This window comes from Roseibium sp., from assembly GCF_050301095.1.
GTDB lineage: Bacteria > Pseudomonadota > Alphaproteobacteria > Rhizobiales > Stappiaceae > Roseibium.
Window position 1 is genome coordinate 1 of record NZ_JBNKYW010000219.1, and the last position, 43,835, is coordinate 43,835.

Annotated in this window: 38 protein-coding genes and 1 tRNA gene; 26 read left to right on the top strand and 13 right to left on the bottom strand. The window is 61.4% G+C overall.

What is annotated here, in order from left to right; genetic code table 11:
• Positions 1–427, top strand: a 427-nt coding sequence (locus ACQY7U_RS19320; RefSeq protein ID WP_428647977.1) for a phosphoribosylaminoimidazolesuccinocarboxamide synthase, incomplete at its 5' end; no start/stop codon positions are given.
• A gap of 232 nt (positions 428–659) precedes the next feature.
• Here ACQY7U_RS19320 and ACQY7U_RS19325 read toward each other — a convergent pair.
• Positions 660–1,421 carry a D-alanyl-D-alanine carboxypeptidase family protein gene (locus ACQY7U_RS19325; protein WP_428647979.1) on the bottom strand — a complete coding sequence of 254 codons (762 nt, stop codon included), beginning with the start codon at positions 1,419–1,421 and terminating at the stop codon, positions 660–662.
• A gap of 267 nt (positions 1,422–1,688) precedes the next feature.
• On the opposite strand from ACQY7U_RS19325, the gene ACQY7U_RS19330 reads away from it, so the two are divergent.
• Positions 1,689–2,192, top strand: coding sequence for an RNA polymerase sigma factor (locus ACQY7U_RS19330; RefSeq protein ID WP_428647982.1), 504 nt, complete (start codon positions 1,689–1,691; stop codon positions 2,190–2,192).
• Entirely contained in the window at positions 2,189–2,917 is a 729-nt protein-coding gene (locus ACQY7U_RS19335; RefSeq protein ID WP_428647985.1) for an anti-sigma factor family protein, read from the top strand. Before ACQY7U_RS19330 ends, ACQY7U_RS19335 begins: the two co-directional genes overlap by 4 nt.
• A gap of 47 nt (positions 2,918–2,964) precedes the next feature.
• On the opposite strand, the gene ACQY7U_RS19340 is transcribed toward ACQY7U_RS19335, so the two are convergent.
• From ACQY7U_RS19340 to phnF, 3 genes are all read right to left on the bottom strand, one after another.
• On the bottom strand, positions 2,965–3,303 hold the full coding sequence (locus tag ACQY7U_RS19340) for a hypothetical protein (RefSeq protein WP_428647987.1): 339 nt from the start codon (positions 3,301–3,303) through the stop codon (positions 2,965–2,967).
• A gap of 56 nt (positions 3,304–3,359) precedes the next feature.
• Positions 3,360–4,655, bottom strand: a complete 1,296-nt coding sequence (locus ACQY7U_RS19345) for a sulfite oxidase (protein WP_428647990.1) — start codon at positions 4,653–4,655, stop codon at positions 3,360–3,362.
• A gap of 148 nt (positions 4,656–4,803) precedes the next feature.
• Positions 4,804–5,541 carry a phosphonate metabolism transcriptional regulator PhnF gene (gene phnF / locus ACQY7U_RS19350; protein ID WP_428647993.1) on the bottom strand — a complete coding sequence of 246 codons (738 nt, stop codon included), beginning with the start codon at positions 5,539–5,541 and terminating at the stop codon, positions 4,804–4,806.
• A gap of 133 nt (positions 5,542–5,674) precedes the next feature.
• Here phnF and phnG point away from each other — a divergent pair, with 133 nt between their 5' ends.
• From phnG to ACQY7U_RS19410, 12 genes are all read left to right on the top strand, one after another.
• Positions 5,675–6,160: a phosphonate C-P lyase system protein PhnG gene (phnG, locus tag ACQY7U_RS19355; protein ID WP_428647996.1), complete on the top strand. Its 486-nt coding sequence runs from the start codon at positions 5,675–5,677 to the stop codon at positions 6,158–6,160.
• A complete protein-coding gene (phnH, locus tag ACQY7U_RS19360) occupies positions 6,160–6,795 on the top strand; it encodes a phosphonate C-P lyase system protein PhnH (RefSeq protein ID WP_428647999.1) in 636 nt (211 codons plus the stop codon). Before phnG ends, phnH begins: the two co-directional genes overlap by 1 nt.
• 4 nt (positions 6,796–6,799) lie before the next feature.
• Positions 6,800–7,918: a carbon-phosphorus lyase complex subunit PhnI gene (locus ACQY7U_RS19365; RefSeq protein ID WP_428648002.1), complete on the top strand. Its 1,119-nt coding sequence runs from the start codon at positions 6,800–6,802 to the stop codon at positions 7,916–7,918.
• Complete coding sequence (locus tag ACQY7U_RS19370) at positions 7,915–8,841, top strand: alpha-D-ribose 1-methylphosphonate 5-phosphate C-P-lyase PhnJ (protein ID WP_428648005.1); 927 nt, start codon at positions 7,915–7,917, stop codon at positions 8,839–8,841. Before ACQY7U_RS19365 ends, ACQY7U_RS19370 begins: the two co-directional genes overlap by 4 nt.
• Positions 8,838–9,626 carry a phosphonate C-P lyase system protein PhnK gene (gene phnK, locus ACQY7U_RS19375; protein WP_428648008.1) on the top strand — a complete coding sequence of 263 codons (789 nt, stop codon included), beginning with the start codon at positions 8,838–8,840 and terminating at the stop codon, positions 9,624–9,626. The genes ACQY7U_RS19370 and phnK overlap by 4 nt, the downstream gene beginning before the upstream one ends.
• An 11-nt stretch (positions 9,627–9,637) precedes the next feature.
• Positions 9,638–10,342, top strand: a complete 705-nt coding sequence (gene phnL / locus ACQY7U_RS19380; protein WP_428648011.1) for a phosphonate C-P lyase system protein PhnL — start codon at positions 9,638–9,640, stop codon at positions 10,340–10,342.
• Between the two features lie 115 nt (positions 10,343–10,457).
• Positions 10,458–11,207: a DUF1045 domain-containing protein gene (locus ACQY7U_RS19385; RefSeq protein ID WP_428648014.1), complete on the top strand. Its 750-nt coding sequence runs from the start codon at positions 10,458–10,460 to the stop codon at positions 11,205–11,207.
• Positions 11,204–12,349: an alpha-D-ribose 1-methylphosphonate 5-triphosphate diphosphatase gene (locus tag ACQY7U_RS19390; RefSeq protein WP_428648016.1), complete on the top strand. Its 1,146-nt coding sequence runs from the start codon at positions 11,204–11,206 to the stop codon at positions 12,347–12,349. The genes ACQY7U_RS19385 and ACQY7U_RS19390 overlap by 4 nt, the downstream gene beginning before the upstream one ends.
• Positions 12,342–12,929 carry a phosphonate metabolism protein/1,5-bisphosphokinase (PRPP-forming) PhnN gene (gene phnN / locus ACQY7U_RS19395; RefSeq protein WP_428648019.1) on the top strand — a complete coding sequence of 196 codons (588 nt, stop codon included), beginning with the start codon at positions 12,342–12,344 and terminating at the stop codon, positions 12,927–12,929. Before ACQY7U_RS19390 ends, phnN begins: the two co-directional genes overlap by 8 nt.
• Before the next feature lie 195 nt (positions 12,930–13,124).
• Positions 13,125–13,493 (top strand): group I truncated hemoglobin, encoded by a 369-nt coding sequence (locus tag ACQY7U_RS19400; RefSeq protein ID WP_428648022.1) that lies wholly within the window; start codon positions 13,125–13,127, stop codon positions 13,491–13,493.
• Complete coding sequence (locus tag ACQY7U_RS19405) at positions 13,490–14,548, top strand: adenylate/guanylate cyclase domain-containing protein (protein WP_428648025.1); 1,059 nt, start codon at positions 13,490–13,492, stop codon at positions 14,546–14,548. The genes ACQY7U_RS19400 and ACQY7U_RS19405 overlap by 4 nt, the downstream gene beginning before the upstream one ends.
• A 264-nt stretch (positions 14,549–14,812) precedes the next feature.
• Positions 14,813–15,622, top strand: coding sequence for a hypothetical protein (locus ACQY7U_RS19410; RefSeq protein ID WP_428648027.1), 810 nt, complete (start codon positions 14,813–14,815; stop codon positions 15,620–15,622).
• Here ACQY7U_RS19410 and ACQY7U_RS19415 read toward each other — a convergent pair.
• The 5 genes from ACQY7U_RS19415 to ACQY7U_RS19435 all read right to left on the bottom strand — a co-directional run bounded on the left by ACQY7U_RS19415 (position 15,619) and on the right by ACQY7U_RS19435 (position 23,750).
• Positions 15,619–18,519: an AsmA family protein gene (locus ACQY7U_RS19415; RefSeq protein WP_428648030.1), complete on the bottom strand. Its 2,901-nt coding sequence runs from the start codon at positions 18,517–18,519 to the stop codon at positions 15,619–15,621. The two genes, ACQY7U_RS19410 and ACQY7U_RS19415, sit on opposite strands and share 4 nt — an antisense overlap.
• A 125-nt stretch (positions 18,520–18,644) precedes the next feature.
• Positions 18,645–19,802, bottom strand: a complete 1,158-nt coding sequence (locus ACQY7U_RS19420; RefSeq protein ID WP_428648033.1) for a DUF1513 domain-containing protein — start codon at positions 19,800–19,802, stop codon at positions 18,645–18,647.
• 1 nt (position 19,803) lies between these two features.
• Positions 19,804–20,880 (bottom strand): imelysin family protein, encoded by a 1,077-nt coding sequence (locus ACQY7U_RS19425; protein WP_428648035.1) that lies wholly within the window; start codon positions 20,878–20,880, stop codon positions 19,804–19,806.
• Positions 20,877–22,406, bottom strand: a complete 1,530-nt coding sequence (locus ACQY7U_RS19430) for a di-heme oxidoredictase family protein (protein ID WP_428648037.1) — start codon at positions 22,404–22,406, stop codon at positions 20,877–20,879. Before ACQY7U_RS19430 ends, ACQY7U_RS19425 begins: the two co-directional genes overlap by 4 nt.
• An 81-nt stretch (positions 22,407–22,487) precedes the next feature.
• Positions 22,488–23,750, bottom strand: coding sequence for an imelysin family protein (locus ACQY7U_RS19435; protein ID WP_428648040.1), 1,263 nt, complete (start codon positions 23,748–23,750; stop codon positions 22,488–22,490).
• A gap of 302 nt (positions 23,751–24,052) precedes the next feature.
• Here ACQY7U_RS19435 and ACQY7U_RS19440 point away from each other — a divergent pair, with 302 nt between their 5' ends.
• The 4 genes from ACQY7U_RS19440 (at position 24,053) to ACQY7U_RS19455 (ending at position 28,187) form a co-directional block, all read left to right on the top strand.
• Entirely contained in the window at positions 24,053–24,529 is a 477-nt protein-coding gene (locus ACQY7U_RS19440) for a TerB family tellurite resistance protein (RefSeq protein ID WP_428648043.1), read from the top strand.
• A gap of 460 nt (positions 24,530–24,989) precedes the next feature.
• Positions 24,990–26,477, top strand: a complete 1,488-nt coding sequence (locus ACQY7U_RS19445; protein ID WP_428648046.1) for a M20 family peptidase — start codon at positions 24,990–24,992, stop codon at positions 26,475–26,477.
• Positions 26,478–26,845: 368 nt separating this feature from the next.
• A complete protein-coding gene (locus ACQY7U_RS19450; RefSeq protein WP_428648048.1) occupies positions 26,846–27,601 on the top strand; it encodes a glutamine amidotransferase in 756 nt (251 codons plus the stop codon).
• 61 nt (positions 27,602–27,662) lie between these two features.
• Positions 27,663–28,187, top strand: a complete 525-nt coding sequence (locus tag ACQY7U_RS19455) for a DUF1697 domain-containing protein (RefSeq protein WP_428648050.1) — start codon at positions 27,663–27,665, stop codon at positions 28,185–28,187.
• Positions 28,188–28,218: 31 nt separating this feature from the next.
• Here the strand turns inward: ACQY7U_RS19455 and ACQY7U_RS19460 are convergent, their stop codons facing one another.
• Complete coding sequence (locus ACQY7U_RS19460; RefSeq protein WP_428648053.1) at positions 28,219–28,818, bottom strand: cytochrome P460 family protein; 600 nt, start codon at positions 28,816–28,818, stop codon at positions 28,219–28,221.
• A gap of 193 nt (positions 28,819–29,011) precedes the next feature.
• Positions 29,012–32,452 (bottom strand): pyruvate carboxylase, encoded by a 3,441-nt coding sequence (gene pyc / locus ACQY7U_RS19465; protein ID WP_428648055.1) that lies wholly within the window; start codon positions 32,450–32,452, stop codon positions 29,012–29,014.
• Between the two features lie 807 nt (positions 32,453–33,259).
• Between pyc and ACQY7U_RS19470 the strand changes: the two genes are divergently transcribed.
• The 5 genes from ACQY7U_RS19470 (at position 33,260) to ACQY7U_RS19490 (ending at position 39,411) form a co-directional block, all read left to right on the top strand.
• On the top strand, positions 33,260–36,367 hold the full coding sequence (locus ACQY7U_RS19470; protein ID WP_428648058.1) for a helicase-related protein: 3,108 nt from the start codon (positions 33,260–33,262) through the stop codon (positions 36,365–36,367).
• Positions 36,367–36,765, top strand: a complete 399-nt coding sequence (locus ACQY7U_RS19475; RefSeq protein ID WP_428648073.1) for an RNA-binding S4 domain-containing protein — start codon at positions 36,367–36,369, stop codon at positions 36,763–36,765. The genes ACQY7U_RS19470 and ACQY7U_RS19475 overlap by 1 nt, the downstream gene beginning before the upstream one ends.
• Before the next feature lie 217 nt (positions 36,766–36,982).
• Positions 36,983–37,315 carry a ferredoxin FdxA gene (gene fdxA, locus ACQY7U_RS19480; RefSeq protein WP_428648061.1) on the top strand — a complete coding sequence of 111 codons (333 nt, stop codon included), beginning with the start codon at positions 36,983–36,985 and terminating at the stop codon, positions 37,313–37,315.
• 444 nt (positions 37,316–37,759) lie between these two features.
• Positions 37,760–38,350 (top strand): CarD family transcriptional regulator, encoded by a 591-nt coding sequence (locus ACQY7U_RS19485; protein WP_428648063.1) that lies wholly within the window; start codon positions 37,760–37,762, stop codon positions 38,348–38,350.
• A 197-nt stretch (positions 38,351–38,547) separates the two neighbouring features.
• Positions 38,548–39,411 (top strand): RNA polymerase factor sigma-32, encoded by an 864-nt coding sequence (locus ACQY7U_RS19490; RefSeq protein WP_428648066.1) that lies wholly within the window; start codon positions 38,548–38,550, stop codon positions 39,409–39,411.
• Between the two features lie 81 nt (positions 39,412–39,492).
• On the opposite strand, the gene ACQY7U_RS19495 is transcribed toward ACQY7U_RS19490, so the two are convergent.
• Both ACQY7U_RS19495 and ACQY7U_RS19500 read right to left on the bottom strand, forming a co-directional pair.
• Complete coding sequence (locus ACQY7U_RS19495) at positions 39,493–40,920, bottom strand: M48 family metalloprotease (RefSeq protein ID WP_428648075.1); 1,428 nt, start codon at positions 40,918–40,920, stop codon at positions 39,493–39,495.
• Between the two features lie 52 nt (positions 40,921–40,972).
• The gene (locus ACQY7U_RS19500) at positions 40,973–41,761 is read right to left on the bottom strand and encodes a hypothetical protein (protein WP_428648068.1); all 789 of its coding nucleotides are present in this window, start codon (positions 41,759–41,761) and stop codon (positions 40,973–40,975) included.
• A 418-nt stretch (positions 41,762–42,179) separates the two neighbouring features.
• Between ACQY7U_RS19500 and ACQY7U_RS19505 the strand changes: the two genes are divergently transcribed.
• Together ACQY7U_RS19505 and ACQY7U_RS19510 are read left to right on the top strand one after the other, a co-directional pair.
• Positions 42,180–42,256, top strand: a tRNA-Arg gene (locus ACQY7U_RS19505).
• Positions 42,257–42,518: 262 nt separating this feature from the next.
• Positions 42,519–43,241 carry a substrate-binding domain-containing protein gene (locus ACQY7U_RS19510; protein WP_428648070.1) on the top strand — a complete coding sequence of 241 codons (723 nt, stop codon included), beginning with the start codon at positions 42,519–42,521 and terminating at the stop codon, positions 43,239–43,241.
• Positions 43,242–43,835 lie beyond the last annotated feature (594 nt).

Genomic DNA, 43,835 nt, shown 5'->3' on the forward strand with positions numbered 1-43,835 from the left:
ATCGTCGATCGCGCTGAGCCTTTTCGCCCGTGGCCAGCAAATGGCAGCGGATCGCGGACTGATCCTGGTCGATACCAAATACGAATTCGGCGTAGATGAGGAGGGGAACATCCTCCTGGCTGATGAGATCCATACGCCCGACAGTTCACGTTTCTGGCTGGCTGATGGCTATGAGAAAGCCTTTGAAGAAGGTGGGCGCCCGCCGTCATTCGACAAGGATATCATCCGCGCCTGGGTCGATGCCCGCTGCGATCCTTACAAGGACCCGGTTCCGGAAATTCCCGAAGCACTGATCGAGGAAACCTCAAGGGTCTATATCGACGCCTATGAGTCCATCACCGGCAAGACCTTCGAACCGGATCTTGCCGGCGAAACGCCGCTGGCGCGTATCCGCGAGAGACTGTCACCGTATTTCTCCGCGGCCTGACTTCAGGAAGCTCACGAGGGGCACCGGAGGGTGCCCCGGACTGGACCAGGGGCCCTGCCCTCTCGCGGTCATCCCGGCCAAGCAAAGCGCGAGCCGGGACTGGAGAGACACAAGCCTGCGGACCTTATTTCAGGATCTCGGCTCGCAGGTCCCGGATCTTCGCTGCGCTGCATCCGAATTGACGCGGTGAAAGGCCGGGAAACCCTGCGTAACGCTTTCCGTTCCCGAAGCGTCAGTCCGGATCGAAGGTCCAGTGCCACGGCTCGTTCGGCGTTTTGAGCGGACCGTTGAAATGCGCGGCCCCTCTCATGGCGGTGGCGAGTTTTTCCGCCCAGCCCGAAGAGGTCCATTTGCTGGCGTTGGTCGCCGATACGATCACGGTACCGTCGGTCTTCTTGACGACAAAATCGATCGCAAGGCCTGTCCCGTGGTTGGAAAAGCCCGGCGTTGCCACCATGAGGCTCGGCTTGGGACGGTATTTCTGGTTCAGGAAATTATAGAAGGTCTGGATGGAGGTGACCTCGCTTTCCGTGCACTTCGGGTTTGTTGTGTCCAGAAACGTGTCGAGGCCGCAGTAGGACGGTTTCTTCAGTTCCGTCAGGGCGAGGTTGAAATAGGTTTCGGAATTCAGCCGAACGCTCTTGTTTTCGTTCCAGTTTTCGATCTGCTTGGCAAGCGGGCGGAACTTGCTGCCCGCGATCAGCTTGTACCCCTTGTTGCTCTTGGTGAACCTGTCCTGAATTGCCTTGATCTCACGCCCGCGCAGCTTGAAGTCGTCGGTCTTCTTCCATTCCTTGTAGTCGTCCTTGGTGAAGGCCCAATGTTCGTCGACCCATTTGCCGCTTCGCTTGTCGAGAATGCGAATGTAGCGGTGCAGGCAGAGCAGCCGGCGGTTCAGGTCGGGGATCTGGGTCAGAACATCGACCATGCGCTTGTCGTTCAGATACTGGGGCACGGCCTTGACGTGCTGTGTTAGTTTTTCTTTCTCGTCCATGTCCAAACACCTTCGCTGACAGTTCCCCCTTTCGCCCGCGCGGTCTGCATCCGATGAACAGACCGACCATGGGACGATCTTAACGCTTGCGCCCGCATGCGCCTGTGCTTCACATCACAGAACCGGGATGAACCACCGGACCCGGCCCGCGGCCTGGCGAACACTGCCTGGCGAACACTGCCGGCCGCCAAGACGGCGGCATCGGGAGGGAGACCACTCTCGCTTAAGAACCTGTCAATTCGGACCGCTATCAGGCATGATTTCACCATGCCCGGACTGAAAGACATCGAAATCCTTCTGCCAGAGATGAGGGCCTACGCAACCTCGATCAGCCGGTCCGCCGACGAAGCCGAGGATCTTGTGCAGGATGCGGTCGAACGCACGCTCAGAGCGCCGGACAGGCCCGGCAGGCTCAGGGACCTGCGCCCCTGGATCTTTCGTGTCATCAGGAACCTGCATTTTGACGAACTTCGCAAGCGCAGGGTCCGGCGGGAATATTCCGCCACCCAAAGACGTCTTTCCCGGGAAGGGGACGGAACGCGGGACCGCGAACGCGACATATTGTTACGGTTCGCCTTTGAGAAGTTGAGTCCGGACTTCAGGGAGATATTGTTTCTCATCGACGTGATGAACCTGAAATATGCCGAAACCGCCGAGATCATCGGCGTGCCCAAGGGGACGGTCATGAGCCGTGTGAGCCGGGCCAGAAGGGCGCTGCTGGAACTTGTGGACGGCAAAGACTGCACCGCTTCGGCAACGAGACGCAAATGAAGACCGAGATAAGCGAACAGGACTGGGAACGGGTAAATGCCTACAGCGACGGCGAAATGGCGCCGCGCGACAGGCAGGCATTCGAAACCCGGCTGAAGAACGAGCCGGATCTGGCCGCTGCCCTTGCCTGCGTGCGCGAGGTTTCGCTAAGCCTTGCCGCCCTGCACCCGGAGAGCGCCGCTCCGGCAAGCCGGCCCACGCGCCACACCACTTCCCTGTGGCGATCTTCCCGATGGAAATGGGGGGCCGGCGGCGTCCTGGCCGCCTCGATCGCAGGCTTTGCCTATCTGGCACTGCCCTCTTCCCCTTCCGGCGCGATGAAGATCCATGCCGAATTCCTCGACCAGACCTTCGCGCTCGGCACCAGCGGTGCGCACACCACCGTGGCTTTGCGGGGGCTTCCCGACCTCAGCGCCGCGAACCTGACCTTTGTCGCCTCCCGCGAGACCGGCATCGGCACGGCCGCACATTATTCGGGGCAACGGGGATGCCGGCTGACGTTCTTTGCCCTGTCGGGTCCCATCGAGCTTCCCGCCGACGGGCACATGGAAGGCCGCCAGTGGAACTTCGGCGAACGCTACTTCGCCGTTCTGGCTGTCGGCATGGACCGGGAAAAATTCGCCGCGATTGCCGGTTACCTGGAAGAGGAAACCCGCAGGCAGACCCGGCCCTCCACCGTGCTGGCACTGCGCGAGGCAACGCAAAAGGCCAGCAGGTGTACGTGACCCCGGGGTACGGCCCTGAAAGAGGCACGGATCAGGACTTGCCGGTATTATCGCCTGGGAAAATTCGGCCGGTCTTCGTTGTAGTGTTCTGACAGGTAGTCAAGGATGAGAGTACGGTCGGGCTCGTCGATTTCGTTCATCCCCTGTTCCTCCACCATCCACTCCATCAGTTCGTCCCAATGCGCACGGGAAAGGCCCTGCTGCGCGACGATCCGCTCCGAATGGCAGGCCGTGCAGGTGTAGTAAGTCTCTTCCACCCCCTCGGCGACCTTCAGAACCCCGAACTCCGCGTCTTCGTCCGTGCCCGCGGCCTTGCCGGGAACCGCCTGCACCGCCAGAATCCCGGCGGAAACAATCAAACCCGCCCCAAAAACACCAAATCGCATTCATGTCTCCCGAAGAAAAAGCGCCCGGGCTGCTGGAGCAGTCCGGGCGGGTATCCTCAGCTGGCACGTACACCGACGCGGTGCATCGTGTTGTTGAGATAGCCCTTCGGGTTCCAGTTGATGGCGAACGGCTGCATTTCCTGCGCGCTGTCGGTCGCCCGCGCCCAGATCTCGTAGTAACCGTTCACCGGCAGGGCGACATTGGCACGCCAGTTCTGCCACGCGCCGGAATTGACCGGTGCGTCGAGCTCCGCCTGCACCCATGTGCTGCCGAAGTCCACGGAAATATCGACACGTTCGATCGTCCGGTCGCCGGACCAGGCGTGGCCGCGCACCTCCGTCGACATGCCGATCGCCGCGCCGTTCGCCGGGAAGGTCACCAGCGATTTCACCGGCATGCGCTCGATGATCTGGAAATCCTCCTTCGGTACGTCCTCGCCCGCAGCCACCGGATGGCCGGGCACGCGGTAGGCGGTACCGGTCATCTTCGGCCCGTCATGCACCTGATCCCTGAGCTCGATGCGCCGCAGCCATTTCTGCGAGCACGACCCCGGCCAGCCGGGAACCACCAGCCGCAAGGGCGCGCCGTTCATCGGATGCAGCGCCTCGCCGTTCATCTCGAAGGCGATCAGGATGTTGTCGGTCAGGGCCTTGGCGATGGGAAGGCCCCGGGAGATCGGCAATTTGTCGGCATCGCCCGACAGGTGCCCGTCGGCCCCGTAATGGGCGGTGTAGACGACGTTCGATTGCACACCCGCCTTCTCCAGAACGTCCTTCAGGCGGACGCCGGTCCATTCCGAACAAGCCACCGCGCCGTAGGTCCACTGGTTGCCACTGGCGGGCGGATCGAAGAAGGCACGTCCGTTGCCGCCGCACTCGATGGTCAAGGCCATGGTGACGACGTCGAACTGCGCGCGCAGGTCAGCGATCGTCAGTTCCATCGGATTGTCGACGAAGCCGTCGACCGTCAGCGTCCACGTCGCGGGATCCGCTTCTTCCGGCGGCAGCCCGTTGTTGCGGATGAAGTGCCGGCTGGTCGGCGTGATGGCGTCATCCAGCAGTTCCGGCGGCGTTTCCGCGTTCACGGGCCGGTCGTTCAGCAAGGTGAGCCCGTCCTTGCCGACCAGCACATCCTCCGAAGCAAAGGCCGCCGGCACCAGCCCGACCGGCATGTTGCGGTGGAAGGGAATGGCGGTGCCGACCATCGCGGCCATCGTCGCAAGTCCGGTGTTTCTTAAAAAACCACGCCGGTCGGAGTTGGCGATACGCCCGAAAAACTCGAAATCGGCCCTTTCCGGATCCTTCGCGAAAAACTCGCCGACATGCTCATTTTTATTGCCGTCCTGCGTCATGCTTTCCTCCCTCATTGGCGTGCGCAACCCGAAGTCACAATGGTTCCTTCGGCACACTAACGTTGGGGAAGATCGTTTTATTCCGACGGCGTCGAATAATTTCAGGGACTATAGCCAGGTTCCGGACAGAAACCGTACGCGCCGACCGTCACGTGCCGTTCACCACCAGCTGCATCCGGTCGGCGGCGACGCGGGCGCGGGTGATCTGGATGGGTCTGCCGTCCGGATCCAGATTGACGCTTTCCATCACCAGCACCGGCTGGCCCAGCGCGAGACCGAGCTGGCGGGCGTCTTCCGCCTCGACGAGTTCCGCGGTGATGCGGGTTTCCTTGCGGCGGTAATCCTCGATTCCGGCCTTTTTCAGGGCCGCCGTGATCGATCCGCTCTCGGCATAATCGGCGACGAAGTTCGGCACGCGCGCCTGCTCGAACCAACTGGTCGCGGCGATCATCGGAACGCCGTCGGCAACCCTCAAGGTTTTCACCCGGATCAGCAGGGTGCCGAGCGGCACCTCAAGCTGGCTTGCCAGCAGCGCATCGGCTTCCTCGGTGGCGGAACCGACGAGACGGCCGCTCGGCGCCCGGTCCTGACCCGAAACGATTTCCGAAAACCGCGTGCGCGGCCCGATCGGATAGGTCAGCGGCGCGGCCGCGACAAATGTGCCCCGGCCCTGATCCGCCCGCAGGATCCCCTCCGCAGTCAGCGCCGCGATCGCCCGGCGCACCGTGTGCCGGTTGACGCCGAAACGGGCGGCAAGCTCGGCTTCCGGCGGCAGGCGGCTGCCCTTCTCAAAAGCTCCGCTGACGATATCCGCCTTCAGCGTTTCCATGATCTGACGCCAGACGGCAATGCCCGCGCTGCGGTCGAGTGTGCTGATTTTCGTCATGCGACCGTCATCAAGTTTCGGTACCAAAGAGTCAAACGGATTATTTGTCTAGACAAATAGACAAATCAAGTTTAGATCAAAACCGGAATTCGCTTTTCCCTCCTGAAACCGCCCACATCCGAAGGTGCGCTTCATGACCGACCCCACCCCCGACCTGCCTGCTGAAGGTGATCTGGCTGCTACCCAGGCCACCCGGAAAGCCCTCATGGCCACACTGGCAGCCGCCACACCCGAGGCCGTCGCCGAAAAATTCGATGCCCTGACCCCACCCGCTTATGACCTTGTCCGCCAGCCCGAAACGGGCCTCGTCATGGTCCGCGGCCGCATGGGCGGCACCGGCAGCCCGTTCAACCTTGGCGAAGTCACCGTGACCCGCTGTGTCGTCCGCCTTGAAACCGGCGAAACCGGCAGCGCCTACAGCCTCGGCCGCAGCAAGAAGAAGGCGCTGCAATCGGCGGTGATCGACGCCCTCTGGCAGCGCGACGACATGCGGGAAAAGGTCGAGACGGACATCATTGCCCCGCTCAAGGCCACGCAGGAAAGCGCCCGGGACACGGTCAAACGGGAAACCGAAGCGACCAAGGTCAACTTCTTCACCATGGTGCGGGGAGACAACTGATGACCACCGCGACTGCAACCCCTTCGACCGGCGCAACGCCGCTCGCTGCCGGTTTTCGCGATCCAGTCCATGAGGCGCAGGGCGTTTTCCGGGCAGTCATGAACGCCATGGCCCGGCCGGGCACCCTTCAGGCACTTCAGACCGGCGGACTGACACCCCCGGCACCGCTGTCCCCGGCAACTGCCGCCATCGCGCTGACGCTCTTCGATTACGATACCCCGATCTGGCTGGACCGGCCGCTGATGACGTCGGAAGCGGTCAAATCGTTCCTGCGGTTCCACACCGGCTGCCCGATCACAGGCGAACCGGTGGAGGCGGCCTTCGCGCTGGTCTCCGACCCGCTGCACATGATCCCGCTCGCAAGCTTTAACCAGGGCTCGGCCGAATATCCGGACCGCTCCACGACCGTCATCCTGTCGGGCCAGGAGTTCGGCAGGAAACCCTCCGTCATGCTGGCAGGCCCCGGCATCAAGGAAACCGAAGGGTTCGCCACCGGTCCGGTGCCGCCCGTCTTCTGGGACCAGGTCGTCGCCAACAACCGGCAGTTCCCGCGCGGGGTCGATCTTGTCTTTGCCGGAGAGACGAAAATCGCCGCGCTGCCGCGTTCCACCCGCATTCAGACGACAGAGGTGTGACCCCATGTATGTAGCCGTCAAGGGTGGCGAAAAGGCCATCCGCAACGCCCACAAGCTCACCGCCAAGCGGCGCCGGGGCGATACCTCCGTTCCCGCGCTGACCCTCGACCAGATCGCCGTGCAGCTGTCCCATTCCGTTGCCCGGGTGATGGGGGAAGGTTCGCTCTATGACGAGAGCCTTGCCGCCCTTGCCATCAAGCAGGCGCGCGGCGATCTGATCGAAGCCGCCTTCCTGATGCGCGCCTACCGCACCACCCTGCCGCGCTTCGGTTACAGCCGGCCCGTCGACACCGGCGCCATGCTGGTCGAACGGCGGGTGTCCGCCACCTACAAGGACCTCCCCGGCGGCCAGGTGCTGGGCCCGACCTTCGACTACAGCCACCGGCTTCTGGATTTTGCACTGGCCGCGGAGGAGGACGGTAGTGAAGCGACCGTCGAAACGGAGCCCTTCGTGGACGAACGCATGCCGCGCGTCACGGATCTTCTCGGCGACGAGGGCTTGATGGAACCCGACCCGGTGACGGATGAGAACGCCCCCGTGGGCGACCTCACCCGCGAGCCGCTATCCTTCCCGGCCGACCGGGACCTGCGCCTTCAGAACCTTGCCCGCGGCGACGAGGGTTTCCTGCTTGCCCTCGCCTATTCCACCCAGCGCGGCTATGGCCGCACCCACCCGTTCGCGGGCGAAATCCGCTTTGGCGAAGTCGAGGTGGAGTTCTATGCCGAGGAACTCGGCTTTGCCGTCACCCTCGGCACCATCAAGGTGACCGAGTGCCAGATGGTCAACCAGTTCCAGGGCTCCGCCAAGGCGGCGCCAACCTTCACCCGCGGCTACGGCCTCGTCTTCGGCCAGGTGGAAAGGAAAGCCATGTCCATGGCCATGGTTGACCGCTCCCTGCGCTGGCAGGAGCTGGGCGAGGAACAAACCGCCCCCGCGCAGGACGTCGAATTCGTCCTGTCCCACTCCGACAACATCCAGGCAACCGGCTTCGTGGAACACCTGAAACTACCGCATTACGTCGACTTCCAGGCCGAACTCGACCTGGTGCGCCGCATGCGCGCCGAATGGTTCGAAAAACGCCGCCCGGAAGAGGGCGACACCGCCCGGGAGGCCGCAGAATGAACGATACGGCGAGTATTTATGAGCAGGGCGAATACAATTTCGCCTATCTGGATGAACAGACCAAACGCATGATCCGCCGGGCGATCCTGAAAGGCATCGCCATCCCGGGCTACCAGGTGCCTTTCGCCTCCCGCGAAATGCCGATGCCCTATGGCTGGGGCACCGGCGGCGTTCAGGTGACCGCCTCGATCCTGGGCAACGACGATTGCCTGAAGATGATCGACCAGGGGTCCGACGACACCACCAATGCGGTGTCCCTGCGCGGCTTTTTCGAAAAGACCGCAGGTGTGCGCACGACCTTTGAAACAGCGGAGGCGAGCGTCATCCAGACCCGCCACCGCATTCCGGAAAAACCCCTGCGCGAAGACCAGATCCTCGTCTTCCAGGTACCGATCCCCGAGCCGCTTCGCTTCCTGGAGCCGCGCGAGACCGAGACCCGCAAGATGCACGCGCTGGAGGATTACGGCCTCATGCATGTGAAGCTCTACGAGGATATCGCCAAGAACGGCCATATCGCCACGACCTACGCCTATCCGGTGAAGGTCAACGACCGCTACGTGATGGATCCCTCGCCGACGCCGAAATTCGACAATCCGAAGATCGACCGGATGGCCGCACTGCAACTCTATGGCGCCGGCCGGGAAAAACGCATCTATGCCATCCCGCCCTACACAAAGGTGAAAAGCCTCGACTTCGAGGACTACCCCTTCGAGGTGCAGAAGTTCGACAAGCCCTGCGGCCTCTGCGGCGCCGAGAACGTCTATCTCGACGAGGTCATCCTCGATGACCGGGGCGGGCGCATGTTCGTCTGTTCCGATAGCGATTATTGCGAGGAAAGACGGGCGGAGGGTCACCTGGGTCCCATGGCCGCGGACCCGGCTGCCGCCGAGATCGCCTGCAAGGCAGAGGAGACAGTCCGATGAGTTTGCTTGAGAGCCAGGAACCGCTTCTGCAGGTTCACAACGTCACCCGCTACTATGGCGACCGCATTGGCTGCCGGGAGGTCTCCTTCGACCTGTGGCCCGGCGAGGTTCTGGCGATCGTCGGCGAGAGCGGGTCAGGCAAGACCACGCTGCTCAACTGTCTTTCAACGCGCCTGGCGCCGACGGCGGGCGCCATCGAATACCGCATGCGAGACGGCACCATGCGCAACCTCTATCAGCTGAGCGAAGCCGAACGGCGCCTGCTGATGCGCACGGACTGGGGCTTCGTGCACCAGAACGCCGCAGACGGCCTGCGCATGAACGTCTCCGCCGGAGCCAACGTCGGCGAACGTCTGATGGCGGTTGGCGACCGGCACTATGGCAACATCCGCGCCACCGCCGACGACTGGCTCGGCCGGGTGGAAATCGAAAGCGACCGCATCGACGACGACCCGCGCTCCTTCTCCGGCGGCATGCGCCAGCGCCTGCAGATCGCCCGCAACCTGGTGACCGGGCCGCGGCTGGTCTTCATGGACGAGCCGACTGGAGGACTGGATGTCTCGGTGCAGGCGCGCCTCCTTGACCTCTTGCGCCGTCTGGTGGCGGACCTCGGCCTGTCCGTGGTGATCGTCACCCACGATCTTGCCGTCGCCCGGTTGCTGTCGCACCGGATCATGGTGATGCGCCAGGGCAATGTCATCGAAAGCGGGTTGACCGATCAGGTGCTCGACGATCCGCGCGAGCCCTATACCCAGTTGCTCGTCTCTTCCATTCTCCAGGTGTAAGGAAACCCGCTATGCCCGTACGCCTTTATCTCAACAATGTCGGCAAGGCCTTCACCATGCATCTGCAGGGCGGCGCCGTCATTCCCGTGGTCTCGAAGGTTGAATTTTCGGTCGATGCGGGGGAATGCGTTGTCCTCGGCGGACCGTCCGGGGCCGGCAAGAGCTCGATCCTCAAGATGATCTACGGCAACTACCGCTGCGACGAGGGCCAGATCCTGGTCACTGCCGGAGAGGAAATCATCAACGTGGCCGGGGCCGAACCGCGACAAGTCCTGCGCTTGCGCGAAAGCACCATCGGCTATGTCAGCCAATTCCTGCGCACCATCCCGCGTGTTTCGGCCGAGGATGTCGTCGCCGAGCCACTGATCGCGCAAGGGGCGAGCGAGGAGGAAGGCCGTGACAAGGCCCGGTCCCTGCTGGCCCGCCTCAATGTGCCCGAGCGGCTCTGGACCCTGCCGCCGGCAACCTTCTCCGGCGGCGAGCAGCAGCGGGTCAACATAGCCCGGGGTTTCATCGCCCATTACCCGATCCTGCTTCTGGACGAACCGACGGCCTCGCTCGACGCGGCCAACCGCGCCGTCGTCGTCCGGCTGGTGGAGGAAAAGAAGGCCGAAGGCGTCGCGATGGTCGGCATCCTGCATGACCAGGACGTGCGCGAGGAAATCGCCGACCGCATCATCGACGTCACCGGTTTTGCCGCCGATGCGGCGGCGTGAGGCAATTTGACGAGGAAACTCTTGCGGGTGGGTGAAAACTGTCACAGAACGGACATCACCCACCTTTAGGCCATCCTACCGGCCACCATCATTTACCAATTCGTGAATCCCGATCATGCGCTACGCCATATATTTTGCGGACCGTGCCGACGACCCTCTGATGAAGCTGGGCAACACCTGGCTCGGCCGAGATCCGTTTTCCGGCGGCAGCCTGCCGCAGCCAGCCGTGGAAGGGCTGACGGCCGCCCGCTTTCACGACCTGACAACAGACCCGCGCCGCTACGGTTTCCACGGCACGCTGAAGGCCCCGTTTCACCTGAAGCCCGGACAGGGCGAGGCAAACCTTCTGGAAACCTGTGAAGCCTTTGCCCGGGAAGTCGCGCCCTTTGAGCTTCGGGGCCTCGGCGTCAACCGGCTCGGAAAATTTCTGGCGCTGACCCCGGATGTGGAAGAGACGGACCTCCGTGCCTTCGCGGCCCTTTGCGTCCGCCGGTTCGAGCCCTTTCGCGCACCGCTGTCCGATGCCGATCTCGAGCGACGCCGCAGGAGCGGATTGAGCCGGAAGCTCGACACCTACATGACCGAATGGGGCTACCCCTACATCTTCGACGAATTCCGCTTCCACATGACGCTCTCCAACAAGCTGGAAGATGACGGTGAAGCCGGATTGATGTCGGCCGCGGCGAAGACCTTTTTCGCCGAGGTAACCGGTGTCCCCAGAACCTGCAGCCATTTCGCGCTCTACACCGAGGCGGAACGCGGCGCCCCCTTTCAGGTTCACACAACCTTCGAGCTGACCGGCAATAGCGCCCCTGCATTTGCCCTCGCCAAGGTCGAACGCCGCTCCAAAGAGGAAACCGCATGAGCACGCATCCGAAAGTCTTCAAGAACGCAACGCTCATCCTCGCGGACGAGGTGCTGGACGGATCGCTGACCGTCGACGAGACCGGCAGGATCTCCGGCATCGGTTCGCCGACGGAAACCGGCGGCCACGACTGCGAAGGCGATTTCCTGCTGCCGGGCCTCGTCGAACTGCACACCGATCACCTGGAAACCCACTACGCCCCGCGCCCGAAGGTGCGCTGGAACGCGGTCTCCGCCGTGCAGGCCCACGACGCCCAGATTGCCTGTGCCGGCATCACCACCGTCTTCGATGCGCTGCGTGTCGGCATGGACGAGGATGCGGATCTCAAATACCCGGACATGCGCATCCTGGCGGATGCCATCGAGACCGGACAGAAGGAAAAGCGCCTGCGCGCAGACCATTTCATCCACCTGCGCTGCGAGGTCTCCGCTCCGGATGTCCTGAACGCCTTCAAGGTGTTCGAAAACGATGACAGTATTCGCTTAATGTCGCTGATGGACCATACGCCCGGTCAGCGCCAGTTCGTCTCGATGGAGGCCTACAAGGTCTACTATCAGGGCAAGAAGGGCTTTTCCGACGCCGAAATGGACGATTTCATCCACCGCCGCCAGCAACGCGCCGGAAACATCGCCCCGGAAAACCGCAAACAGCTTTCCGCGATTGCCGCAGAGCGCGGCATTGCCATTGCCAGCCACGACGACGCCACCTGCGATCACGTTCAGGAAGCCGTTGCCCTCAACACCAGGATTGCCGAATTCCCGACCACGCTGGAAGCCGCCAAGGCCTCTCACGAGGCCGGAATGGCCGTCCTGATGGGTGCGCCAAACGTGGTGCGCGGCGGCTCCCACTCCGGCAACATCTCCGCGAAGGACCTGGCCGAAGCCGGTTACCTTGATGTGCTCTCCTCGGACTATGTGCCGGTTTCCCTTGTGCAGGCGGCTTTCCAGCTGGCCGGGGAGATCGAGGCGATTTCCCTGCCTCGGGCCGTCGCCATGGTCACCTCGACCCCCGCCCGGGCCATCGGTCTCGATGACCGGGGTGAACTGGCGCCGGGGCTGAGGGCCGATCTTATTCAGGTTCGGCTCGTCGGCAACATTCCGGTTGTCCGCGGCGTCTGGCGCGAGGGCCGGCGCGTTGCCTGATAACCGGAGCGGGAAACAGGCGGGCAAGATCGGCCCCGGGCGCATGGTGCTGGTGGTCGGCCCCAGCGGCGCGGGCAAGGACACGCTGATCCTGGCACTGCGTGAGCGGCTGAAGGATCGCCGCGACGTTCATTTCGCCCGGCGGGCGATCACCCGTGAAGCGGACCCGAATGCCGAAGACCACGACACGTTGAGCCGGGACGAGTTCGACCGGCTGACTGTCAGTGGTGAGGCTGCCCTTTCCTGGGAGGCCCATGGCCTCGGCTATGTCATCCCGAAATCCTGTGACGACATCATCCGTTCGGGCGGAACCGTCATCGCCAACGGCTCACGGAGCATTCTGGCGAGGGCTGCCGAAAAATACGAGAACGCCCTCGTTCTCCTGATCACGGCTCCGGTTGAGGTGCTCGCCGAACGTCTTGCCGCCCGTGGGCGCGAGAGCCGGGAAGAGATCCTGGAACGGCTGAACCGGGCGGACCTGGAGCCGGAAAATATTGGCAATCTTATCCGGATCGAGAACACGGGAACGATCGAGGCCGCCGTTGACGAGATGATGAAGGCATTGGGTCTTGATTTTTGACCCTTCACATCAGCAGAACAGGCCGAAAATTTGCGGCCAGCTCAAATTTTCGACCAGCCTCTCCATATGTGCCGCAAAGTTAGGCAGGTGAAAATGAACGCGCAAGAATTCTCTTGAAACCCTTTTCTTTGCGTTCGCAGTCGCTTAGTCTCATAACTCTTGATTGAAACCGGTCAGGAATCGGGTTTCACGAATATGACCAAAGCGCTCTTTGATAAATATGGCGGATTCAAATTCGTCAGCCGGATCGTTATGGCCTTTTATGAAAAGGTGCTCGATTCAGATCAGATCGGCGAATATTTCGACGATGTCGATATGCCGCGTCTTATCGACCACCAGACCAAGTTCATTTCCTCTCTTCTGGGTGGCCCCGCCTCCTATACGGACGAACGCCTTCGAAGAGCGCATGCATCCTTGAAGCTGACGCATGAGGATTTCGACGAGGTTGCCCGGCTCTTGAGCCAGACGCTTGAAGAACACAACTTTGAGCCCAGGGACATCGACACCGTCATGAGGGCGGTCGAATCCAAACGATCCTGCATCCTGTCGGCGGGCAAGTCATGAGCATCACCGCCATCAACCAGCAGCTTCTGCGTGCCATCGGCGTCGGCATCGCGATTGTCCGTGAGAAGAACCTCCGGTTCCTCTTTTGCAATGAAGCTTTCACGGACTGGTTCGGCACCCCTGAACGCGGAACAACCCTGCCGGATGTCCTGAATGACATCGACATGGACGCGGTCCACGCCGCCCTTGAACAAGACGGCCGCTACACGGGAGAACTCGCGGTCAAGATCAAGCGGCGGACGCTTGTCATCGCCCTGACAATTTCCCGCGCGGCGGCTGAGGCCCACGACTTCTACGTGGTCGAATGCCAAAACATCACCCGCATTCGCGAACTGGAATCGATGATCGACAGCTATTCGGCCATGGTCGAACGCAACACCCGTGAGCTGGAGCGCGAGAAGGAACGCGTCGAACGCCTGCTGCTCAACCTGATGCCGCGCTCTGTCTATGAGGAATTCAAGACCTTCGGCGTCGTCACGCCCCAGCTTTACGACAGTGTTTCGGTGGTGATGCTGGACTTTGTCGAATTCACGAGATTTGCCGCCGAGCACGACCCCACCGTGACGCTCGGCGAGTTGAACGACATCTTCACCGCCTTCGACCGGATCGCCGAGCAGTTCGGTTGCGAGCGCATCAAGACCATCGGCGACGCCTATCTCGCCGTGGCCGGCATGCCCGAGCCTTCTCCCGACCACATGCGCGCGGTCGCCAATTGCGCCGTACGCTTCATCCGCTACCTTGAGCGGCGCAACCAGAGCCACCAGTACAAATGGGAAGCGCGCATCGGGCTCGGCACGGGCTCCGCGGTCGGCTCGGTGGTCGGCATCCAGAAATACGTCTACGACGTCTTCGGCTCGGCCGTGAACCTGGCGGCCCGCCTGCAGGAATTCGCCAATCCGATGTGCGTCGTCGCCCCCGACAGCATGAAGGAATTTCTCGTCGAGGAATTCCAGCTCGCCGACCTCGGCAAGCAGGACATCCGCAGCTTCGGGGAAATGCGCCTGATGAAAGTCAGCCCCGGCATCGAACTGGCCCGCAAGGCCAGCCAGTTCTAGGGTCCATACACCCAGGGCGTTTTCCGATCAATTTGAACCGTTTGATCGCGGCGAAGGCGACCGTTCCTGCATGTTCGCACGTCTTTCAACGATGGCTTCCAGCAATTGAACCAACATTTAAGGAAATTGGGTTTCAACTTGGCCGTCGTTCGGCCGGGGAAGGAAACATTGGAAACGAAGGGCCGATCCTTCAAAAACGACATTTCAATCAAAGGCGAAGCCACCCGGTGAAAGCCGTCTCTCAAGACCGAAGACTGCCCGCAGATGAACCTGGAAGATTTCAAATCAGCCGTCATTGTCATGGCGCATCCCGACGACGAAGTCCTGTGGGCGAGCTCAATTCTTGCCACGGCCAGGAAGGTTATTCTTTGTTATGACGAGGCGCCACACGATGCGCAGACGACCGAAGGACGCCGGACTGTTTTTGACGACTTCCCGGTCAAAACCGCCGTCAGTCTGAAAATCACGGAATCTCATTGTTACGACACCATTCACTGGCGCCAGCCGGTCGAAACCATCTACGGCGTGCAATGCGGCCGCAACAAGGATGTGTACGAAAACAACTTCGAACCGCTGGTACAGGCGCTTGACCAGCACCTGAACGACGGTGACCTCGTCGTGACCCACAATCCCTGGGGAGAATACGGCCACGAGGAACATGTTCAGGTCTTCCGGGCAGTCGCCGCTCTTCGGCGGAAACGGAACCTCAGGATATTCGTCTCAAGTTATGTCAGCGACCGCGTGCTCTATTTCATGGAACGAAACACGCCGCGACTGGGAGACGCATCCGAGCTGCTGCCGACGGACAAGCAGCTAGGCCAGGTAATGATGCGGCACTACCAGGCCCATAATTGCTGGACCTGGGAAGACGGCTACCAGTGGCCGGACTACGAGTGCTTCTACGAAGTTATTGACCCGGACGCCCCCTTGCGGACGGACACCAGGACGATGTCGTCCATGCCTGTCAACGTGATCTGGCTGGACGCACACGCTCCGACGGCCTCAAACGTCAAACGGGTCATGAAGAAGCGGCTTGCCATAGCCATGCGCAACTTGCTCTGGCGTCACCGCTAGTTACCCTCTTTCTTCTTCTTTTTCCCGAAGACATTGCCCAGCAGGCCCGAGGGCAGGCCGAAGCCTTCTTCGACGGCCTTCAGCACTTCCTCGTCGTTGACGTCCCCTTCGATGACCTTCTGGACATCGATCTGGGTGCGTCCGCCGGTTGCCTGCTCGATGACCTTGTTGGCCTGGTCGACCAGTTCCTTGGAAGGTTCCTTCTTGCCCTTGAGGATCGAGATCAGCTCGCCTCCGGTCTGCTGAAGCTGCTTGTAGGCCGCTTCCGGGTTTTCCAGGATACCCTTGATGTCGGGGTAGATACGCGGATCGTTCCAGGAACCCTCGATCACGATCGGGACGCCGAGCCCGGCCAGCTTCTTGTCCTCGCCCTTGCGGCGCGGCTGCGGCGCCTGGCCTTCCAGGGAGGCGACGATCTTCGGCTCCACCCGCCAGGACAGGCTTTGCCGCGGCATATCCGTGGTTCCCTTGCCGCTCATGCGCACCAGCGGGCCGATGAGGGAAAGATCCTCGGTCCGGGCAATGCCGTTGCCGATCTGGAACGAGGCGGATAACTCGCTGAAATCCGTTTTCGCCGAGGGGTTTTCCTGCCACCCGAGCAGGGTTTCGACGGAGAGCCCCCGCACCATCTGCGGAATGTTGATGCCACGGATCGCACCGTCGGCAAATTCGAAAGCCGCTGTCCCGTTGAGACCCTGAACCAGAGCCTGTTCGCTATTGCCTGTTGACGTCACGTTGAAATCGATGGCCGCCTTGCCTTCGATCCAGCTGAAGTCCGCCGCATCCTGCAGGAGCGGGTAGGCATTCAGCCCGGCCAGCGAGAACTTTGCGTCCACTTGCGGTGTGGCTTTCGCGCCGTTCAGTGTCACCGAACCCGTTCCGGCCCCGCCGTAAAGCGCCAGCTTGTCCAGGGACGCAGTCAGGACACCGTTCTGGATGGTGGCCGACAGGGCACTCTCGTCGATCTTGATCTTGTCCCAGCGGATTTCGCGGGTGGTGACCTTGAAGTCGGCGTCCATGGCCTGAAGCCCGGAGAAGTCGATCGGAGCCGTGCTCCAGCCGGACGGCCCACCTCGTTTGGCACCGCCTGCGTCGGAGTTCTTTTGCGTTTTGCCGGAGGCACCACCGGCGCCGCCCCCACCGGACCCGGACGAACTGCCGAGATAAGGATCGAGCACAAGTTCGCGCAAGGAGAGCCGTGCCATGACCTTCGGTTTGCCGCCAAGCTGGATCCTGCCGTTGGCCTCGCCCGAGGTTTCATCCAGCGTGAATCTTGTTTCCTCGAAGGAAATCGCGTTTTCCTTCACGTCGAAAATGCCGGAGGCCTTGAAGGTCTTCAGGCCGTTACCCGCACCGATCGGTTGTCCGAGCCAGGCCATCAGTCCGCGCAGATCGCCGGTTTCGACACGCACGGCACCATCCACCGCGCCGCTGGAAGCTGCCCGGCCGTCGAAGCCCGCGCTCAGGCGCTTGCCCTTGACCGTGACGGATATGGGCGCGGCGTTGCCTGCCAGCAGCTTCGCCGTATCCGCTTCCCCCGTCACGCTGAAAGCCTCGCCACGCCAGGATAGGGCACCACCCATGGAGACGGGCTTCTGCAGCCCCTCAAGCTCCAGCTGAAGACTGAGGCCGGTCAACCGGTCAGCCTCGGGATCGCCGCCAACCGCCGAGGCAAGGCCGAGTCCGCCGATTTCGCCGTCCGAGATCCCGATGGTTCCCCTGATGTCGAGACCGGCGACAAGTTCCTGTCCGGTCAGACCGACGGTTTCAAATCCGATATCGGCCGTCAGCTTGCCGCTTGCGGGAAGGTCCTGCCCCGCCAGGCGCAGAAGATCGGCAATCGACCCCTCCTTCAGCACCATCTGCCCGGAAATCTCCGGGACGAGCCCGGCCAGATTGATATCCGCGGCGCCACCGAGGGAGAGTTCACCCAGGGTCAGATTGAGATCCGCCACGGAAACGGCCGCTTCGGTTCCTGTCAACTTGGCATCGAGCGCATAGGCGCCGGGATCTTCAGCAACCTCCTGTCCGGCCAGGGCAGCCAGCGCCTTCAGGGAGGCTCCTGAGCCGGAAACGGTCAGATCGGCCCGAACGGGTTTGAGACCAACACCTCCCGACGCCTTGATCGTATTGTCGCCGGAAGACACGGCCAGCGTTACCGTCGTTTGTTCCCCTCCCGCCAGTCCGAGCGGATCGGTCAGGGTTCCGGCTATGTTGAGGGGCGTCCCCTGCAGGATAAAACTGGAGGTCAGATCGACTTCACCGTGGAGATCCGGTGCCTGCAGCGACAGGTCCAGCTCGGAGATCCGGACCGGCTGCGCCGTTCCCGGATCCTTGTAGGTGACCGTCCCTCCGGAAATACGCAGGCTGTCGACGCCAATGCTTTTCAGGTAACCCTCGGAGGAAGAGGAGGGAACTGCTGCCTCGCCCGGGGCTTTGTCCTGGCCGGAAGCGTTCTGCGGCGTGGCGGTCTCCGTGGCAGGTCCTGGTTCTGCTTTCCCGGCGATATCCCGGCGCGGTTCCCAGCTCGTCATGCCGTCCGGGCCGACCTCCAGGTAGATATCGGGCTTGTCGAGAGAAATCCCGGCAACCTGGATATTGCCCGATATCAGACCGGCCCAGGCCAGGCCGAACTCGACCCGTTCCGCCTTTGCGAATTCGATGCCATCGGCGCCGGCTTCGCCGGAAATTCCGATGTTCTCCGCTACCAGCGAGAAGCCGGGGAAGAGGGACAGGCTCACCGGCCCGTCCAGACGGACACGCCAGCCGAGACGCTTGTCCACCTGTTCGACCACCTGGCGCTTGATTTCGTCCTTGGGCAGCAGCAGCGGCACAACCAGAACGATGGTTGCCAGCACGAGCAAAAGGCTGCCCAACCCGACCAAAAGCCGTCGCATTTTCAGCGTCTCCCTTTGCGAATCGGCACAAATGTAGACCAATCTCCTTGTAAACGTGCCTGCCGATTTTGACAAAAACAGGAAACGAGCCGGATACACGGCGATCAGGAGTGCTTTTTGCGGGATCAGCCGAAGGCAAACAAGTGGTTGTCCCAGGAAATACCGGGAGGACGGGCCAGGATTTCGGGCGGTGACGCCGGGTCGGTGATCAGCGACAATGCGCCGTTTCCGTCCGAAACAAGAAAACTGCCCTGGTCGATCGGCGCAATACCGCAGCCGTCCGGGATGATATCCGCACCGATAAACTCTCCCGTCGCCGCCTTCCAGAACAGGGTCTGCCCGCCGCGTGGCGCGGAGGTTGCGATCACGTCGCCTGACGCGTTGGCGGTGACGGAACCAATGTAGTTCTGCAGGCCGGCGGCCGTCTTGTCCGGAATGGCAGTGAGCTGCGGCGCGTCGTCTTTCGAAAAGATCCCGACCAGCGGCGGCAATTCGTTTTCCGGTCCCTGATACTGCCCGCCGACCCAGGCCCGGCCCTGCCCGTCCAGCGCCATGTGGCGCAGCGACAGCTGCTGCAGGGAGGCATCCAGCGCATGCTCCGCGACGATGTCACCGCTCTCGCGGTCGATGAAGACGACGGAGGACGCCATCGTGTCGAGATTGAGTTTCTCCCGGCCCTTGTCCGGATGGGTCCTGATACCGCCGTTGGCAACGATGAGTGTTTTGCCGTCCGGGCTCAGGAGAATGTCGTGCGGCCCGATGCCGCCTGTCTCGATCTCCCCGATACGGCGGATCTCCCGGCCGCTCGTGTCATAGACGCCAAGCAGGCCCCGGGCCGTGTCGAAATCATTCTCGACCGCATAGAGAAGACGGCCGTCAGCTGAAAAACAGCCGTGACCGTAAAAATGCCGCCCCGGTTCGGACGTGATCACTTGCGGACGGGTTTCCTCGAACGGATTGACGGCAACGGCGAAGGTACCCGGCCGCCGTGCAAAGGCAACAAAACGCGACCTGTCCGGAGAAACCGCGATCCCGTGCCCTCTCGCGGGCAGCGAAATTTCCGCGAGCATCTGGCCGAGGTCGTCAACGACCCCGACGCCATAGTCGCCATTGGCCTTCTGATAGGCACTTACAAAAAGCGGAGCGCCGTCCACCGCCTCCCGGCTCAGAAGGCTCCCGGCCAGCGTCGAACCGGCGAAGGCCGGCAAGGCCGCGAGGCTGCCCAGCGCGGCCAGAAAGCCTCTGCGGGACATTGCATGGGTGGGTCTTGAAATCGCGCTCATGTCAGTCGCCATCCAAGGCGTTGAAGCCCCCGGCCAGTTCGAGCGCGCCGGCGAGTTCTTCGGCCATCGTGTCCCGGATCGACTTCAGCGCAATGGCCAGCACCTTCACTTCCTCGTAGCTGCCGCCCTCGCGGAAGGTTTGCCGCAGCGGTGGCTGCAGCCTGGTCAAGAGGATTTGGGCGTTGCCGAACTCGAAGGTGAGCGTGTCGAATATCCATCGGAAATCGTCCGGCGTCAGCTCCTTCAGATCGAGACTGCCGAGTGCGTCCTGCACGCCCCGCAGTTCACCGGTGAGGTAAACAACCGCATTGCCCGAGCGGGAGAAGGGAAAACGACGCGGCTTTGCGTCTTCTCTGGAACTGCCCAGCGCGGGCAGGACGTCCTGGTCCCGAACAATAATGAGCCCGGTCACCAGGGCATTGAAGACCGCTTCGACGGCTTCCCTGGAGGAGTGGAAGCGCTCGTTCCCGGCATCTGCGGACAGCAGCACCGCGCTGTATCCGGCCGGATCCGCCCAATCAGCCACAAGGCTTTCGGCGGTCGTCGCCAGGTTCCGGGCAATCGCCTGCGCATAGGCGCAGGTGAAATCCTTCCGTTCACCCGGTTGCCCGAGAACAAGCGCGCTGTTCTTGTCGAAGGCGATCAGCTCCAGCGCGGTCAGCCCCTGAACTGCGACGCTCTTTCCCTTCAGACTTTCCGGAGCGCCGACGTCCGCGTCCTGCTTTGCATAGATCTTCCGGATCTGGCGTTGCGCTATTCCGCGCGGGTCGGGAAGGAACGCAAGACGGCTGAGACGGTCATCATCGAGCAGCGGACCGAATCTGAGGAACTGAATGCGGGCAAAGCTCTGCAGGGTTTGCGAGTAGGCGGCCTTGAAGGCATCTGCGGACTTTTCATCACCAGTCCGGCACACCGACGTCACCGCTTCAGGAAGCTTTTCGGTGGCTCCGGCGAAATCCGACATCGCTGGACGGATGTAATCAACGATCATGCTGTCCAGCGATGGCGTGAAGTCAGCGGCAGAAGCCGGGAGAACCGGACACAGCACGATCATCGCAAGGGCCAGAAGGCGCATCATAGGGACTCCAAAAACCGGACAAGCGACCTGCGGTCATCCGGGGACAGCGCAGCCACCCTGTCCCGGGCCGCACGCGCTTCGCCGCCATGCCACAAAACCGCTTCCAGAAGGTTCCGCGCACGTCCGTCATGCAGGAACCTAGTATGATTGTTGACTGTTTCCGTCAGACCAATACCCCACAGCGGCGGCGTGCGCCATTCCCGTCCGTTTGCCGAGCCCACAGGTCGGTGGTCGGCAAGGTCTTCGCCCATGTCGTGCAGCAGCAAATCCGAATAGGGCCAGATGAGTTGGTACCGGTGCGCCGGATTGGCAGCATTGCGGCTGGTCACGAATTTGGGTTGATGGCACGCAGGACAGCCGGCCTCGTAAAACACCTGCTTGCCTTCCAGAACCTCCGCATCGTCCGCATTCCGGCGCATCGGCACAGCCAGATTTTCGGAATAGAAGGTCACCAGGTCCATGACCGGATCCGGCGCTTCGGAAACACCGAGCCTGGCCTGTTCGCCGTGAGGCCGCCCGCGGCATTCCTGCTGCGCCTCGGTGCAGTCACCGGAATTGTCCGGTCGTTCAGGTGTGCTGATGCCGATGTCACCGGAAAAGGCTGCGGCTGTCTGGGCGCGAACGGTCGGCGTGGAAGCCTTCCAGCCGAAGCGGCCGATTGCCGACGTGCCGGTTGCCGGGTCCCGTACCTGGCTGATCTTGCCGGAAATGCCGTCGCCGTCCCGGTCTTCCGGGTCCGCCAGCATTTCGATGTCGCCCGGATGAATGGCCTGAAGCAGGCCGAGACCGATCATCGGCGGCGCGACGCGCGGCGAGATCATCGTGCCGGCAGCAAACGCGCCATAACCGAGGTCCCGGACATTGTAGACGGGCTTTTTCAGGACGACGGCAGCTTCGCCGTTCAGCGGAACTTCAATCTCCTCAAAACCAATGTCGAAACGACCTTCGGCGGCAAGTCCGGATACCGCAAAGGATTGAAGCTGCCCCCCGTATGTCGGCTCCGGCACGGCAAGCATGTCACCGGCCGCCAGCGCGCGGCGCTGCGCTTCCGTTTGCGGCGGAACGGACAGGCGCAGGAACAGCGAGACCGCCTCTTCGCCGGCAAGCGGCGGACGGCCGCGGCCATCCTTCGGATGGCAGCCCTGGCAGGAGCGGGCATTGAAGAGCGGTCCGAGCCCGTCCGAAGCCTGTGTGGAGGATGGCGAGGACGTCCAGAGTTTCTTGAAGAGGCCGTTGCCCAGCTTGAAGGTCTGCTCCTCTTCGAAGCCGATATTGCTATTGGACCGGGAGAAGGCATCCCTGTCCGGCCGTCTTTTTGATGTTCCGGCTCCGCCTTGCATGAACTCAAAGGCTTCGGCGCGTTCGAAGTCCGCCGGTTCCTGCAGCACCCTTGCCACCTTGGCGCGCTCGGCAGCAGACAGGTCCCCCCGGTGCGCAAGCGAATCCCCGGCAAGCACCGGCCCTGCGGACAGACAGGCCACCACAGCGCCCGCGGCTGCTTTTTTCGGGAAAAATCCCATTTCCATTCGCATCCTGACAGCCTTCCGCAACTCCTCGTCCCGCGGAAGGAAAAACGTCAGACGGCAAAGACCGCCTGACGGAAAGGTTTACTCGAAGACCGCGCCCGGGTTGTCCAGGCTGTCGGAACCTTCGAACGCGATGTCGTCAAGCTCAAGCGCCTTGACGACCCGTTCGATGGAGGTGGTCTGGTCCACCAGGGCATCGACGGCGGCCTGGATGACGGCATTGCCTTCCTCGTTGCCCTCACCGATCATCTGGTCGTAGGCTTCACCGCCTTCGGCACGGGCCTTCATGGCCTCGAAGGCGGCCAGCGTCGCGTCAAGCTTCGCCTTCATTTCCTCTGCCAGCGCCGGGTTCTTTTCCGCCACCAGCTCGGCGAGCGACGGACCGGAAACATTGTTGCCGAGCGGGCTCTTGTATTCACCGAAATAAACATTCCGGATGCCGACCACGTCGTTGTAATGCGACATGTGCGTGTTGTCGGAAAAGCAGTCATGCTCCTCTTCCGGATCGTGCAGCATCAGGCCGAGCTTGATGCGCTCGCCCGCGAGTTCGCCGTAGGAAAGCGAGCCCATGCCGGTCAGGATCGTTGCCAGACCGCCCGCGTCACCCTTTTCCGCGAGGGCCTTGCGGGCCGCTCCGCCGGGCGCCCAGGCGGCGGCCATTTCCTCAAGGTCTGAAATCAGCAGATCGGTAACCGCCTGCAGATACTGAACGCGGCGCTCGCAATTGCCGCCGGTGCAGTTCGCAGGGTCGAAATCGCTGGCCGGACGGTTGCCGGCACCGGCCCCCGTTCCGTTCAGGTCCTGTCCCCAGAGCAGAAACTCGATGGCGTGATAGCCGGTCGCCACGTTGGTCTCGACCTCACCGGCCTCCTGGAGGGAGTTCGCCAGCAGATCCGGCGTAATGACGGTCGCGTCAATGGTCTCGCCGCCAACCTTCAGAACCGGATTGGCAATGATGTTGGCAACATAGAAGCCGTTTTCCTCGGACTCTTCACCGTAGGACATATCGACATAATCGATCAGACCTTCGTCCAGCGGCCAGGCATTCACCTTGCCTTCCCAATCGTCGACGATGGCATTGCCGAACCGGAAGGCTTCGGTCTGCTGATACGGGTTACGTGCCTCTTTCCAGGCCGCGCGCGCGGCCTCCAGATTGGCGTCTGTCGGTTCCGCAACCAGCTTGTCGACCGCGCCCTTGAGGGTTTTTGCGGTGGCGAGCGCATCGGCATATTCCGCCTGCGCGATGTTGCCGTAATTTGTCAGCACGTCGGCGGGAGTGGCCGCAAGGACCGGCGTCGTGAGCAAGGCGGTGGCCGCCAGTAGTCCGATTTTTAAACAATTCATGGTCTCGCCCCGAAGTTGATGTAGCCTGCATCGGGCGTTTCCCGTACAGGCGAAAACGGATGAACATGCGGCCTGCAATGCCGCGCCGGCAACGGAGAAACCATTTCCTGAGGGTAAAAGTCAAGTTATAAAATGAGAAAAATCAATAGTTTAGAAACATTCCAAAAAGTTGACTTAGAAATGCCGGATTTAATAACCATCTCAGGTTTCTAAAGCCGTCATCAACCCTTTGATGGTAAAGGTGGAATGAGGTAGCAATAGAGACCGGCCGGATCGTCCGCCGGGCAAAGGGACTGACAAACATGCTCAACGCGCTGAAAAGCTTTGTTCGCGAACTCACCTTTGGTGACAGCGGAGAAAAGACCTTCGCCGAGGACGACAAGCGTCTGGCGGCAGCGGCCCTGTTGTTTCACCTGATCGACATCGATGGCGTCATCGAGGACAGCGAAAGCGAAAAACTGCGCCAGATCCTCCAGAAGCACTACGAACTGAGCGAGAAGGAAACCACCGAACTCATCGCGGCGGCGAAGCAGCGTGACGAGGAGGCAGTAGACCTCTACGGCTTCACCTCCGTGCTCAAGCGTACCACGGACGAGGCCGAGCGCCTTGCCATCGTCGAGATGATGTGGGAGATCGTCTATGCAGACGGCCATGTCCACGAATTCGAGGACAACACAATCTGGCGGGTGGCCGAACTTCTGGGCGTATCGACCCGGGACCGGATGTCGCTGCGGCACAAGGTTGCCCAGACCGCGCCGGAAGAGGGCGACGTAAACTGACGGATCGGCCCGCGCCTTCTCAAGGATCCCGCGCAAACCAGAGTGCCGGCTGGCAAACCTCCCCCCCCTTCTTTGCGCACCGGAACTTTCCGCCGTGTACTGCCATCCGATTGTTCGAAAGTAGGTTGCGACTTCGCGACGAATCCTTTGCACCCGGAGTCGATCCGGTGTTAGTTTCAATCTATTCCCGTGCAATCGTCACACCATCAAATTCTTGACATATCTCGCTTTTAGGGAGGGAGTTGACCAGCGTGCGTCATTCCTCTTCGGCTACCGATTTGTGATGCACTGGCAGATATTTTCTGCACTTATCATCAAACGGTCATGAATTTGAAACCACTGATGTCAAGGGCTCGGGACGGGACGTTCTGATGCGGGACATACAGCGATAACTGCATTTGCGGCAACAAGGAGAAAAGCGGTGAAACGATACGGCAAATGTGCGGCTGGCATTTCACTCATGGCTTCTATCAGCCTTGGCGGCTTCGCCTGGGCGGATGACGCTCAGGATTTTTCATCCATGCAGATGCAGGGTGTCGAGCAGATAGAGATTAGTGTCGATCTCGACGGGGCTGTGGAGCGGCTGTCCCGGGCAGTTCAGTTTCCCACGATCTCAAATCAGGACAGAGACGACTTCAATACCAAGGCGTTTGATGATTATCACCGGTTCCTGGTAGAATCTTACCCGAATGTGCACAAGACCCTGAAAAGGGAAATCCTCGGCGATCCGCGGCCCTACAGTCTGCTGTACACCTGGGAGGGCAAGAACCCGGACCTGCCGCCCGCGCTTTTCTATGCCCATCAGGATGTTGTTCCGGTGCCGGAGGATTCCCGGGATCAATGGGACCAGGAACCGTTTTCAGGGATTGTGGCAGACGGTTACATCTGGGGCCGGGGCGTATTGGACGACAAGAACCAGATCCACGGTATCCTGGAAGCCGCGGAAATGAAGATCAGGGAAGGCTGGCAGCCGGAGCGGACACTCTATTTCGTCTTTGGCCAGGATGAAGAAGTGGGCGGACCGGAAGGCGCCCGATACATTGCCGATGTTCTGGAACAACGCGGTATTAAGCGATTTGCCTTTGTGCTTGACGAGTCCGCGCCGCTGATACCCGGCGCATTTCCGGGCATCCCGGACAATACGGCGCTGATCGGCATTGCGCAAAAAGGCTACATTAGCCTCGAACTTGCCATGAACGGTGTCGGCGGGCATTCCTCGCAGCCTCCAGAGGAATCGAACATCGGCATTCTTGCAAAGGCCATCACCAAGCTCGAAGACGCGCAGTTCCCCTATCGTATCCACGAGGCTGTTCGCCATCAGTACCGCTACATGGGCCCTGAGCTGGATGAAGCCAAACAGCCGATGTATGCCGCGGTTGCCTTCGGCAAAGATGGCGAAATGACAGACCTGGAAAAGAAATTCATCGAGGAAATGGCTTCCAACCAGGTCACCAGGGCAATGCTGCGCACCACGATTGCGGTGACCATGTTCAATGCCGGCATCAAGGATAACGTCCTGCCTCCGGCGGCGACCGCGGTGGTGAATTTCCGTCCGATGCCCGGTGATACGCCGGAAGTGATTATCGAGCATGTCAAAGAGGCGATTGATGACGATCGCATCACGATTACGGACATCTCCGCCTCCACGCCTGCAACCAACGTGGCCAATCCGGACAGTGAGGGCTACAAGGCACTCGAAAAGACCATCCGCCAGATCTGGGGCAACGAGTTGATCGTCGCGCCCTTCTTCGTGATCGGCGGCTCGGATTCCAAACATTTCCAGGCACGAGACTTTGCGCCCGATGTCTACACCATTACCGGCATTCAGCTTGAATCAATGAAGGAATTTGAAGGCTTTCACGGCGTCAACGAGCGGATCAGGGTGGACGAGTATGGCAAGACCATCGGCTTCTTCTATCAGTTGATGGATAATCTCGATCAACTGTAGAAAATCGATGAGGATCTGTTCGGCTTTGCCGTGTGGACGAAATGAATTCGGATGACTGCTTGAGATGAAACTTTCCAGCCTGAGATCATCGATCTCAGGCTGGAATTGCGCCCGGCATCAAGCCATCCGAGGCGGCAGATTGAAGCCAAACCGCAGGATTAAACCTGCAAAGGAAAAAGAGGCAACTGCGTGTCTCGCTCTCTGAGGCCGCAGTGCGATTGCCCCACCGTTCTGCCGAGCAAACCTGGGAGGCCGTCCCTATGTCTAGGATCGGCACAAAGGTTCTGGGCGGCAAAGGGCGAGCATACGCACAGAATGCGATGGCAACAGGACTCGATTTTTGAGGCAGGCTCCCTCATATTAACCTCATGCTTTTTCAAACCGATCCCGCGAAGAACCACCCCAAAATCCTGGTTGTTCTACATCAGGAGCACTCTTCCCCGGGCCGTGTCGGCCAGGAGCTGATCAAGCGCGGTTTCGCCCTCGACATCCGCAAACCCCGCTTTGGCGACAGCCTGCCGGAAACCATGTGCGGCCACGCTGGCGCAGTCATTTTCGGCGGGCCGATGAGCGCCAACGATGCGGACGGTTTCGTGCACAAGGAAATCGACTGGATCCGGGTTCCGCTTCGGGAAGAAAAGCCGTTTCTCGGCATCTGCCTCGGCGCACAGATGATGGTCAAGCAGCTCGGCGGAACCGTCCGCGGCCACCACGACGAGCTGGTCGAGATCGGGTACTACCCCCTGCAGCCGACTCCGGCGGGCAAGGCGCTGATGGACTGGCCGAACAAGGTTTATCAGTGGCACCGGGAAGGCTTCGACCTGCCCAAGGGCGCGGAACTTCTCGCCGGCGGCCCGACCTATCCGAACCAGGCCATCCGCTATGGGTCGTCCGCCTACGGCATCCAGTTTCATCCGGAACTGACCCATCAGATGATGGTGCGCTGGACCACCAAGGGCGCGCCCCGCATGGCACTTCCCGGCGCCCAACAGCGCCGCGACCATTTCGCCGGCCGCTTCGTCTACGACCCGTCTGTCAAAAAGTGGCTCGACCGGTTTCTGGATCTATGGATCGGAACGGCGGCGTCCCCGGTTCGGCATGGAATTCTGAAAGCGGCGGAATAATTCACCTCATGTCTTTGTCCGGCACGGTTCTCGATCCGACCTTTGCATCAAGAGATTTCAGATGACCGTTTTTGTCGCCCTTTTGCGCGCCGTCAATGTCGGCGGCACCGGGAAGCTCCCCATGGCCGACCTGAGGGCAATGGCCGAAAAACTCTGCTTTGAGAACATCGCCACCTATATCCAGAGCGGCAATCTTGTCTTTTCGACCGATTTGGGAGCCTCCGCTGCCCGTGCCCGGCTCGATGAGGCTTTGACCGGCCACTTCGGCAAATCGCCCGGCGTCATCCTGCGGTCCTTGTCCGAGCTGGAAGCGCTTTGTGGCCGGATGCCTTTTCAGGACGCCTCTCCCAGCCAGGTGCTGGTGACGTTTCTTCCCGAAGAAGCCCCAAGCAACGCCCTTGAAGACATGGTGGCGCCGGACGGCGAGGAAGCCGTGGTTCTCGGAACCGAGATCGTCGTCCATTATCCGAAAGGCATGGGCCGCTCGAAGCTGAAGTTCCCGTCCCTGAAGCCCGGCACAGCACGGAACGTGAACACGGTCCGCAAGCTTCTGGACATGGCCAAGGGTATTGCTCCGGAAGCGTGACGGCAATCAGTCGTCACTCGTCCGCTGGCCGCTACCGGACGCGGGCATCCTCCACCGGATAGCCGAGCCCGCCCTGCTCGCCGTAATTGCCCTGGTGGCATTCGCTGCAGGCCGCGATGACGTCGACCGCCTGCGGAACGCCGTTCGGGGCGACCATCATGTAGTACCAGTCATCGGTTTTCGGTGACTTTCCGGTGGCCACCTTCTCCATCAGGAACAGCGGACCCTTGTTGACCTTGCCGTCGTCGTCAACCGCAAAGGTTTCCTTCGCGATCAGGGTTCCGGCGGGTATCTGGACGTTTTCCGTCTTGTATTTCATGTATTCGCCGGCGCCGGTCGCATTTACATAGGTCACGAGAAAGCGGCCACCATGAAAGCCGGGTGCAGCCGGAAAGGCGCTGACCCTCGTCCACCCCGGATAGTCCAGGACGTAGGCTTCGGGTACCCAGCGTTTCGGCCCTTGCCGATACCCGGCCTGCAGGTCTTCCTTCAGGCAATCGTAGACGGCTTGTGCCTCATCTCCGGTCAGATCCGAACCCGGCTTCTGGACATCACAGGCAGCATGCGCCGACACGGCAAACAGGAAAGGCGCGAATGATCCATACGTGAGAAATGCAGCGATCTTCCTCATTTTTTGGTCTCCCCTTGCAAAGCCCCCGTTGAAAGCCTTGGGATATCCAGCATCTGAAGGAGGAGCGCTCGTGCTCAATGCACAATCGCGGCACCTTGTCGTGAGAACGCGCGAGGTCGGAAAATTATCGCCCGATTGTCAGGAGCTTAATGAGCGGATCGCGTAAATGTGCAATCCGCTCACCTTTGCTGGATCAGCTTTCGAAGACGACCAGCAGGTCCTTGGCGTCGATCTGCGATCCCGGCGAGACCAGCACTTCCTTGACCTTGCCGTCGCGCTCCGCGTGGAGCGCGGTTTCCATCTTCATCGCCTCGATGGAAACAAGCACATCGCCCGCAGTGACCTCCTGACCGGCCGTGACCGCCACCGTGGAGATGACCCCCGGCATCGGCGCGCCGACATGGGCGGCATTGCCGTCTTCCGCCTTGCGCATCGTGGCCGCACCGGTGGCGCCATGGGCCCGGTCCGGAACCTTGACATTGCGCGGCTGGCCGTTGAGTTCGAAGAAGACCTTCTTTTCACCCTTCTCGTCCGTCTCGCCGATCGCCTGGCAGCGAAGCACCAGGGTCTTGCCCGGTTCCAGATCGACGAAGATCTCGTCGCCCGGCTCCAGACCGTAGAAATAGACCGGCGTCGGCAGCACGGACGTCGGGCCGTACTGCTGCTGCGCCTTGTCGAAGTCGACAAAGACCTTCGGATACATCAGGTAAGCGGCAAGATCCGCATCATTGATATCACGCCCGGTTTTCTGCGCGGCTTCCTTGCGTTCAGCGTCGAGGTCGGCCTCGTCCAGCAGGGAGCCAGGCCGGACCGTGATCGGCGTCTCACCCTTCAGCACCTTCTTCTGCAGGGCCTCGGGCCAGCCACCCGGGGACTGGCCGAGATCACCGTGCAGCATCTTCACGACGCTGTCCGGGAAGGCGACGTCCTTGGCCGGATCCTCGACGTCGGCGACGGTGAGGCCCTGACTCACCATCATCAGCGCCATGTCGCCGACCACCTTGGAAGACGGCGTCACCTTGACGATGTCGCCGAACATCCGGTTGGCGTCCGCATAGGCCTGGGCAACCTCGTGCCAGCGGGTTTCGAGTCCAAGCGAGCGGGCCTGTTCCTTCAGGTTGGTGAACTGGCCGCCCGGCATTTCGTGCAGGTAAACTTCCGAAGCCCCGAAGCGCAGGTCGCTTTCGAACGCACGGTACTGGGTGCGCACGGCTTCCCAGTAGAAGGAGATCTGGCGGATGGTCTTTGCGTCCAGCCCGGTATCCCGCTCGCTGCCGCGCAGGGCTTCAACGATCGAACCCAGGCAGGGCTGCGAAGTGAGTCCGGAAAGTGCGTCCATCGCCGCGTCAACCGCATCCGCCCCCGCCTCGACCGCCGCCAGGACGGTGGCCGCCGCGATGCCGGAGGTGTCGTGCGTGTGGAAGTGGATTGGCAGGCCGACTTCTTCCTTCAGGGTCTTGATCAGGATCCTGGCCGCTTCCGGCTTGCACAGCCCGGCCATGTCCTTGACACCGAGAATATGCGCGCCGGCCGCTTCCAGTTCCCGGGCAAGGCCGACATAGTATTTCAGATCGTATTTCGGACGGGCGCTGTCCAGCATGTCGCCGGTGTAGCAGAGCACGCCTTCGCAGAGCTTGCCCGCTTCCTGGACCGCATCCATGGACACCCGCATGTTCTCCACCCAGTTCAGGCAGTCGAAGACGCGGAAGAGGTCGATGCCGTTCTCGGCCGCCTGGGCGACAAAGAACTTGACCACATTGTCCGGATAGTTGGTGTAGCCGACCCCGTTGGAGCCGCGCAGCAGCATCTGCAGCAGGATGTTCGGCGCCTTTTCGCGGATCTTGTGCAGACGCTCCCAGGGGCATTCGGTGAGGAAGCGCATGGCAACGTCGAAGGTCGCCCCGCCCCAGCATTCCAGCGAGAACAGCGACGGCAGGCCGGCGGCATAGGCGTCCGCGATGCTGACGATGTCATGGCTGCGCATGCGCGTTGCCAGCAGCGACTGATGCGCGTCGCGCATGGTGGTGTCGGTGATGAGCGCGCGCTTTTCCGCCTTCATCCAGTGGGCGAAGCCCTTCGGCCCGAGCTGGTCTAGCAGCTGGCGGGTACCGGACGGCTTGTCGTCGCCGAAATCCGGGATGACCGGCGCCGCCACATCCCGGGGAGGCCGCGCGCGCGACTTGGTTTCCGGATGCCCGTTCACCGACACGTCGGCGATATAGGTCAGGAGCTTGGTCGCCCGGTCCTGACGGCGGGTCTGCTCGAACAGCTCCGGCGTCTCGTCGATGAAGCGCGTGGTATAGTCGTTTGCCCTGAAAGCCTTGTGGCCGATGATGTTTTCCAGGAACACCAGGTTGGTGGCAACGCCGCGGATGCGGAACTCGCGCAGCGCGCGGTCCATGCGCTTGCGGGCATCCTCAGCCGTTGGCGCCCAGGCGGTCACCTTTTCCAGCAGCGGATCGTAGAAGCGGGTGATCACCGCACCGGAATAGGCCGTGCCGCCGTCAAGACGGATGCCGAAACCGGTTGCCCCGCGATAGGCGGTGATGCGGCCATAGTCCGGAATGAAGTTCTGTTCCGGGTCTTCCGTCGTGATCCGGCACTGCAGCGCGTGACCGTTGAGACGGATATTTTCCTGCGCCGGAACGCCACTTTCAGGCGTGCCGATCTTCTCGCCTTCGCAGATGCGGATCTGTGCCTGGACGATGTCGATGCCGGTGACTTCTTCCGTCACCGTGTGCTCCACCTGGACACGCGGATTCACCTCGATGAAATAGACTGCGCCGGTGTCCGCATCCATCAGAAATTCAACCGTGCCCGCACCGCGGTAGTTCACGGCCCGGCCGATCTTCAGCCCGTATTCGCACAGCTCGTCCCGCTTCGCCGGATCGAGATAAGGTGCCGGTGCGCGCTCGACCACCTTCTGGTGGCGGCGCTGGATCGAACAGTCGCGCTCGAACAGATGGACGACGTTCTCGCCGTCCCCGAGGATCTGCACCTCGACGTGACGGGCACGCTGGACAAGTTTTTCCAGGTAGATCTCGTCCTTGCCGAAAGCCGCCATGGCCTCGCGCTTGGCGGCCAGCACTTCCTTGGCCAGCGTCGCTTCGTCCGGAATGACGCGCATGCCGCGCCCGCCGCCGCCCCAGGAGGCCTTCAGCATCACCGGGTAGCCGATCGCAAGCGCCTGCTTCTTGATCTCGTCCAGGTCGTCGGGCAGCGGATCTGTCGCCGGCATGACCGGAACACCCGCTTCGATCGCCAGGTTGCGCGCGGCCACCTTGTTGCCGAGACGGCGCATGGTTTCCGATTTCGGCCCGATGAAGGTGATACCCGCCTGTTCGCAGGCATCGACGAATTCCGGGCTTTCCGACAGAAGCCCGTAGCCGGGATGAATGGCGTCGGCTCCGGCGTGTTTGGCGACCCGGATAATCTCGTCGATGGAAAGGTAGGCTTCGATGGGGCCGAGCCCCTTGCCGACCTGGTAAGCCTCGTCCGCCTTGAAGCGGTGCAGGGCCAACTTGTCCTGTTCCGCATAGATCGCAACGGTCTTCATGCCGAGCTCATTGGCTGCCCGGAAGACCCGGATTGCGATTTCGGACCGGTTTGCAACGAGAATTTTTGTTATCGCCAAACGCCCACTCCCCCTAATATTGCACAAGCATCACTGCCGATTTCGGCAAGATTTCTACTTTGGTCGGAGGCGCTTGAAAAGGGGCAGAAGCTATGTCCTTTTTTTAACCTGGAAAATATTTTTGCGCCCGCGCCGGTAACCTTTAGAAAAAGCTCGCTAATTCGATTTAAGCCGCACGAACACCCGCTTTCAAAAATTTTTTGCAGCGCAGCAAATTTCCCCGAACGCCTTCTGACGACCATTCCGGCCGGTCAGACGGACTGAACCGATCTGGCACAGAAGTCTGTCGGCCTGCCCGGAACCGAATTTGCACCGAACCGCAGACGCGGATCCGGACAGGCGCCGTCACCGGACAACCTACTACATCTTGTAAGAACAAACCAGAAACCGGCTTGAATCAGCGATTCGTCCGGGTTTCGTTCTCCCTGTGTCCAAAGATAAACAGCAGCACCCGCCCCGCCCGGCAGGCAATTATTTTTAAATTAACCATTGACAGGATTTCACCACGAAGCGGCAACGAAACCCAGATGCGACTCAAGTTATTGGCCAGATTCAGGATTTCGTGGCCCACTCCGCTGCGGAAACCACATGTCGTAGGGAACAAATCCTGAATCCGCACGAGTCAGCGATTCGGTTCCGGTTTGTTCCGGAGTCGTTCTCCACAGATAATTTTCAGCGCAAATTTCCTGACCTCTTGGCCAAAAGAAGCAGGACACATCCGTCCTGCCTGTGCTAGACACGCGGCACCATATTTTGGGGTCCAGCCCCAAGGCCGCACGCCGAAAGAAACCGATCACAGCCAGTCACATGCCCCGTCTCCAGAACCTGCCGCTGCCGCCATCCACGCGGTCCCGTACCGTGACGGCCGTCCTCGGACCGACCAACACCGGCAAGACCCATCTTGCCATCGAGCGCATGCTGGCCCAGTCCTCCGGCCTGATCGGCCTGCCCCTGCGCCTGCTCGCCCGCGAGGTCTACGGCCGGGTTGCCGATCGTGCAGGCGAGGATGCTGTCGCGCTGATCACCGGCGAAGAGAAGATCATTCCGAAGAAGCCGCGCTTCTGGGTCTCGACGGTCGAGGCCATGCCGCTCGACCTCGATACGGAATTCGTTGCCATCGACGAAGTGCAGCTGGCCGGCGACCTGGACCGGGGACATGTTTTCACCGACCGTATCCTGAACCTGCGCGGCCGCTCCGAAACGCTGCTGCTGGGCGCCGCGACGATCCGCCCGCTGCTGGAAAAGCTGCTGCCGGGCCTGAACGTCGTGACCCGCCCGCGCATGTCGATCCTGGAATATGCCGGTTCGAAAAAGGTCTCCCGCCTGCCGGCCCGCTCCGCCGTGGTCGCCTTCTCCTCCGACGAGGTCTATTCCATCGCCGAACTGCTTCGCCGCCAGCGCGGTGGCGCCGCCGTTGTTCTGGGATCCTTGAGCCCGCGCACCCGCAACGCCCAGGTGGAACTGTTCCAGAACGGTGATGTCGATCATCTGGTGGCAACCGATGCCATCGGCATGGGATTGAACCTTGATGTCCATCACATCGCCTTTGCCGGCACCCGCAAATACGACGGTTACCAGTACCGGCAGCTGACGCCGTCGGAGATGGGACAGATCGCGGGCCGCGCCGGCCGCCATACCAAGGACGGCACTTTCGGTGTGACCGGACGGGTCGATCCGCTGGACGACGATCTGGTCGAACAGATCGAAAGTCACCACTTCGACAGCCTGAAAGTGCTGCAATGGCGCAACAGTTCACTGGATTTTTCATCCTCCGCCGCACTGCGCCGCAGCCTGGATATGGTCCCCAAGGAACAGGGTCTCGCTAGGGCACCCATCGGAGACGATATCACCGCTCTTGAACATTTGTTGCGCGACGGCGCAATATCTGACATGGCAAAGGGCGCAAAAGCGGTCGAATTGCTATGGGACGTGTGCCAGGTCCCCGACTATCGTAAGATCGCGCCGGCAAACCATGCGGAACTGCTGAACACGATCTACACCCATCTGATGCAGGACAACGCCATTGCCGACGACTGGTTCACGCGTCAATTGGCCTTCGCAGACCGCACAGATGGTGATATCGACACACTCGCGAACCGGATTGCACATATCCGGACGTGGACATATGTCGCCAATCGCCCCGACTGGCTGGCCGACCCGGCCCACTGGCAGGGGGAGACGCGCGACATTGAAGACAGATTATCGGACGCCCTGCATGAACGGCTGACACAGCGGTTCGTGGACCGGCGGACAAGTGTATTGATGCGACGTTTGAGAGAGAACGCAATGCTGGAAGCGGAAATTACATCGAGCGGTGATGTGCTCGTGGAAGGTCAGCACATCGGGAATCTGCTTGGCTTCCGGTTTGCCCCCGACGCGGCAGCCGAGGGGCCGGACGGCAAGACCGTGCGCGCCGCCGCGCAGAAAGCCCTGACGACCGAAATCGAAGCGCGGGCCGAAAAGCTCGGCAAGTCGGAAAACAGCGACTTCGTGCTGACGTCAGAGGGCGTCATCCGCTGGCGCGGCGAGCCGGTTGCCAAACTGGCCGCCGGCGAGGACGTTCTGACACCGACCGTCCTGCTGCTTGCGGACGAGCACCTGACCGGTCCGGCCCGCGATGCTGTTCAGGCCCGCCTCGATCTGTGGATCAGAGCCCAGATCGAAACGCTTCTGAAACCGCTCACCGACCTGAAGAGCGGCGAGGAGCTGGAAGGCCTGGCGCGCGGTATCGCCTTCCGCATCGTCGAAGGCCTTGGCATTCTCGAGCGTCAGGAGGCGTCCGACGAAATCCGTCAGCTGGACCAGGACATGCGCGCCTCGCTGCGCAAGCACGGCGTGCGCTTCGGCGCCTATACGATCTTCGTACCCGCCCTCCTGAAACCGGCACCCAGCCAGTTGCTTGCCCAGCTCTGGGCCTTGAAGCACGGTTCGCTCGACATGAACGGCATGACGGAGCTGCCGCAGCTATCCGCCTCGGGCCGCACCTCCATTCCGGTCGATGAAAGCATCGACAAGGCGCTTTACAAGGTTGTCGGGTTCCGCGTCTGCGGTCCGCGCGCCGTGCGCGTCGACATTCTGGAGCGCCTCGCCGATCTGATCCGGCCGCTGATTGCCTGGAAGCCGCTCGACAAGGAAGTGAGCCCTCCGGAAGGCGCCATCGAAACAGGTGGCGGCTTTACAGTGACGGTTGCCATGACGTCCCTGCTCGGCTGTGCCGGCGAGGATTTTTCCGCCGTCCTGAAATCGCTCGGGTACCGGGTGGAAACGAAGGAAGTCCAGCGCCCGGCAGCACCCAAAACCACTCAGGAGCAGCCGGCGGAAGCCTCAGAGGCTGCAGCAGCGCAGGGTGACGAAGCCGCCGAGGCGGCCACTGAAGTGGCCGTGGCGGAAGCCGATGTGTCAGTTGAATCCGAAACGGCGGCGCCGGAAGCCGCACCGCAGGAACCCGCCGAAACCGTGACCGAGACCGTTGCCGACGCCGCGCCGGAGGCTTCGGCCGAGGCTCCCGTTGAAGCCGCCGCCACGGAAACTGCTCCGGAAGCGGCAGCTGCACCGGCTGCGGAAGCCGCAGCCGAAGGCGAAGCGGCAGAGGCCCCCGCCGGGGAGACGGAAACGGTCACCATCGAAATCTGGCGGCCGGGCCGTCACGACCGCCGTCCGCGCGGCCGTCATGACCAGCGCCGCGGCGATAACCGCCGGGGCCAGGGCCCCAAGGGTGGCCAGGGCGAAAAGCGCTTCGGCAAGGGTGGCCGGGGTGGCCCGAAGGGACAGCGTGGCAGCCAGCAGGACGGCCAGCGGAACTTTGACGGCAACCGCCGCGACCGGGCACCGAAGGACAAGCCGATCGACCCGAATTCGCCCTTTGCGGCCCTCATGGCGCTGAAGGCGGATATGGACAACAAGGACAAGAAGTAATTCCGACGCCGGAAGACCTTACTGCGGGCGGCAGCCTGCGCATCGACAAGTGGCTCTGGTACGCCAGGGTCACGAAATCCCGGTCTCTTGCCCAGAAACTGGCCACTTCAGGCCACGTCAGGGTAAACAAGGACAAGATTTCCTCCGCCAGCAAGACGGTCAAGGCGGGTGATGTCCTGACGATTGCGCTCGAACGCCGGATCCTGGTTCTGAAGGTGATCGCGCTCGGCAGCCGCCGCGGTCCCTACGAGGAAGCGCGCAAGCTCTACGAAGACTTGTCGCCCCCTGCGCCGAAGAAAACCGCGCCGCCGCCGGCTCCGGCCCAAAGGGACGCGGGCAGCGGCCGCCCGACCAAGCGGGACCGGCGCAAGATCGACGAATTTCGCGGCGACAGCTGAAGCAAAATCCCGCTTTGCCACTGAAAACAGAATAACTTTCTCTGATCGCCCCGGATTGCGTCATCCTGAGCGCTTGCGCGGGCGAAACAAAAACGATACCCAAAGCGGCGATAGACATTCACTGAAACTCCCTTCGGGAGCGAACACGCAAAGGACCGCCGGCAAGGCATTGGCAACGCGCCACTGGCCATGTGAACGGCGCCGAGTGAGGATACCGATGACCTACGTCGTCACAGACAATTGCATCAAGTGCAAATATACCGACTGTGTTGAAGTCTGCCCGGTGGATTGCTTCTATGAAGGCGAGAACATGCTCGTCATCAATCCTGACGAATGCATCGACTGCGGTGTCTGTGAGCCGGAATGTCCGGCAGAAGCCATTCTTCCCGATACGGAGCCCGGCCTTGAAAAGTGGATCGAGCTGAACGCCGAATACTCCGAGAAGTGGCCGAACATCACCGAAAAGAAAGATCCCCTGCCCGAAGCGGAAGAGTTCGACGGCAAGGAAAACAAGCTGGACCAGTATTTCTCGGCGAACCCTCCGGCGTGATTCGTACGGACCGCCTGCGGCAGACTGACGCACGCTGACGGAAAACGGGCTATTTATCAGAAACTTGCAAGCACCTGCGTGACAATATCCTGCAGGTGCGTTGTGGCGTTTTCGCATCGCAATAGCGCGAGACTTTAATTTTCCACAAAACTGTGTTATCTATGGGGGCTAGTCGCCAACCACGAGAACAACCCCCAAATCGGAGTCTGAAAACGTATCCCGGATCTATTCGGTACCGGGTAACGTGAGGTCCCGGCAGCTCATTGGACTGAACAAGGTTCTAAAGTGGGAAGCAACGACTGACCAGCCCTGACGCGCCGCTTATCAACAGGCGTTCCAATTCGGATCGCTCGTCGGGTTGCGTGTCGCAAAAAACAGGGGACCGCACAGCGGTCCATCCCCGGTCCGGCAAGGACCGACAACTGCGCAGGAGAGAATACGAGTATGGCAACGAACACCAAAAAGACCGCGCAGCGTCAAGGTTTCAAGACTGGCGAATACATCGTCTATCCGGCACACGGTGTCGGCCAGATTACCGCCATTGAAGAACAGAACGTTGCAGGTCACTCTTTGGAGTTGCTCGTTATCGTTTTTGAACAGGACAAGATGACCCTTCGTGTCCCGGTCGCGAAAATCGCTTCCGTCGGCATGCGCAAGCTCGGCGATCCGGCTGCAGTGAAGAAGGCTTTGGAAACCGTCCGCGGCCGCCCGCGCGTCAAGCGCACCATGTGGAGCCGCCGGGCACAGGAATATGAAGCAAAGATCAATTCCGGCGATCTGATCGCGATCTCCGAGGTCGTCCGCGATCTCTACCGGTCCGAAAACCAGCCGGAGCAGTCCTACTCCGAGCGCCAGCTTTACGAAGCAGCCCTCGACCGTATGGCCCGCGAAATCGCCGCGGTGAACAAGTGCTCCGAAACGGAAGCTGTCAAACAGATCGAACAGAACCTGGCCAAGTCCCCGAGCCGCGCCAAGGCAGCCGCTGCCGCCGAAGGCGAAACGGACGACGAGGACGGCAAGGAAGAAGCCGCCTGAGCATTGCGGCTTGTTCCACGGACAAATTTGACAGGGCCCGGTTCGCCGGGCCCTTTTTTATGAGCGCAAGCGGAAAACACGGCTGCTCGCGCCTTGCTCACGCAGAAGTGTGCAGAAACTATCCCTACGGCAACCCCGAGTGATCTAATCTAGATGCTGATACGTAATACCCCGATAAACGCATCGGAGTGTAGATCATGTCCCTTAGCGAAAAACGGCAACTTGTCCGGACCGCGATGAACGCCCCCTACCTCACCCGTGAGGAGGAACGGGAGCTTGCGGTGCGATGGCGCCGGGACAGGGACGAGAAAGCGCTGGAGAAACTTTCCTTATCGCACATGAGACTGGTGATTGCGGTCGCCTCGCGATTCCGGAATTTCGGCCTGTCGCTCGGTGACCTTATCCAGGAAGGCCATGTCGGTCTTCTGGAGGCCGCCGCCCGCTTCGAACCGGAGCGGGAAGTCCGCTTTTCGACATATGCCACCTGGTGGATCCGCGCTTCCATTCAGGACTACATCCTGCGCAACTGGTCGATCGTGCGGGGCGGAACGTCCTCCTCCCAGAAGGCACTCTTCTTCAACCTGCGCCGGTTGCGGGCCAAGCTGTCGGGCAACCAGACACCGTTGACCGACAGCGAACTGCATCAGAAAATCGCGGACGCCATCGGCGTCAAGATCGCCGATGTGGCGCTGATGAACGCCCGTCTGTCCGGTCCTGACACCTCCTTGAACGCGCCGGTGACCGACAGCGAAGGATCCAGCGCCGACCGGCAGGATTTCCTGGTATCCGACGCCCCCCTGCCGGACGAGATCGTCACCGGAAACATCGATTCCGAACGCCGGCACAAATGGCTGTCTTCCGCGCTGAAGGTCCTGAGCGAACGCGAACTGAGAATTGTAAAGGAACGCCGGCTCACCGAAGAAGGGGCCACGCTTGAATCCCTTGGCGTCAAGCTCGGTATTTCCAAGGAACGCGTGCGGCAGATCGAAAGCCGGGCGATGGAAAAGCTGAAGTCGGCGCTGCTTGCCAAACAGCCGGACAAGGCGGTCTTCAGGACCTGAGCCGCCGGCACTTTTCAACGCGGCCGGAACCGAGGCGGCGCTTCCCGCATTCCGGGGGAGCGCCGCCCTTTCTTTGTACGGTCAGTCCACCACCAGCTTGACGGCGGTATCGTTCGGTATCGGCGCGCCGGGCTTCAGGTCGTTCAGAATGGAGAAGAATTCCAGTCGCCGCGACGGTTCGACCCCGCTCATGCCGATGGCAAGCTTGCGCGGCGTATCGCCCGGCTTGGTCTTGACCACCTTGATCCGCAGCGAGCGCAACCGGGCCCGCTCGGTCGGCGTGAGCTGGCTGAAGCTCTCGATCGTCCGCTGGAAATCGGCATCGAAGACATCGTTCGGGGAGCGGCTGGCGAAGATGAACCGGTAGCCGGTACGCCCGATCCTCAGCACCGCGATCCGGAACGACCAGCCTTGCGTAATGGCGGCGCCCGTGACGCCCGGCAAACCGTTGATGGTTGTCTGGCGGACGCTTTCCGGCAGCAATCCGTTGATCCAGCCCGAGTTCATGTAGTCGACCAGGCTGGAATAGCTGCTGACGTCCGCACCGTCGAAGCGGATGGCCGTGCCTGCACCGTTGCTGGCCAGCACCGCCTCCGGCGAGTTCTCCAGGATGTAACCCGAGGGCACGGTGAAGCTGATGCCGAGCGCCTTGTGCAGGAACGAACGGCCGCGCACGAAGCCCTCCAGGGGATCGTCCCCGAACAACATGCCGTCGATCCTGCCCAAGTAGGCATCGCGGTCCCGCTCGCCGATGCCGGGCGCGCCGATCTGGCGGGCCGAGCGCACCGCGATCTGCAGGCGTTCCGGCGTGGACGGGTGCGAGGACAGGAAGTCGGGTGCGGAACTGTTCGACTTGTCCGCGGACTGGTAACGCGCGAAAGCCGCCATGGATTGAAGGAACCGGGCGGCGGCGTAGGGATCGAACCCCGCCTTTGCCAGCGTCTTGACACCGATGGCGTCGGCCTCCAGCTCCTGCACCTGGCTGAACCGTGCAAAGGAGAGCTGGGAGGATATGATCGCCTTGCGTGCTTCTTCGGAGTCCTGCACGACATCGGTCAGGATCTTGTTGGCAAGCTGCTTGGCTTCCGCCCGCTGCTGCCGCTTGATCGCATGACTGGCGGTGACATGGGCCATTTCATGGGACAGCACCGCGGCCACTTCCGACGTGTCGTTGGCCAGCGCCAGCAGGCCACGCGTCACATAGAGATAACCGCCCGGCAGGGCGAAGGCGTTGATCGCCGGGCTGTTCAGGATGGTGATCTTGTAGCTTTGCGAAGGATCATCGGACGCGGCCACCAGACGTCCGACCACACTGGCAACGGCACGCTCGGCGCCCGGGTCCTTGTAAACCCCGCCGTAGGTCGCCACGACCCGCGGATGTTCCCGCTCGCCGATGTCCTGGGCAAGATTCGGCCTGAGCGTGCCGGGCGCGACCGTTCCGATTGTCGGCCCGTCGCCGAGAAGCTGGCAGGACGCGGTCAGGAAAGCCAGGCCGCCGCAGGCAGCCATGCGCAGCCAGCGGCGCAATGGGCGGCCGTTCCGGTGTTGAAGCGTTCCGAGATCAGTCACTGTCTTGGCCGGCACGTCCTGCCCTTTTGTGTTCTGTTACTACCAGTTGCTCCGGATGCCGGAGGGTGATGAGCGGGCCATCTCGCTCCTGAACCACGCCGCGCAATTCGACGGTCACGCCGGTCAACGCATCCAGCTCCCAGCCCGCACGGCCGAGGGCCGCATTGAATACTTCCTCGTCCTGGATCTTCAGCGATCCCGTGAAATCCGTTTTCCAGTATCTACCGAAATTCAGATAGCGGGTGTGTTCGGTTTTTCCAAGGGAAACAATGCGTCCCTCGATAATCGAATACCGACCTGCTTGCGCGGAAAGCCGTTCCGGTGCCGCCGCCGAATAGACGGGCCAAGCCTTCCTGTCCCGCCACAGGCCGCTCCGGTCATGACGCGCCTGCCGCTCCGCCTGTCTCAGGCTGTCGGCACAGGCCCCGGCCGCGTGGACCGGCGCAAACAGGGCCTTGCCCTGGCGAAGCTGCTCAACCTGATAAAGGCGTCTGCCCGTCGTGCCGTCGATGATCATGATCCACGCCGGGATCAGGCCCCAGCGGTTTTCGGACCCTTGCGCAACCGCTTCCCATTGCCCGGTGGAAACGGAAAGGTCATCTTCGGACGGCCCGCGATCAGGAGCCGCAGCTTCCGGCACATGCAGGTCGCTGGCAAAGAACCGTTCACCGGAAGCGGCAACAAACAGGCCTTCGGAAGTCGGCCCGCTGACCGGAACCTCTCTGGCCTCTTCCGGGACGCAGGCCTCAAAAGCCGGAGGTCCCGCACGCTCCTGCGCCATTGTCGCACAGGCCGGACCGAATAAAAGAAAAATGCTGCAGAAAAACACCGCCGGAGACCCCATCTCCCGCCGGTCATCGCACTTGTTCCGTCCGTCTGTTCCACCGTGCCTCAAGCGCTCCAGGAACTCCCGCTGCAGTCATACGACCCGGCTCACCGTCATCTTTCTCTCAATCACGCACAGCCGACACCTGACAGCGTCTCAAATTATTGCCGTGGAGCGATTGCACGATGAATCGGGCGGATCGCCCCCTGTGCTAAGCAGCGAATAAGGCAAGTCCAAGACAGCGCGCCAAAAACCCGCCGCCCTGCCGACACAGGTCCCCTGCGAACCCGCGTCGCTCCACAAAAGCCCATCTGTCAACAAGCCTGTTCGAGGGCTCGCATTGTCGTTCAAATCATGCTAATCGACCGGGAACGGCCCCGTAGCTCAGCAGGATAGAGCATCAGATTCCTAATCTGAGGGTCACAGGTTCGAATCCTGTCGGGGTCACCAGTCTTTTCAAGCGCTTGAAACTCTTTCTCTTTGGCCATGCTCAAACGGGCCATCGCATGGCAAACACCGTGACCGTTGCGGAGCATGCCGTGGGTACGGGAGTCGTGGGCTTGAGGGTTCGCGCGTCCGTCGGCGACCGCATGTTCGCGTCGGCCGCGACCAGCGGGTGGGCAAACACTTGCGGGTCTCCCCCTATTACGACATTGCGCGGTTGCGGGCTGAGGATAATGTGAAGGTGACCAAACCTTTCGGACCCTTGCACATGACCGACAAAGCCCCTCCGACAACGCAGCTCTTTGCTCCCGTCGCGATCCGTGCCTTGCTGAATGAAGTGCTCGCACGGCACATGGAGTCTCGGGCGTGTACCGTTGAAGTCACATTTGACCTGAATCCCAACATTCCTCAACGGATCCTTGCCGGGAAAGCTTTCGACGTTGGCATTACCAATCCCTGGTATGTTCAGAACCTCATCGACGCCGGACAGGTCGACGCTGCAAGCCACACCCCCTTGGGGCGGGTGCCATTGGCTGTCGCCGGACAAGACACACAAGTCCAATCCGTCCTCACCTCTCCAGACGGCATTTGCAAACTTCTGCAGTCGGCGCATTCCATAGCCTTCACTGCCGATGGCACCAGCGGCAAGACCTTCCTCGGTGTGATGCAACGGCTTGGCCTGTCAGAACAGGTATCCGGAAAACTGGTGCCCATGGGACCCGGCCACCCGGAGATCTCGCCCGTTGGCTCGCTTGCCAAGGGTGACGTTGATGTTGCAATTGCTCCTCTCACGACGATCATGGCAGCGCCGGGCGTCTACCCGCTTGCGAAATTTCCAGAAGAGCTGAATACCGATATCAGAATGTCCATGTTTCTGAGTTCGGCCTCGGCGAAAAAACAGCACGCGATTGACCTGATGCGCTTTTTGTCGGATCCGGCGCGGGATTCCGATTTCGCAGCCCGAGGAATGGAACGATTTGCCTTTGACTAGAGGGCAGTCGAAATCGACTTAACTGCCTTGGGAGTGCTTTCTGACTTGCGCTCAACCGGTCCAGCCGGCCTTTAGTTCGGGCGGCTTTTATCGTCCTGCGCGTGAACTGGACGGCTTCGTCCAGATTGCTCACGGGGCCTGGTACATCATCTGGTCGCAATAGAGCGCGCCTCGTTGGCAGTAGCGGGTTGAACTGCAGAACCGCCGCGTAGTGATCATAGGCCTTGCCGGGTTCGCCACAATAGACCAGCGGACAGCCCGTCATGTAGTCGCCCATGAAGTCGGAAAGACGCTACCTGACGGGTTCGCTGGCAGGCTCGTAGCTGCTTTCGGAACCGCAGCAGCTGCGTCGAAGCGGGAAATCCACGCCGTTGACAGCGTATGGATCATCGGGGGGGTCTTGAAGCAGGCCGCGCAAACACCTGAACAATCGCGCTTGCACGAGAGATGTCCCGCAGGGACTGAAATCAGTTTGTTGAAAACGATCCGGTCGGAATAGTGGATCGGCGTCGGTCCAGGGAGGAAAGTCCAACGCCGATCCAGGCCGGTCTCAGGGCGTTGCCGGGGTGTGCAACGTCGTGACCGGAACACCGG

Coding starts and splice junctions, on each gene's coding strand:
- ACQY7U_RS19420 (WP_428648033.1), bottom strand. CDS start 19,802: ATGAGCGCGATTTCAAGACCCACCCATGCAATGTCCCGCAGAGGCTTT.
- ACQY7U_RS19450 (WP_428648048.1), top strand. CDS start 26,846: ATGCTTTTTCAAACCGATCCCGCGAAGAACCACCCCAAAATCCTGGTT.
- ACQY7U_RS19460 (WP_428648053.1), bottom strand. CDS start 28,818: ATGAGGAAGATCGCTGCATTTCTCACGTATGGATCATTCGCGCCTTTC.
- phnK (WP_428648008.1), top strand. CDS start 8,838: ATGAGTTTGCTTGAGAGCCAGGAACCGCTTCTGCAGGTTCACAACGTC.
- ACQY7U_RS19410 (WP_428648027.1), top strand. CDS start 14,813: ATGAACCTGGAAGATTTCAAATCAGCCGTCATTGTCATGGCGCATCCC.
- ACQY7U_RS19405 (WP_428648025.1), top strand. CDS start 13,490: ATGAGCATCACCGCCATCAACCAGCAGCTTCTGCGTGCCATCGGCGTC.
- ACQY7U_RS19370 (WP_428648005.1), top strand. CDS start 7,915: ATGAACGATACGGCGAGTATTTATGAGCAGGGCGAATACAATTTCGCC.
- ACQY7U_RS19345 (WP_428647990.1), bottom strand. CDS start 4,655: ATGACGCAGGACGGCAATAAAAATGAGCATGTCGGCGAGTTTTTCGCG.
- ACQY7U_RS19385 (WP_428648014.1), top strand. CDS start 10,458: ATGCGCTACGCCATATATTTTGCGGACCGTGCCGACGACCCTCTGATG.
- phnF (WP_428647993.1), bottom strand. CDS start 5,541: ATGACGAAAATCAGCACACTCGACCGCAGCGCGGGCATTGCCGTCTGG.
- ACQY7U_RS19335 (WP_428647985.1), top strand. CDS start 2,189: ATGAAGACCGAGATAAGCGAACAGGACTGGGAACGGGTAAATGCCTAC.
- ACQY7U_RS19500 (WP_428648068.1), bottom strand. CDS start 41,761: ATGGCGCAGGAGCGTGCGGGACCTCCGGCTTTTGAGGCCTGCGTCCCG.
- phnL (WP_428648011.1), top strand. CDS start 9,638: ATGCCCGTACGCCTTTATCTCAACAATGTCGGCAAGGCCTTCACCATG.
- ACQY7U_RS19495 (WP_428648075.1), bottom strand. CDS start 40,920: ATGGCTGCCTGCGGCGGCCTGGCTTTCCTGACCGCGTCCTGCCAGCTT.
- ACQY7U_RS19400 (WP_428648022.1), top strand. CDS start 13,125: ATGACCAAAGCGCTCTTTGATAAATATGGCGGATTCAAATTCGTCAGC.
- ACQY7U_RS19445 (WP_428648046.1), top strand. CDS start 24,990: ATGGCTTCTATCAGCCTTGGCGGCTTCGCCTGGGCGGATGACGCTCAG.
- ACQY7U_RS19425 (WP_428648035.1), bottom strand. CDS start 20,880: ATGATGCGCCTTCTGGCCCTTGCGATGATCGTGCTGTGTCCGGTTCTC.
- ACQY7U_RS19390 (WP_428648016.1), top strand. CDS start 11,204: ATGAGCACGCATCCGAAAGTCTTCAAGAACGCAACGCTCATCCTCGCG.
- ACQY7U_RS19490 (WP_428648066.1), top strand. CDS start 38,548: ATGTCCCTTAGCGAAAAACGGCAACTTGTCCGGACCGCGATGAACGCC.
- ACQY7U_RS19325 (WP_428647979.1), bottom strand. CDS start 1,421: ATGGACGAGAAAGAAAAACTAACACAGCACGTCAAGGCCGTGCCCCAG.
- ACQY7U_RS19470 (WP_428648058.1), top strand. CDS start 33,260: ATGCCCCGTCTCCAGAACCTGCCGCTGCCGCCATCCACGCGGTCCCGT.
- ACQY7U_RS19435 (WP_428648040.1), bottom strand. CDS start 23,750: ATGAATTGTTTAAAAATCGGACTACTGGCGGCCACCGCCTTGCTCACG.
- ACQY7U_RS19510 (WP_428648070.1), top strand. CDS start 42,519: ATGACCGACAAAGCCCCTCCGACAACGCAGCTCTTTGCTCCCGTCGCG.
- ACQY7U_RS19340 (WP_428647987.1), bottom strand. CDS start 3,303: ATGCGATTTGGTGTTTTTGGGGCGGGTTTGATTGTTTCCGCCGGGATT.
- ACQY7U_RS19365 (WP_428648002.1), top strand. CDS start 6,800: ATGTATGTAGCCGTCAAGGGTGGCGAAAAGGCCATCCGCAACGCCCAC.
- ACQY7U_RS19415 (WP_428648030.1), bottom strand. CDS start 18,519: ATGCGACGGCTTTTGGTCGGGTTGGGCAGCCTTTTGCTCGTGCTGGCA.
- phnG (WP_428647996.1), top strand. CDS start 5,675: ATGACCGACCCCACCCCCGACCTGCCTGCTGAAGGTGATCTGGCTGCT.
- phnH (WP_428647999.1), top strand. CDS start 6,160: ATGACCACCGCGACTGCAACCCCTTCGACCGGCGCAACGCCGCTCGCT.
- ACQY7U_RS19330 (WP_428647982.1), top strand. CDS start 1,689: ATGCCCGGACTGAAAGACATCGAAATCCTTCTGCCAGAGATGAGGGCC.
- fdxA (WP_428648061.1), top strand. CDS start 36,983: ATGACCTACGTCGTCACAGACAATTGCATCAAGTGCAAATATACCGAC.
- ACQY7U_RS19440 (WP_428648043.1), top strand. CDS start 24,053: ATGCTCAACGCGCTGAAAAGCTTTGTTCGCGAACTCACCTTTGGTGAC.
- ACQY7U_RS19485 (WP_428648063.1), top strand. CDS start 37,760: ATGGCAACGAACACCAAAAAGACCGCGCAGCGTCAAGGTTTCAAGACT.
- ACQY7U_RS19455 (WP_428648050.1), top strand. CDS start 27,663: ATGACCGTTTTTGTCGCCCTTTTGCGCGCCGTCAATGTCGGCGGCACC.
- ACQY7U_RS19430 (WP_428648037.1), bottom strand. CDS start 22,406: ATGGAAATGGGATTTTTCCCGAAAAAAGCAGCCGCGGGCGCTGTGGTG.